We start from the raw sequence: 56,616 nt of genomic DNA on the forward strand, positions 1-56,616 counted from the left end.
GCGCAACGTTGCCGCAAGCAGGAACAGCACGTCGTTGCGAAAAGCGTGGTCTTCGCCGAGGCGTTGTTCGATGCGCTGGCTGGCATCGGTCGCAGGTGCCGGGAAGGCGATCGCCGGTGGCTCGGTCATGTCGACGCGCAGGTGCCACCACACCAGCAACACCACGCTGGTGACCAACACGCCCGCAACGATGATCCAACGCGTGCGCTTCAATTGTGGATCGCCGTCAGTGTCGCCGCCGCCGCGTCGTAGGACGCGCTGGCGATATCCGCATCGAAGCGCTTCACCTGCAGGCGGCCGGCAAGCCGGTACGGGTCCCACAGGTCTCCCAGTGCGATCGGCGTGGCCAGGGTCACATGGATGATCTGGTTCGGTGGCGGTGGCGGCACATGGATGCAGGCCCCGTAGAACGGCACGAACAACAGTTCCTCAACCAGTCCCGCGTCGTTGGTGCCCAGCGGCACCACGTAGCCATCCAGATCCACCGCGCGACCGTCGACAGCGTCGACCACGCGCGAAGAGCCGAACTGCTTGGCGCGATCCGGGCTGGAATGGTCGATCTCCTGCCCCGGTGGCGTGCCCGAGCCGGTGTCATCGATCAGCCCGCCCACCCCGTCCATGCCATTGCGTGACAGGCCGATCTGCGGCGGCGGACGCTGGTAGGTCACTTCGTCGGGCCGCAGTGCATCCCAGCGGTCGATGGGCGCCTCGGTCGTGGCCGGCTGTGCCGGTGCTGCGGCGCCGGTGGTGGCTCCCCCACCCGCCTGCGTACACCCCAACAGGCCCAGGCAGCAGGTCAGTCCGATCAGGACGCTACGGTTCATACGGCCTCAGCTGTGCGTCACGCATGGTGTAGGCGGAGCCGGCCAGATCATCGTCCAGCCGTTCGGCGCGCAGGGTACCGGCCAGGAAGAACGGCGAATACATGTCCGGCATCTCGATCGGGTGCGGCAGCACCACGTGCACGATCTGGTTCGGCGGTGGCGGCGGCACATGGATGCAGGCGCCGTAGTACGGCACGAACAGGAATTCGGTCAGCCGCCCGTCCTGCGCGTTGGCCAGCGGCACCACGTAACCCGGCAAGCGCACCGGCCGCTGCAATACGGTGTCCACGGTGCGGAACGTACCGAACTGCGGCATGCGCCGGTTGCCGTTGTGCTCGACCTCCGGGCCCTCGCCACGCTCCAGCGCCGCCAGTTCTTCCTTCGGCATCATCTGCAACCAGTCCAGTTCCTGTTCCTCGGCAGCTGCCGGGGCATCGCGATCGACCACCGGCGACGGTGTCAGCGCCTGCACGCCGGTATCGACCGGGCGTTCGCAGGCGCTCAGCACCAGCAAGATTGGCAACAGCGGCAACCAGCGCATGCTCAGCCCCCGGGTGACAGGCCATCGGCCAGCGTGCGCCGATAGGCCAGCAGCGCCGGTACCAGGCCGGCCACCGCGCTGATCGCCAGCACACCTGCGACCCACGCCAGTTCGCGGCCATCCGGCCAGATGTGGGTGATCGACAGGCCAAAGTTGGCCAGCGCCCAGCCACGCCCCGCCAGGCTGGCCACCACCAGTGCGGCCAGTGCGAGCACGCAGGCAAGCGCGCTGGTCGCCACCGCCTCCACCACCAGCAGGCTGGCGATATAGCCAGGGCGTGCACCGATGGCACGCAGCACCGCCATCTCGCGCCGGCGCTCCTGCAGGGTCGAGACCAGCAGCGCCACCAGCGAGACCATGCCCAGCAGCACCACCATCGCACTGATCAGCTGCAGTGCCCGCTCGGCGGTGCCCAGTGATTGCCACAGCTGCTGCAGGGTCACGCCGGGCAGGATCGCCAGCATCGCCTCGTCCGGATACTCGTTGATCCTGCGCTGTACCGAGAACGTGGCGATACGCGAGTTCAGGCCGAGCATGAAGGCGGTGATGCTGGTCGGGGTCAGGTCCAGATGGCGCGCCTGCTCGGCGCTGACACTCTGGCTGCGCAGCTGCACGCCGGAGCGCCAGTCGACGTGGATCGCCTCGATGGCCGGCAGCGAGACCAGCACCGAGGAATCGACCGGCGTGCCGGTGCGCTGCAGGATGCCGGCCACGCGGAACGGTTTGTCGGCGTGCGTGGCCAGCGTGACTGCGCCGGTGCCGTGCGCCAGCACGATCTCATCGCCGATGCCGACCTTCTGCGCGTGCGCCACCTCTGCGCCGATCACGGCGTCGTACAGATCGTCGAACGGCCGCCCATGTGCAAACGCCAGCGCATGTCCCGCGCCGTAGCGATAGTGCTCGAAGTAGCCGCCACTGGTGCCGACCACCCGGTAGCCGCGCCACGAATCGCCCAGCGACAGTGGCACCGCCCACTTCACCTGCGGCAGCGAGGACAGCTCCTGGTAGGACTGCCAGGACACGTTGTTGGTCGGGTCGCCGATATGGAACACCGAATACAGCAGCAGGTTCACCGGCCCGGAGCGGGCACCGACGATCAGGTCAGTGCCTGAGACGGTGCTGGCGAAACCTTCATGCGCCTGCGTGCGCACGCGCTCAACACCGAGCAACAGCACCACGCTGAGGGTGATCACCAGCACGGTGAGGCTGACGCTCAATGCGCGGCTGCGCAGGCTGGCCCAGGCAAGTTCAAGCATGGGTGCCACCTGCGTGATTGATCTGCGACAACGCGATGGTGCGGTCGAACAAGGGCTGCAGGCTGTCGTCATGGCTGACCACCAGCACCGTGGTGCCGGCTGCCTGGCATTGCACGGACATCAACTGCAGGAACGCGGTCGCGGCCTCGCGATCCAGTGCCGAGGTTGGCTCGTCGGCCAACAGCACCGCCGGCCGGCCGATCAGCGCACGTGCGGCCGCCACGCGTTGTTGCTGGCCAACACTGAGCGTACCCGCGCGCCGCTGCATCAGCTCGGGATTGAGCTGCAGGGCCTGCAGCAGGCGGGCGATCTCGGCATCCAGCGGCCCACTGATGCGCGCGCTGCGCAGGCGCGAAAAGCGCAGGCCCAGCGCGATGTTGTCGCGCACGCTGAGGAACGGCAGCAGGTTGAACTGCTGGAAGATCACGCCCAGGTAATCGGCACGGAAGCGATCACGCGCAGCACCCCGCATCATCTGCAGCGCGTGACCTGCTACTTCGACGCGCCCCCTGCCGGGCAGCAGGACGCCGGCCAGCAGGCCGAGCAAGGTGCTCTTGCCGCCACCGCTCACTCCACGCAACAGAACGCTGCTGCCCTGCTCTATCAGCAGCTGCGGGATGTCCAGCACCAGGCGTGTTGCGTAGCCGAACTGCACATCCTCCAGGGCGATCACCGCTGGCGTGCTCACGGCGCCAGCACCACGCGCAGATTGTCCGGGGTCAGCACACTGCGGTTCTGGCCACTTGCGGTTGCGCTGTTGACGATGACTTCGTGCAACCCGGGGAACAGCACCGGCAGGCGCACGACCAGGGCGCGCAGTGCACTCGGATTCGTGCAGCGATACTGCAGGTTGGCACTGAAACCGGCGTGGCGATGCTGCCCGGCCGCTGGCACAGCGGCGGTCGCAGCGAAGCCTTCGGCACTGGCGTCACTGCTGGCCAGGCGGCAGTTGGCGGCGGTGGGCAGGGTCACCCAGCTGCCGCTCTTCAGCAATGCGGTGGCGCGCGACAGTGCCGCCTGCTCGGTCGCATTGGCGGGCGGTCGCTCGAAATCAAGAATGCCGATACCCGGCGCCTGCAGGGCGAACTCCAGCGTTCCCTGGTCGAGTGCGAGATCAACAGTGGCCTGGCCGTGCACGTGTGGCGCGTGCTGGCGGACGTCGTGTGCCTGGGCCGCGTTGGCAGCCAGCAGTAGGAAAAGAGCAGCAGGAAGCTTCATGGGGGAGACTCCAATTGTTACTATGTAACATAATGGACCACATCCCCCCGACCCCCGCAAGGGCCCTGGCCCAGCCGCCAACTTCGGCACGCTGGCATCCCCGTTTCGATCTGGCCGGTGCCTGGCTGTCACTGGCCTGCGCCGCCCATTGCATCGCCCTGCCCCTGCTGCTGGCCTTCGTACCGGCGGCAATGATGGCGCTGCGCTCGTTCCAGCACCCCGGCCACGGCGTGATGACGCTGCTGTTGATGATGTCGCGCTGGGAATGGTTGTTCGCATTGATGGCCTCGACGTTGGCGCTGGCCAGTACCACGGCCGGGCTGCACCGGCATGGGCGCTGGCTGCCGGTGCGGCTGGCCGTGGTTGGCGCGATCCTGCTGGTGTCAGCCTCGCTGTACCTGCCATTGAAGGAATCGCTGCTCTGGCATGGCGTGGCCACCGCCTGCGGTGGCGTGCTGCTGGCATGCGCGCACATCGGCAACCGGCGGGCATTGCACGGCCACAGGTAGCGTTCCGAAGATGCCGGCCCGCCTCCTCAGAAGCGGTACCCCACTTCCGCGCCGAAGATCCGCGGGCTGTCGACCGGGCCGTAGTAGTTTCCGTCGCGCCCGAAGGCCAGGTTGTCGAAGATCAGGCCATTGATGCGGCGCTTGTTGGTCAGGTTCTGCACGAACACCCGCGCGCTCCACGGCCCTGTCTCATAGCCCAGCTGCGCACCAAGTACGGCCACCGCGGGCTGGAACGCGCGGTTACGTTCATCCAGTGCACTGGAGCCGGTGAACTGCGAGTCCAGCCGTGCATGGATGCCCGAGTCGAACTGATAGCGCGCCGCCAGATAGCCAGTGTAGTGAGGGGTCAGCTTGACCCGCTTGCCATCCAGGTTCTGGTCCACGCTGACCCACAGCTTGGTGTACTTCGCATCGACGTAGCCCACATTCGCCATCAGGGTGAAACCCGGCAGCACTTCAAACACGCCCTCCAGCTCGGCACCGCGCGAACGGATCGAGGCATCCGAGCCCACGTAGTCCGACGAGATCGGGCGGCCGTTGGCATCGGTGGCCACCTGGATCTCCTGCCAGTTGTCCGAGGTGATGTGGAACAGCGCGCCGCCGATGTGGCCACGACCGCCGGCCAGGTTCATCTTGAAGCCCAGCTCATGGCTCCACATGCGTTCGGACTCGTAGCGCAGCACCTTGTCGTTGACCACATCGCTCTGCGCCGCAGCCAGATTGAAGCCACCCGGAATGTAGCCCTTGGCCGAGGCCGCGTAGAACGACAGGTCGTCAGTGGCGTCGTAGCGCAGCGACAGCCGCGGCAGCGTGGCCGAGAAGATATGCGCCAGCGCTGCATCGCGGTACAGCACGCGGCCACCGGCGCCCAGGTCCAGCGCACCGGCACGCTGTTCGGTGGAGCGCCGTGCCTGCTCATGGCGCAGGCCGGCGCTGGCCGTCAGCTTCGGCAACGCCGGGAAGGTGTAGCTGGCGGTGGCGAAGACGCTGTAGTCCTCGCCCTTGGAGGTCTGCCGCGGCGCCAGGTTGTAGCTGTCCAACCCATGCAGCGCCGGTCCGACGAAAGTGCCCAGGATCGAATCCTTGCTGTTGCGGTAGGTCGACACACCGGCCATCCAGGTCAGCGCCTGGTCGCTGGGCGAGCTGAAGCGCGCCTCGGCCGTCCATTCCTTCTTCCTGTCGTAGATGCGGCCGGCCAATGCCGGGCTGTTGGTCATGTCGAAGTCGTAGCCGGCCGAGGTCACCTCCTCGTCCCGCCAGGAAGCGGCCACGTCCAGCGTGCCGGCCTGCAGCTGCCATTGCGCACTGAGGCCCGCCACCGTTTCGTCCTTTTCGGTGCGCTTGGGGGCATCGTTGATGTAGGTGAAGTCTCCGGCACGGCGGCCGCCATTGAGCGATGTGCCGTAGGTGCGGTTATAGAGGCCGGTATCCAGCGGCAGGTATTCATACTCGAACATGCCCGGCGCGCGGGTGCGCAGGTGGTAGGCCAGCGCGTTCACCGAAACGTAATCGCTCGGCTGCCAGCGCAGCTTGCCCTGCAGGTAGCCTTCGCCGACCTTGCCGCGCGCACCGGAAGGCGTGAGGTTCTTCAGGTAGGCGTCCTCATCGGAGCCCATGAACGCCACCGAGCCGGACAGGCTGCCCGTCTTGTTCAGCGGCCCTGCCAGGAAGCCATCGAGAGCGGTGCCATTGCCGTTGCCGAACCAGGTGCTGCGCACATTGATCTCGCCCTCGCGTGCATCAGCCGGGCCGCGTGTGCGCACCAGTACCAGGCCGGATTCGCTGTTGGCGCCGTACAGCGTGCCCTGCGGGCCGCGCAGCACCTCCACCGACTCGACCTGGTTGAGCACGGCATTGCTCAGCTCGCGGAACGGAATGCCATCGATGTAGACCGAGGCACGATTGACCAGGAATGGATTGGACTCGATGCCGCGGATCGAGATGAACATGTTGCTGAGCTGGCCCATCGCATTGAACTTGACGTTCGGCGCGAGCTTGTCGAGGTCCCGGAACTCGGTGACGCCGGCTTCTTTCAGCGCCTGCCGATCGAGCACCGTCACCGACAGATCGCTCTTCAGGTAAGGGGTATCGCGCTTGGAACCGGTGACGCGGACACCGTCGAGCGTGGCAGGGTCGGCCTGCTGGGCGAGCACGGGCATTGCAGGAATGAGCAGGGATGCCGCGACGAGCGCGGCGGCGGGCGTGGACGACTTCAACGGGGAACCTCGGCGAATGGAGTGGCGGACGCGCGAGCGGCGGCAGTGCGGGCAAGAGTGTTATCCTGTAACATTCACGCGACGCCGCCACTCCATTTCCGGCAGTGCCGCTCCATTCCCGGATCCGTGATGCCCGCCCTCGCCGACCAGCTGCTGCAGGAAACCGGCCCGCAGGCCCCTGCGGCCTACGCCAGCGATGACGGTGCGGTGGTGCTGCTGCGCCATCGCTTCGATGCCAGCGAAGGTGAGATGGGACATCCGCAGCAACTGCGCCTGGGCATGGCCGTGGGCGGCGGCGGTCGGCTGCAGCAGCGCACCCTCAGCGGTCTTCTGCAGGCGCCGTGGCGGCCCGGCCAGTTCAATCTGGTGCTGCCGGGAGACACCGGCACCTATGCCAGCCCCGCGGTCGATCTGCTCGGCATCGCCATCGATACCCACCTGCATCCGCAGGATCCGCAGCAGTTGCAACAGCTGCAGCCGCTGGCGGCGCGGCTGCACCACGACCCGGTGATTACTTCGGTGCTGCAGGCGCTGTGGTGCAGCGCGCAGGCTGATGTTTGCCTGCCCGGCTTCCTCGAGCATGGCGCGCAGGTGCTGCTGCACCGCCTGGGTCAGCTTGCCGGTCAGCCGCGCCAGGCGCGTGGCACGGTGTCCCCACTGTCGGCCCGACGGTTGCGACAACTGGAGGCCTACATCGACGCGCAACACGGCCAGGCGCTGACCGTTCCACAGCTGGCCGCTGCAGTGCAGATGGAGGCCGCGACGTTCGGCCGCGCGCTGCGTGCGGCCACTGGCCTGCCGCCCTATGCGTTCCTGACCGAGCACCGCATGCAGCGGGCGCGCGCCGAACTCGCGCAGGGCCGGCGTGTCACCGAGGTTGCGCTGGCCAGCGGATATGCCAATCCCAGCAAGTTCAGCGCGGCGTTCCGGCGTGTGGTCGGTTGTTCGCCGTCAGCATGGATCGCGCAGTCACGGGCCCGGTAGTGCCGGCCGCTGGCCGGCCGCCAACATTACAAACTGGTAATGTCCAGGTCAGGGCCTCGAAAGGCGGTGGACGTCACCCTGCAGGCCACTTCCTCATCGGTGATCCGCATATGACCCGCTCCCTGTTCCGCGTCGCCCCGCTCGCCCTGCTGCTGTCCGGCCTTTCGGCCGCGCCGCTGGCGCTGGCCCATCCCAGCCTGGTGCGTTCGACGCCAGCGGCCGATGCCACCGTGGCCCCGGCCAGCCAGATCGAGCTGCAGTTCAGTGAGAAGGTGATGCCGCGTGCCACCCGCATCGAACTGAGCATGGACCACGGCCGCATGAAGATGGCGATGCCAACCACGGCGCAGGAGATCTCCGAGGACGGCCACACCCTGCGCGCGCGCTTTGCCAAGCCGCTGCCCGCCGGCAGTTACGCGCTGCAGTGGCGCGCGGTCGGCCAGGACAGCCATCCGATCACCGGCACCTACCGCTTCACCGTGAAGTAAGGCCATCGCTGTGGCCGAGCTTTCGCCATACGCGCTGCGGCTGGCGCTGTATCTGGCCCTGATGCTGCTGTTCGGGCGGATGCTGTTCGTCCGCCCCGGACTGCCGCGCAGCGTCTCGCTGGCCCTCGTTCTGGTGGCACTGGTGCTGGTCGGCATCGATGCGGTCACCCGATTGTCCGGCGTGCTTGGCATATCACCGGTCGACATCGATGGCGAGACAGCGCGCTGGTTTCTTACCGGTACGCCGGTGGGCGAGGCGGGACTGCTGCGCATCCTGGCCCTGCTGGCAATGCTGCCGCTGCTGGCAGTCAATCGCCCGGTACAGGGCCTGCGCCGCCCCGCACTGCTGGCACTCTCGACGGTGACCCTGGCCAGCCTCGCCTGGAACGGCCACGCCGCTGCTGGCGATGGGGTCGCTGGCCGGCTGCGTCTTGCTGCCGGCATCGTGCACCTGCTGGCGGCCGGTGCCTGGATCGGTGCGATCGCCGCCATCGTACAGTTGGCACTGCGGCGGCAAGGGCCGAGCCTGCGCGAGCGCACCCACGAACTATGGCAGGCCGCGCACGGCTTCGCCCTGCCCGGCACGATCATCGTCGCCCTGCTGGCGATGACCGGCACCTATACCTATGTCGATCTCGGCGGTTCCATACAGACCCTGACCGGCGCCGCGCATGGACGCTGGCTGCTGCTCAAGCTGGCACTGGTGGGTGGCATGCTGGGCCTGGCCGCGCTGCATCGCTGGCGGCTGGTGCCGGCGCTGGCGGTCTCCATCCGGGGTGGCTGGCAGCCCAGGCCACTGCGTTCGCTCCGCCACAGTCTGGCCTGCGAATCGGTACTGGCCGTGCTGGTGCTGGCCTGTGTCGCGATTCTCGGCACGCTGGATCCGCTGGCATGAGACTGCGCAGCCAGCCCACGCCCAAGCTGCGATGATGGGCGCACCATGAAACTGCTGATCGTCGAAGACGAACCCAAGACCGGCAACTACCTGCGCCAGGGCCTGATCGAGGCCGGCTACGTGGTCGACCTCGCCTCCAACGGCGTCGACGGGCTGCACCTGGCCGGTAGCGGCGAGTACCAGCTGGTCATTCTCGATGTGATGCTGCCCGGTCTGGATGGCTGGAATGTGCTGTCGCGGCTGCGTGGAGCCGGCTGGCCGCTGCCGGTGCTGTTCCTGACCGCGCGCAGCAGCATCGCCGACCGCGTGCAGGGCCTGGAGCTGGGCGCCGACGACTACCTGGCCAAGCCCTTCGCATTCGCCGAGCTGCTGGCGCGCGTGCGCACCCTGCTGCGCCGCGGCCAGGCGGTGCCGCAGGTTGAACGCATCGTCATTGCCGACCTGGTGGTGGATACCCTGCGCCGCCGGGTGGAACGCGGCGGCCAGCGCATCTCCCTCAGCCAGAAGGAGTACACCCTGCTGGAGCTGCTGGCGCGCCGCCGTGGCGAAGTACTGCCGCGCTCGCTGATCGCCTCGCAGGTATGGGACATGAACTTCGACAGCGACACCAATGTGATCGACGTGGCGATCCGACGCCTGCGCGCGAAGATAGACGATGACTTCGACGCCAAGCTGATCGTCACCGTGCGCGGCATGGGCTACGTGCTCGAAGCACCAGACGACGGCGCTGTGAGCAACGGATGAGCCTGCGCCGTTCCATCGCGGTGCGGCTGACGCTGCTGTTCGCCATCGTGGCCACGCTGGTGCTGGCCGCATTGGGCGTGGCCATCTATGTCAGCGCCCGCCATGACCTTGTTGCCCAGGACTTCATCGAACTGGAGAACAAGGTTGCGTTGATCCGCGATATTGCTGGCAATGGGCCCGCCGCCGCACGCGGCCCGCGGTTGGCAGAGGCGCTCAGCCATCATCCCGATATCGCCTTCCACATCGTCAATGGCCACGGAGCCGTGCTGTTCTCGACCGCACCTGCACTGCTGCGCGAGCACGCACGCAGCCAGCCCATCGATACCACCCCGCGTCGGCACGACTGGATTCTCGATGATGGTCGCTGCATGCATGCCCTGCACCTGCGGCAGACCCTGGCCGACGGCAGCCAGCTGGTCACCCTGCTGGCCATCGATGACGACCGCCATGCCGATTTCCTGCAGCGCTTCCGCCATCTTCTGGCGATCGCCATCATCGGCGCCGCGGTGGCCAGCAGCCTGCTCGGCGGCTATGTGGTGCGACGCACGCTGCGACCGCTGCGCACGCTGGCCGATGAAGCCCGGCAGATCACCGCCGGTCGATTGCAGCGCCGTCTGAGCGCGCGCACGGCACCGGCCGAACTGGAACAGCTGGCACAGACGCTCAACGGCATGCTGGCACGATTGCAGCAGGACTTCGCACGCCTGACCGAATTCTCCGGTGATCTGGCCCACGAGTTGCGCACGCCGATCACCAACATGCTGACCCAGGTACAGGTGGTGCTGGCCCACCCACGCAGCAACGAGGCCTATCGCGAGACGCTGGCGTCCTGTGCCGAGGAGCTGCAGCAGCTGGCGCAGACCGTAGGCGACCTGCTGTACCTGGCGCAGGCCGAAGCGCCGGGCGCACTGCCCTCGCGTGAGCCGGTGGCGCTGGATGCGGTGGTGGATTCGCTGCTGGAGTTCTATGACCTGCTGGCCGAGGACCGGCACTTGACCCTGCGCCGCGACGGCGTGGCGAGCGTGGAAGGCAACCGTCTGATGCTGCACCGGGCGATCGCCAATCTGCTGTCGAATGCGTTGAAGCACGCAGCCGTGGGCAGCGAGGTGCGGGTGCAGCTGGTCGAGGGCGATGGCGTGTGCAGGGTCAGCGTGCACAATCTCGGCCCGCCGATTGCCGAAGCAGCACTGCCGCGCCTGTTCGATCGCTTCTATCGCGGCGAGCGTGGCCGCCACGAAGGTGCCGGACTGGGCCTGGCGATCACCCGTGCGATTGCACAGGCGCATGGCGGAACGGTAAGCGTGACCTCCGATGAAACCGGCACCGTGTTCGAGCTGGTGCTGCCAAGCGCATCAGCCCGGTAGTGCCGGCCGCTGGCCGGCAACCTTGGCACATCAAGCGTGTTGCAGTTGCCGGCCAGCGGCCGGCACTACCTCATCTGATCGAACACCCCGGCTACCCAGTCGATGAACACCCGCAGCCGCGGCGATGGCGTGCGGTTGCGCGGGTAGACCAGGCTCAACGGGCTCGGTGTCGGCGGTGTGTCCGGCAGCAGCTCGACCAGTTGCCCGCGCGCAATGTACGGATCCATCCGGTAGCGCGGCGCCTGGATGATGCCCAGCCCTGCCAGCGCGGCACCGAGGAAGGCATCCGCACCGGAAACACGCACCCGGGCCGGCAGTGGAACGTAACGCACCTGCGCACCCTGCTGGAATTCCAGCGGAATCAGCTGGCCGGTGGCACTGGAGCGGTAGCCGACCATCTGGTGGCCTTGCTCCAGCGATTCGATGGTCTCGGGCACGCCGTGCACCTGCGCGTAGCCTGGCGAAGCCACAGTGACCTCGCGCAGCAGCGTCAACCGCCGCGCCGCCAGATCGCTGTCGGCCAGGGTACCGACACGCAGCGCCGCATCCACGCCCTCGCGCAACAGATCGACGTAGCGGTCCCCTTCGCTGACCTCCAGTTCGATCTCCGGATAGCGCTGCAGGAACTCCGGCAGGTGCGGAAACAGCAGGTGCCGGCCCAGCGTGCCGTGTACCTCGATGCGCAGCGGACCGCGTGGCGGCACGTCACGGAACGCGGCTTCAGCGTCGTCCATGTCGGCGATCAGGCGCAGGCAACGGCCATAGAAGGCCTCGCCCTCCAGGGTGGGCACCACCAGCCGGGTGGTCCGGTGCAACAGGCGCACGCCCAGCCGATGCTCCAGTGCCTTGATCGCGTCGGTCACCGTGGCCCGCGGCAGGCCCAGGTCCTCGGAGGCACGGGTGAAGCTGCGGCGCTCGACGATACGGACGAAGGCACGCATGGCCGTGAATCGGTCCATTGTTCGGCAATCCGGATTATGTTGGCGAATTATGCATGATTATCCGAACTGATGAGATGGCGAAGATGGCACTGCGCCAGTCCGGCGCGCCCTGCTGGAACCAACCATGCCCACCTCCTCCGCCCGCCGCATCGCCCTGGTCACCGGTGGTTCCCGTGGCATCGGCGCGGCCATTTCGCGCCGCCTGGCCGCCGACGGCCATGCCGTGGCGATCAACTACGCCGGCCGCCGCGATGACGCCGAAGCACTGGCCGCCGAACTCACGGCCACTGGCGCACACGCCGTCGCGCTGCAGGCCGATGTGGCGGACCCGCAGGCGGTGCGCCAGCTGTTCGACGCCATCGAGGCGCGCTTCGGCGGTATCGACGTAGTGGTGAACAGCGCCGGCGTGCTGCAGCTGGCGCCGCTGGCCGACAGCGACGACGCGCTGTTCGAACGGGTCATCGGCATCAACCTGAAGGGTGCCTTCAACATGCTGCGCGAGAGCGCGCGGCGGGTGCGCGACGGCGGCCGCCTGATCAGCCTGTCCACCAGCGTGGTCGGCATCAGGCTGGAGAACTACAGCGTGTACGCGGCCAGCAAGGCGGCGGTGGAAACGATGGCAGCGATCCTCAGCAAGGAGCTGCGTGGGCGCAACATCACCGTGAACACAGTAGCTCCCGGCCCGACCGCCACCGACCTGTTCCTGGAGGGCAAGTCACCGGAACTGATCGAGCGGTTGGCGAAGATGAATCCCCTGGAACGGTTGGGTACGCCGGAGGACATCGCCGGTGCGGTGGCCTTCCTGGCCGGTGCCGATGGCGGGTGGATCAACGGCCAGGTGCTGCGCGCCAATGGCGGGATGGTGTAGGTAGTCGCCCACCTTGGTGGGCGCGTCGCCGCGTGCCCACCAAGGTGGACACCTACCGGGCCATGCCTGGCGGCCGGGTCGCATCCACGCATGGCGTGGATCTACGGTGCCGATCAGCCGGCGCGGGCCTCGCGACGCCGGTGCACCCAGTAGTACAGCGTGGGCAGTACCAGCAGGGTCAGCAGCATCGCTGACAGCAGGCCGCCGATCACCACCACCGCCAGCGGCTTCTGGGTCTCGGCACCGATCGCATGCGAGGTCGCCATCGGCAGCAGGCCGAACATCGCCAGCAGTGCGGTCATCAGCACCGTGCGCAGGCGCTGCAGCGAGCCCTGCACCACCGACTGCAGCAGGTCCATGCCCTGCTCGCGCAGCTGGGCGAAGCGACTGAGCATCACCACACCGTTCAGTACCGCCTGCCCGAACAACGCAATGAATCCGATCGCCGCCGACACCGACAGCGGAATACCGGTCAGCCACAGGGCCAGGATGCCGCCGATCATCGCGAGGGGCACGTTGGCCAGGATCAGCGCAGCGCTGCTGATGTCCTTGAAGGCATCGAACAGCAGTACGAAGATGATCAGCACCGACAGCGGAATCACCCAGCCGAGCCGCTTCATGGCACGCTGCTGGTTCTCGAACTCGCCGGACCACTCCAGCCGGTAGCCTTCCGGCAGCTGCACGCTGGCGTCCACGCGCTTGCGCATGTCGGCCACCACGCTGCCCATGTCGCGCCCGGCGATGAAGATGCTCACCGCCTTCACCCGCTGTGCGTTCTCGCGCGAGATGTTGATCGCGCCGCTGGCCATTCGGAAGTCGGCCACGTCGGACAGCGTCACGGCGTGGCCATCGCCGATGCCCACCGGCACCGTGCGCAGCCGCTGCAGGTCACGATCGGCATCGTCCAGGCGCAGGGTGATCGGGAACCTGCGGTCGCCCTCCCACAGCTCGCCGACCTGGCGCCCGCCCAGCGCGGTCTCGATCACTTCGTCGATGTCACGCACGTTCAGGCCATAGCGTGCTGCACGGTCGCGATCGATCTCGATCTGCAGCTGCGGCAACGAACCATCGCGGTCGATGAAGGCGCTCTCCACGCCCTCCACCCCGCGCACCTGGCCCAGGATGGCCTGGGCGTGCTGGTTGAGCACGTCCAGATCCGAGCCACTGACCTTGATCACCACCTGGCCCTTGATCTGCGAGATGCTCTCCAGGATGTTGTCGCGCACCGGCTGCGAGATCGAGAACTCCGGCCCCGGAATGCGTTGCTCCAGGGTGCGCTGCAGGTCGCTGACCAGCTGCCGCTTGTCCACCCCCTTCGGCCATTCCTTCTCCGGCTTCAACGCCACCAGCGCCTCGATCTGGTTGGCGCCCTTGGCATCCGAGCCGTCTTCCGGGCGCCCCAGCTTGGCCACCACCGTCGACACCTGCGGGAAGGTGCCGACCAGCTCACGGATGCGCCGCGACTGCTGCTGTGCTTCGGCCAGGCTGCTGCTGGGGTCAAGCGTGGCGGTCAGCCAGATCGAACCCTCGTCCAGCTCGGGCAGAAACTCCGAGCCCAGGCGGGTACCCAGTGCCAACGTACCCACCAGCAATGCGACCGCGGTCAGCACCACCGCACGCGGGCGGGCCAACGCACGCTCCAGGATCGGCCGGTACCAGCCGGTCAGGCGGTCCATCAGCGGATTGCCATCGCGCATGCGGTCCCGTCGCAGCCACCAGTAGCAGAACAGCGGCACCACGGTCAGCGCCAGGATCAACGCGCCAATCAGCGCGGAGGTCACCGAGTACGCCATCGGCGCGAACATGCGGCCTTCCTGGCGCTGCAGGGTGAAGATCGGGATGTGCGCGGCGATGATGATCAGCATCGAGAAGAACGTTGGGCGGCCCACTTCCGATGCGGCCGAAAGAATGGTCGAGAAGCGCGTCTTCCGGTCGGCCGTAGGTGGCAGCTTCGACAATCGCGAGACGATGTGCTCGGTGACGATCACTGCGCCATCGATGATGATGCCGAAGTCCATCGCACCCAAGGACAGCAGGTTGGCCGGCACGCCCCACAGGTGCAGGCCAAGGAAGGTCGACAACAGCGCCAGCGGCATCATTGCCGCCACGATCAGTGCGGCGCGGGCGTTGTACAGGAACAGCCACAGCACCAGGAACACCAGCACCGCACCTTCCAGCAGGTTGCGGAAGACGGTCTTCAGCGTGGTCGACACCAGCCACGAGCGGTCGTAGAACGGCTCGATGCTGACCCCGGCCGGCAGCTGGTTCGCTTCGATCTCGGCGATGCGCGCATGCAGGGCGTCCAGCACGTCGGACGGATTCTCGCCCTTGCGCATCAGCACCATGCCGAACACAGCATCGTCATTGTCGTCCTGGCCGACCAGACCCTGCCGTGGCAGGCCGGTGTCGGCGACCCCGGCGAGGTCGCGCACCAGGATCGGCGTACCGCCGCGCTGCGCCACCACCACCTTGCCGATGTCACCCGGCGAACGCATCAGGCCCACGCCGCGGATCAGGAACTGCTGCTGGCCGCGCTCCACGTAGCCGCCGCCGGCATTGGAGCTGCCCTTCTCCAGCGCCTCGGCGAATTCACCGAGGCTGATCCCGCGGTCACGCAGCTTGTCCAGGTCCGGCTTGACCTGGAAGGTGCGCGCGAACCCGCCGAAGCTGATCACATCGGCCACGCCCGGCACGGTGCGCAGGCTGCGCTCCATCGTCCATTCCTGCACCGTGCGCAGCTGGGTCGGCGTCATGTGCGGGCCCTTGAGCACGTAGCGGTAGATCTCGCCCACCGCCGAACTCATCGCCTCCAGCTCCGGGGTCACGCCCTCCGGCAGCTCCACGCCCTGCAGGCGTTCAAGCACCTGCTGCCGCGCGAAATAGTCGTCGGCCTTATCGTCGAAGGTCAGGATGATCATCGACAGGCCGAACTGGGTATGCGAGAACACCCGCACCGAATGCGGAATGCCGGACAAGGCCACTTCCAGCGGCATCGTCACTTCGCGCTCCACCTCTTCGGCGGCACGTCCCGGGTGCAGCGACACCACCGTCACCTGGGTGTCGGACACATCCGGGAAGGCTTCCACCGGCAGCACGCGGAACGCGGCAATGCCGGCGCCGATGAACAACAGCAACGCCAGCATCACCATCAGCGGCTGGCGCAGGCAATAGGCAATCAGGCGATCGATCATGGCGCGGCGTGCCCGCTACCGGTGCTGGCGGCGGCCGGTGCGCTGTCGACCAACTGCTGCAGCAGCAGGCCCCCTTCGACCACCACCCGGCTGCCGGCGGCGAGGCCGTCACGTACCCACAGCCGGCCGTCACCCAGCTCCTCGGCGTGCACGGCGTGGCGCACGAAGCGGCCCTTGCCCTCTTCCACGAACACCACCTGCGTGCCGTCGATCAGCAGCACCGCGGCATCGGGCAATGAGACACCGCCCTCGGCCGGCAACGCCACCTGGGCGCGCACATACTGTCCCGCCTTGAAGCCGCGTGCGCGATTGTCCAGCTCGGCGCGTGCCTGCACCACGCGGCGTTCGCTGTCGACGAAGTCATCCACGTGCTGCAGGGTCGCCTGAAGTGACTGTCCATCGGCGCCGGGCACGCTCACCTGCATGCCGGCCTTCAAGCGTCCGGCCAGGCTTTCGGGAATGTCCAGCAACAGCCACAGGCGGTCCGGGTCGCCGATCATTGCCAACGGCTGATCGCTGTCGGGGCTGACCGACATGCCCGGGCTCATCCGCCGCTCCACCAGCACGCCATCGATGGGAGCGCGCAGCGGCAGGCGCTGGTCGACGCGCTGGCCGTTGCCATAGGCCTTGGCGAAGGCGGCCGCGCGTGCATGATCAGCCTGACTGCCAGCGAAGTTTGCCTCGGCCTCGTCCAGTTCACGACCCGACGCCACTCCCGCCGCATGCAGTTCGCGGGTACGGTCCAGCTCCTTGCGTGCCTGCTGCAGCTCGGCGCGACCACGGGCACCTTCAGCCTGAGCCTGGCCGAACTCGGGCGAGGTGATCCAGGCGATGACCTGGCCGGCTTTCACCTTCTGCCCCGGCTGTGCCTCGATGCGCGCTACCTGCCCCGGCAGCGGCGTGTGCAGTGCGCTGGAGCGCGTCTCATCCCAGACCACCCGGCCCGGCAGCTGCAGGCTGGCGCTGGCGCCGGCACTCACTGTCTCGCTGCGCAGCACGTCCAGCTGGCGGCTGTCGGAAGGAAACTGAATCTGGCCGGCACTGACCCGAGGTGCGTCCTCAAGATAGGAAGCTGGCTCTCGACCACAGCCGCCCAGCAGGATCAGCGCCAGCAAGACGGGCAGCACGGCGTATCGCGCCTGCGGGCGATAGGCGACGGTGGACTTCATCGGGATTCTCCTTCGGCAACGGATGTGGCGGCTTCCCAGCGCGCCAGTGCAATGGCATGGTCGATGCGCGCCTCGATCAGTGCGGCCTCGAAGTCGCGCCAGCTGCGGCGCGCATCCAGCAGATCGGTCAGATTGGCGGCACCGCGCCGGTACGCCAGTTCGATGCCCTGCACCGCCTTGCGTGCGGCGTCGGACTGCAGTCCCTCATAGTCGCTGCGGCGCTGTGCGGCGGACTGCGCGCTGGTCTGCAGCTGGTCCAGCTCGGCGCGTGCTTCGCGCTGCAGCACCTGCAGCTCCAGCGCGGCGCTGTCACGGTCGGCCTCGGCACGCTGGATCGCGCCGCGCGCGCGCGACGGCCCCCCCAGCGGAATGGTCAACGACACGCCCCAGGTAACACCGCTGATGTCGGTCGGCTCTCGTTCGGCCTCCACGCCCAGCTGGATATCGCGATGGCGCTCGCTGCGCGCCAGGGCCACGCCTGCGTCGGCCGCGACCAGGCGCGAACGCGCGGCACGCAGGTCGGCGCGCTGCTGCGGGTCGAACGCGCGTACATCGGCCACACTGCTGGCATCCGGCCAGGGGTCATCAGCACTGAGGCCGCGGCTGTCATCGCTGCCCAGCAGCATCCCCAGCACATTCCGCGCGTCACGCAGATCCAGTGCTGCCTCGCGCGCCGCATCCGCCACAGCCAGGTCGTCCACCGCCAGGCGCGCGCGATCCACCGGTGCCATCGCCCCTGTCGCAACCTGCTTATCCGCCGCCGCCATCTGCTCGGCCGAACTCTGCCGGTTGGCGTCGGCAATCTGCGCCCGCTCCTGCGCGCCCTTCAGGCCGAAATAGGCTTCATGCAGTGCCACCTGTTGTCGGCGACGGGTATCGAGCATCTCCAGCCCTGCGACTTCCAGCAGCGCGTCGGCCTGGCGGATGCGCAACGCACGCTTGCCACCACGTTCCCAGGTCCAGCCCAGGCCCACGGTGCTGTCCACGCGCTTGTCCTGCCAGCGCCCCGGGCCGATGCCATGCTTGGGGCTGACCTTGCTGGTACCGAGCGACAGCTCGGTGGCCGGGCGCAATGCCGCCGTCTGCGCATCGCCCTGCACACCGCGCAGCTCCAGTGCCGCCGCACGCAGGTCAGGGTTGTGTGCGTCCATTGCGCGCTGCGCGTCCTGCAGGGACAGCGCCGAAGCCACAGGCGCGCACAATAGGGCGGCAAGCAAGGCCGCAAGACGAGGGGAGAAATTCATGCACGTCACGGTAAGGTGACGGACTTGCGCCAAACTTGCCCCAACCTTGCACGAAGCTTGCAATGCGAATCCTGCTGATCGAAGACGATGCCGCCCTGGCCGATGGACTGATCCGCGCCCTGCAGGGTGCCGGCCATCTGTGCGACCACCTCTCGCGCGGACTGCACGCGCCTGCGGCGCTGGCCAGTGCTCCGTATGACGTGATGGTGCTGGACCTTTCCTTGCCGGACGTGGATGGCCTCGACCTGCTGTCGCGCCTGCGCAACGATGGCGCCACATTGCCGGTGCTGATTCTCACTGCGCGCGATGGCGTGGAGGATCGCATCCTTGGCCTCGACCGTGGCGGCGATGACTATCTGGCAAAACCATTCGCGCTGGGCGAGCTGGAAGCGCGCCTGCGTGCGTTGTCGCGCCGCCGCAGTGACGCACCCGCACAGAAACGATTGGGCCGGCTGTGCTTCGACAGCATCCGCAACGAAGTGCAGGTGGACGGCCAGCGCATCGAGCTGACCGCGCGCGAGCTGTCGCTGGTCGAAGCGTTGATGCAGCACCCTGGCCGCACCGTGACCAAGCAGCGCCTGTTCGATGCGCTTTACAGCTGGGACCACGAGGCCAACCTGTCGGTGATCGAGGTGCACGTCAGCCGCCTGCGCCGCAAGCTGGAGCAGGCCCGCGCCGGCGTCGGCATCCGCATGCTGCGCGGCCTCGGCTACCGGCTGGAGGCCGTGGGTGACTGAGCGCGTGCACAGCCTGCGTGGCCTGCTGCTGCGGCGCCTGTGGCTGCCGCTGCTGGTGCTGCTGCTGTGCAGTGCGGTGGGTTCATTCGCGCTGGCGCGCTTCTATGCCGGCCAGGTCTACGACCGCTGGCTGCTGGATTCGGCGATGTCGTTGTCCGAGCTGGTGACGGTGCAGGACGGCCGCGCATCCATCGAGATCACCCCGGCGGTATCACGCATGTTCACCTGGGACACCGCCGACGAAGTGCATGGCGAGGTGGTCGATGCGGATGGCGGGCGCCTGTATGGCGACCTGCCCGAGGCATTGCCACGTCCGGCGAGCGCCGCCGCGAATGACGATGCGGTCTACTACGATGCGCGCCTGCGTGGTCAACCGGTGCGCATGGTCGAAGTGGTGGTCAGCGCCGGCCCGGGCCATGACATCCGGCTGCGCGTGGCCGAGACACTGCGCAAGCGCCACCGGCTGGAACGCAAGCTGCTGCTGACCAGCGTTCCGTTCCAGGCCGCGATCCTGGCACTGGCGGCGTGGCTGGCCTGGTCCGGCACCGGCGCCGCCGCAGGCCACGCCAACCTGGTCGCACGGAAGCTGGCCAGCCCGCGGCCGGATCCGTTGGCACCGCTGGATCCGGCGCAGGAGGCACCGCGCGAACTGTGGCCGGCGGTTGAGGCCTACAACGCCCTGCTGCAGCACCTGGACGCGATGCAGGATGCGCAGCGGCGCTTCGTCAGCAACGCCGCACATCAACTGCGCACCCCGTTGGCGGCCATGCAGGTGGAGCTGGAGAGCTCATTGCGCCAGCATGATCCGCAGGGCCAGCAGCTGGCGTTGTCCGGCACGCTGGCCGGGTTGGCCCGCTTGCAGCATCTGGTCAACCAGCTGCTGATGCTCAGCCGCTCCGAAGATCCACATGGCAGCGCACTGCCGCTGCAGCCAGTGGACCTGGCCGCGTTGGCGCGTAGCGTGGTGGAGCGCTATGCGGACCGTGCATTGGCTGCAGGCGTGGACCTGGGTTATGACGGGCCCGACGACGGCGTGCAGGTACAGGGCGATCCGCAGCTGCTGCGCGAGGCGTTGGGCAACCTGCTGGACAACGCGCTGCGCTACGGTTCCGTGCCAGGCGTGATCACCCTGGGACTACAGCAGGATGCCGAGGGCGTGCAGGTGTGGGTGGACGATGACGGCACCGGCATTGCCGAAGCCGAGCGCACGCGCGTCACGGAACGCTTCTACCGGGCCAGCAGTGAAGGCGATGGCTGTGGGCTGGGACTGGCGATCGTGGCCGAGATCGCGCAGCGGCATGATGCGGCGCTGGTGATCGATACCGCCCCGATCGGTGGCGCGCGGGTGGGGATGCGGTTTCGATCCCGCTGACGTCCTGCGTGCCAACCAACGTTGGCACCTACCCGGTCACGCCATCCGGTAGACGCCCACCCTGGTGGGCGCTGTTGACGTCCCGCATGCCAACCAAGGTTGGCACCTGCCAAAAGCACCCCAGCCGGCGGATTCCGGTAGACGCCCACCTTGGTGGGCGCCGTTGACCTCCCGCGTGCCAACCGAGGTTGGCACCTACCAAAGGCACCCCACCGGCGGATCCCGGTAGATGCCCACCTTGGTGGGCGCTGTTGACCTCCCGCGTGCCAACCAAGGTTGGCACCTACCAAAGGCACCCCTCCGGCGGATCCCGGTAGACGCCCACCTTGGTGGGCGCTGTTGACGTCCCGCATGCCAACCAAGGTTGGCACCTACCAAAAGCACCCCAGCCGGCGGACCCCGGTAGATGCCAACCTTGGTGGGCGCCGTTGATGCTCCGCGTGCCAACCAAGGTTGGCACCTACCAAAGGCACCCCAGCCGGCGGATTCCGGTAGACGCCCACCTTGGTGGGCGCCGTTGACCTCCCGCGTGCCAACCGAGGTTGGCACCTACCAAAGGCACCCCTCCGGCGGATCCCGGTAGATGCCAACCTTGGTTGGCGCTGTTGATGTTCCGCATGCCAACCAAGGTTGGCACCTACCAAAGGCGCCTCGGCCGGCGGATTCCGGTAGACGCCCACCTTGGTGGGCGCTGTTGACCTCCCGCGTGCCAACCGAGGTTGGCACCTACCAAAGGCACCCCTCCGGCGGATCCCGGTAGACGCCCACCTTGGTGGGCGCTGTTGTCCTCCCGCGTGCCAACCGAGGTTGGCACCTACCAAAGGCACCTCGGCCGGCGGATTCCGGTAGACGCCCACCTTGGTGGGCGCTGTTGACCTCCCGCGCGCCAACCAAGGTTGGCACCTACCAAAAGCACCCCAGCCGGCGGATCCCGGTAGATGCCAATCTTGGTTGGCGCCTACCCATCATCATCGGCTCATCGAATACGGCGCCTGCGCGCCCTGCCCCGGCCAGTCCCTGTTCGGCTCGGCCTGCATGCTGAAGCGCAGCTCGCCACCGGCCAGGATCTCGTCGTGGCGCAGGAAGGTGCGCTGTAGCGGCTTGCCGTTGAGGCTCACGCTGCCCACATAGGTGTGCCTGTCATCCAGCCCATCGGCCACGATGGTGAAGGTCTTGCCGTTCGGCAGGCGCATCGCGGTCTTCGGCAGGAACGGGCGGCCGAGGATGTACTCACCCGAGCCGGGGGCCACCGGGTAGAAGCCCAGCGCGGTGAACACGTACCACGCCGACATCTGACCGACGTCATCGTTGCCGGCCAGGCCATCGGGACGGTCGGCGTACTGGGTGTCCATGATCTGCTTCAGGCGCGCCTGCGTGCGCCACGGCTGGCCGGCATACGCATACAGGTAGGCCACGTGGTGGCTGGGCTCGTTGCCATGCGCATACCAGCCGATCAGGCCGGTGATGTCTTCCATGTGCTCGAAGATGGACGGATCGACCTTGGCGTTGAACACCTCGTCCAGGCGCGCGAGCAGCTTGTCACTGCCACCGTGCGCTGCCGCCAGACCGGCCACATCCTGCGGCACGTACCATGAGTACTGCCAGGCATTGCCCTCGGTGTAGTCGGTGCCGTATCCACTGGCGCTGGGGTCGAATGGCGTGCGGAAGCTGCCATCGCGCTTGCGTGCGCGCATGAAGCCGGAGTCTTTGTCGAAGGCGTTGCGCCAGTTGCCGGCGCGCTTGTCGAAGGTGGCCGCAACATCGGTCTTGCCCATCGCCTGTGCCATGCGAGCAATGGTCCAGTCGTCGAAGGCGTACTCCAGTGTCTTGCTGGCCGCTTCGCCTTCCTCGTCGATCGGCACATAGCCCAGCTCGCGGTACTGCGCGATGCCGTCGTAGGGCCCGTAGTTGGCGGTCTCGACCATCGCCTTCAGCGCCTTGTCGGCGTCGAAGCCGCGGATGCCCTTCACGTAGGCGTCGACGATCACCGGCACCGCGTGGTAGCCGATCATGCACCAGTCTTCCAGGCCATGGAACGACCACACCGGCAGCATGCCGTAGGGGCTGTGCTCATGGTGGGCCAGCATCGAATTGACGAAATCGCTGTTGCGCTGCTCCGGCTGCACCAGCGTCAGCAGCGGATGCAGCGCGCGGTAGGTGTCCCACAGCGAGAACGTGGAGTAGTTGGTGTAGCCCTTGGCCTGGTGCACCGCGTTGTCCGAACCGCGGTACTGGCCATCGGCATCCATGAACAGCGTCGGCCCCAGCATCGTGTGGTACAGCGCGGTATAGGCGCTGCGTCGCGCATGTTCCGGCGCTTCGATATCCAGCACCGACAGCGCCTGCGTCCATTCCTGCTTTGCCTGCGCGCGAATGCGGTCAAAATCGAAGTCCGCCACTTCCGCGTCGAGGTTGACGATGGCACCGGCTTCACTGACCGGCGAGATCGCAACCTTGACCACCAGCGGTGCGTCCAGCTTGCCGAATGCGAAGGTACCGACCAGCTGACGGCCTTCGATCTGCGCCCGCTGCGCTGGATCCTTCTCGCCCGGCGGCGGGAAGCCCTTGTAGACAATGTCCTGCTCGGTGTTGTGCAGCTCATGCCCGGAAAGCGGCCGCGAGAAACGCATCGCGAAATACAGCTGGCGGCCCGGCGCCCAACCACGGGTTTCGCGGAAGCCGGTCACCGTGCCATCGGCGCGCACCCGCACCCGCGACCACAGCACCTTGCCCGGGTAGTCGTACATGCTGGTGCGCATGTCCAGCAGCACCTTGGCATCGGTGCCCTTGGGGAAGGCATAGCGGTGCACGCCCACGCGCGCACTGGTGGTCAGCTCCGCGCGCACCTTGTAGTCATCCAGGGTGACTGCGTAGTAGCCCGGCTCGGCCTTCTCGTCGTCGTGGCGGAAACGCGAGGCGTAGCCGCTGCGTGGCTTTTCCGGATCACCGCGCTCCAGGCCGGGATTGCCGGTGAACGGCATCAGCAGGATGTCGCCGAGGTCCGAATGACCGGTGCCGGAAAAATGCGTGTGCGAGAAGCCGACGATGCTGCTGTCGTCGTAGCGATAGCCGGCTGCCCAGCCATAGGCCTTTTCGCGTGGTTGGATGCGTGTGTCCGGGCTGAGCTGGACCATGCCGAACGGCACTGTGGCACCCGGGTAGGTGTGGCCTTCACCTCCAGTACCAATGAACGGGTCGACCGAGGCGTAGGCCTTGTCGGCGGCGGTTTTGGCGGGAGCGGCCGACGCCAGGCCGGAAGCGAGCATTGCCGTGGCGGCGACAGCGATCAGGAGACGACGGTCCAGCGTGGGCATCGGCGTTTGGATCGATTCAGGTGGTAGCCGGATGCTAGCACTGGGCCTGTCACGCCGCATGCTGCAGTGCGACTGCCCGGTGTCCCGCGCCGGGTTCAATCATCAACCGGGAAGCGCGCTCTGCAACGACATGAGGTCCGCACTGTCCAGCGGCCTCACCACCCGCGCGACCTCTTCTCCATCGCGCAGCAGCACCACTGTCGGCCACAGCTTCACCTTGAACGCTCGCCCCAATGGCCTTCCCTTGCCATCCTCGATCTTCCAATGCGGCAGATCGTTCGCTTCGACGAAGACCTGCAACGCGGGCTGCGCGGCCTGGCAATGACCGCACCAGGGCGCACCGAACTCCAGCACCTGCCACCCAGCCTGCACCGCCACCCCCGCAAAGGTGGGCTCGTTCGGAAGGTGATCACGCATGAACGGCATGAGCGCTACGCCGCCAGTGCCTTCTGGATGTCTTCCAGCGGCGCGTTGGTCAGATCCTTGGCAATATCCCCGAGCAATCGCGCCTGGACCTCTTTATGCAGCAGCGGACGGATGCGACCCAGCGTGGTCGGGTCGGCGATCAGCACCAGGTGCGCATAGCGGTTCTTCAAGGCATCCTCATTGAGCTGTTCGGCCACCTGCTTGGCGAACGTCGCCTCGTTGAGCTGCGAGACCGACATGTCCTTCGGCACTGCACCCGCAGGCCCCTGCCCGGACACGCCCTGCTCACTGATGTCCTGCAGGCGCAGCTCGCCCTCCTGCTTCAGGGTCAACTGATGGTTGCTGCCCACGTTGGTGAACACCCGTGCCGAACCACCGTCGGCTACCACGATCAGCGTTCCTTCGGGAATCGTCCGCGCCATTGCATCCTCCGTCAACTTGAAAAGTGGGTGTGCGCTCCACCTTATGCACGCCTATGTCACCAGAGCGCGTACAGGATGTGATTCCGTCATCGCAATCTGAAATCCGCCCTAAATTTACCCGGAGGCCTGCCGCTATGGCCTCCATCATCGCGAGGAACCGCTGTGCACGCTGGCTCACTGTTCCACGTCTGCTTCGCCACCAGCCTGGCCATTGCCGGCTGCGCCGGCTGCATCCACCAGTTCCTGCAGGGCCAACCGTTCTTCGCCCTGGCCATCATGCTCTCGGTGCTCACGATGATCGGCGCCGCACTGGTCACGCGGAAACTGGCACTGCCGGGCGCCTTGGCGATGGCCTGCACGGTGTTCGGTTTGCTGGCGAAGTCGGCCTGAGCCTTCTGAACAGGCGACGTGGAACACAGCGTGCAGATCAGCCCGCTTCGCTGCACGCTCACGCCGGTGCCGTTATGATGAACGGATGATCGACACGACCCACTACGTGACGGGCGCACCTGTTACGTGGAAAGCACTGCCGACCGGCGCTTCGCTTGCCACGAATGCTCCCGCCCTGCATTTCCATCGCCTTGCGCTGGATCCCGGCGGATGACGCCCGCAGGCCCACGGCCTGCCTTCCCCACACGCTGATGTGACACGCGGCTGCCAACTGCGCGGCCGTTGTGATCCCGTTGCCGCGTTTCCGCCGTTGCGGCGGTGCTTTGCCGTGCGCGTGGCGTTGCGCCTGCACACATTCCCCGGCCCCCACGCCGCCTTCCGATGCCCCTGCGCCACTTGCGCCTGCATCGCCGTTTCCGATTTCCGGGACACACCACAGCACCCATTCCCCTATTCCATACCTACAAGGGAGCCCCTATGCAGGACACGCCCGATTCCCATGCCCACTTCGGCTGGTTCAAACGCCGCCGCCACCTGAGGGTCGATGAGATCACCGTCGTCGACAAGCCCATGCTCAAGCGCGCCGTCGGTGCCGCTGCACTCGGCAATGCCATGGAGTGGTTCGACTTCGGTGTCTACGGCTATCTGGCCGTCACCATCGGCCAGGTGTTCTTCCCGTCGAGCAATCCCACCGCACAGGTGATCGCGGCCTTCGCCACCTTCACCGTGGCATTCCTGGTGCGTCCACTCGGCGGCCTGGTGTTCGGCCCGCTCGGCGACCGCTATGGGCGCCAGAAGGTGCTGGCGTTCACCATGATCCTGATGGCGCTGGGTACCTTTGCGATCGGCCTGATTCCTTCCTACGAGCGGATCGGCATCTGGGCACCGGTGCTGTTGCTGCTGGCGCGTGTGGTGCAGGGCTTTTCCACCGGCGGCGAGTATGGCGGTGCGGCCACCTTCATCGCCGAGTATTCCACCGACCGCAACCGCGGGTTGATGGGCAGCTGGCTGGAGTTCGGCACGCTGGGCGGCTACATCGCCGGCGCCGGTACGGTCACCGCGCTGCACATGCTGTTGAGCAGCGAACAGATGCTGGACTGGGGCTGGCGCATTCCATTCCTGGTGGCCGGCCCGCTGGGCCTGCTCGGCCTGTACATGCGCATGAAGCTGGAAGAGACCCCGGCATTCCGCGCCTTCGCCGAGGAAGCCGAGAAGCGCGAACATGATCGGCCCGGGCTTGGCGCGCTGTTCCAGGTGCACGGCCGCCAGCTGCTGGTGTGCATGGGCCTGGTGCTGGTGTTCAACGTCACCGACTACATGCTGCTGACCTACATGCCCAGCTACCTCAGCGTGACCATGGGCTACGCCGAGAGCAAGGGCCTGCTGCTGATCATCATCGTGATGCTGGTGATGATGCCGTTGAACATTGTCGGCGGGTTGTTCAGTGACAGGCTGGGCCGCCGCCCGATGATCATCGGCGCCTGCATCGCGCTGCTGGTACTGGCGATTCCATGCCTGCTGCTGGTCGGCAGCGGCAACGACTGGATGATCTTCCTTGGCCTGATGCTGCTGGGCCTGGCGCTGGTGTGCTTCACCAGTTCGATGCCGTCCACGCTGCCGGCGCTGTTCTATACCCCGGTGCGCTACAGCGCGCTGTCGATCGCCTTCAACGTCTCGGTATCGTTGTTCGGTGGCACCACGCCGCTGGTGACCGCGTGGCTGGTGGAACGTACCGGCGACCCGCTGGTGCCGGCCTACTACCTGATGGGCGCGGCGGTGGTCGGCCTGATCACGATGCTGTTCGTGAAGGAAACCGCCGGCCTGCCGTTGCGTGGTTCACCGCCGGCCGTCGGCAGCGACAGGGAAGCTGCGGCGCTGTTGAAGAGCGATGTGCCGGTCACGGTGGACCCGAGCCTGCCGCCGCTGCCGGACGTTGCTGAGCCCGAGCAGGTGAAGCCGGCCTGAGGCTCGCCGCGAAATGCCACACGCATGGCCTGGATCTACATGGGGCCTGTGGCGCCGGGCGGATACGCCCGGCGCTACCTGGCGCTATTTCTTGATGCGGGTCAGCTTCCCCGGCGTCCAACGCAGCGTCCAGGTGTAGTTTCCGTCCGGCGGACAGACGTGGCGGTTCGGGCTCTTCCATTCGCAGACCGTCGCCCCGGCACTGACGGTGAAATCGACAATGATGCGATCACCCTGGATGCGGATCGCGCGGATGGCGCCTGGAATCTGTTCAACCGCGTCGTCACCATAGCCATACTGGCGGATGGCGGCATAGTCCTCTGCTTCCACCGGCGACAGGCTGTTCGGGTTCTCCTGGCCGCGCGGATCGTTTGCCGTCAGCGTCGTCATCACCGCCACCACATTGCGTTGCGCGAAGCTGCCGCCGGTGTAGGTGGACGTATAGAAGTACACGACCTCGGCACGGCCATCGCCATCGAGGTCGGCAACAGCGGTCCACACCGGACGGAAATCGGATTCAATGTCGTCGCCGGGAATCAGCCGCAGGTTGGCTTCGGCGGCGAGGTAGGCCTGTACCAGGCTGGGCGGCGGCGCCACCCGCTTGGACGCGGCAGGCGCGGCCGTCGCCGTCAGGCTGGACAGCGCCAGCGCAGCAAGCACCAGGCAGATCGAAGTGGAGCGGAACGTCGCAGGTCCGTGCATGTCGTCCTCCACGAGTGTGCGGTCAGTCTAACCGCAGCTCCGGTGGCGCCCAGTCGTGCACGGCGCGGTTTCGCGCGATGCGTGAAAGACATCCACACATGGCGTGGATCTACTGCGGGGTGTCCAACTCCATCGCGCGCATCACGATCGGTTTGGCCCAGTCCGGCGTGTGCAGCAGTTCGGCCACCGAGACCGGGTACTGCAGCTGGCCGCGCTCCATCGCCAGCACCGGGAGGGGCGCGGCGCAGCCTTCTGCGTCGGCCGGCGCGCTGTTGTCGTAGACATGCAGCTCAGCCAGGTGCGGCAGCAGGTCCAACAGGTTCTCGCGCGCCGAATCGAAGCGGGCGTGGATCTTTTCCACCGGAATATCGTGGCCACCGGCCTCTACCCGCGCCGCCACGCGGGCGATGTGCAGCTCGACCGTGGCCAGGCCACAGAACCAGATCGCGACGTGATGGTGCTCGCAGGCCTCGCGCAGCAGGCGCGGAATGGTGTTGCCACCCAACGTCGTCTCGAAGGCGAAGTCCGTGCCATCAGCCATGGCCTGGCGCAGGCGGCGGGTGCCTTCCTGCCAGGCCTCGGCATTGGCTTCGGGCAGCGGCCAGCCAGCCTCGACCAGGCGGCGGGTGAACGAATCGGGGTTGAACCAGCTCAGTCCTTCGGCTTCCAGCCAGGTACCCAACAGCGAACTTTTGCCGGCGCCATTGACGCCGGCCAGCACCAGGATCCGCCCCATCGTTCAGAGCGGACGGCCGAGGGTGACCTTGCGGCCACGGCGGATCGGCTGGCCCAGCACCTTGCCCAGCCCCTCACCGCGCTGCAGGCTGGCCAGGGTCTGGTCGAACTCACCGCGCAGGCGCAGCAGTTCTTCACTGCGCTCACCGGCGTCACCGCCGGCGGCCTTGGCCAGCAGCTCCTGGTACGTGCGGATATCCACGATCACCGCTTCCGGATGATTGTGGTTGGTGATGACCAGTGCCTGCTTCTCGCGCACGGTGCGCATCAGGCTCGGCCAGCCCCGGGTCTTCACCGACGAGGCCGGGGCCTTCTCAAGGCCAGGCAGATCCAGCGGCAGGGTCATGGCACGGCTCCAGACGGGGATAGTTGAGGCCATTATGCCCAATTTGGCCCAATTGGGGATAAATGGACCATTACCTGACGGAACCCTCCGCCGCCGCGCCCGGCGCATCGGTCTGCAGCAGGCTGTCGCGCTCCCGCAGCGGGAAGCGGATCCAGGCATCCAGGCCTTGTGGACCAAAGCGCAGCTCCCCGCTGCCAGCCAGCTCGTACGGCACGCGCTGCTCGATCAGCGCCCGGCCCAGGCCACGCTGGCGGGGCAGCTCCCAGTCCTCCACCTCGGCATGACGCTCGCACCAGTGCAGGCCCAGCCATGGCTGGCCGGCCTGAACCTGCAGATCCCAGGTGACCTCGATCCGGCCATCCTCATGGGTGAGCGCGCCATGCCTCAGCGCGTTGGTCGCTAATTCGTGGATCGCCAGGGACAGTACTTCGGCTGCTTTCGGCGGCAGCAGCACGTCCTCGCCCTGCAGGCGGTAGGCGGCCGCTGCCGGCGTCTGCGCAGCGATCTCCTCGTCGAGCATGCCACGCAGGCAGACGCCGGCATTGGCACCACGGGTCAGCAGGCTCTGCGTGCGTGCCAGCGACATCAGTCGCCCGCACAACCGTTCAGCGTATTCATCCACACTGCTGACCGACTCGCGGGTCCGCCAGGCAATGGCATGGATGGTCGACATGATGTTGCGCACCCGGTGCTGCAGTTCGGCCAGCAATACCGATTGACGCTCAGTGGCACGCTTGAGGTCGTCGATGTCCACCGCGATGGCAAATACCCCGCTGACCTCACCGTCGCCATCGCGCAGGGGCGCGGCAGCGACCCGGGTCCAGCGCGCGCGGCCATCATCATGCAGGTACTGGAACTCCAGCCCCGGCACCACGGTCTCGCCGCGCATTGCGCGGGCGATGGCGAAGTCGTGCGCCTCGATGGCGTTACCGTCCGCATGCCACCCGCGCCATCGATGCAGGTTCACCTCATCCGTGGAAGGCACCTTGCCGCTGGGCAGGTAGGCACGCATCTGGTCGTTGGACAGCTGCAAGCGCCCCTCGGTGTCGACAATGCAGACACCTACCGGCAGCACCTTGAAGGCCAATGCCAGGCGCCGGTCCGCCTCCCGCCGCTTCTGCTCTTCGCGCTCGCGTGCCAATTGGGCCACATGTGCCGCTGTGGTCTCGAACATGGTCACCAACACGCCGTTGATGCGCCCCTCCTCGCCACGGATCGGGCTGTAGGTAATGGTGAACCAGACGTCCTCCAACCGCCCTCGGCGCGCCAGAGGATAGAGCTTGTCCTCGTAAGTGATGGTTTCGCCCTGCCAGACGCGCTGGTAGATCGGCCCGTTGATATGCCACACCTCGGGCCAGCACTCGCGGGTCGGCTGGCCGAGCCCGCCGGGATGCTTGTCGGCCAGGATCTCGGCATAACCATCGTTGTAGAGCTGCACCAGCTGCTCGCCCCACAGCACGATCATCGGGAAGCCATGGGCCAGCATCAGGTCGACGGTGGCGCGCAGGTGGGGCGGCCAATGCTCACAGGCACCCAATGGCGTGGACGACCAGTCGTGGCGGGCGATGCGCGCGGCCATGCCATCGTGGCGCGCATGCAGGCGCGGCGCAGGTGGCATCGAGCCACGCAGCTTGGCAGCGTGGATGCCTTCAGGACGGCGCGACATGCCGCGCAATCAGGCGATGCCCGCAGAGACCTGCGGCGCCGCCACCAGCCCGGCCAGCTGCTGCACCAGGGTTTCGATGTGATAAGGCTTGGTACAGCGCGGCGCGCTGGCGAAGCGGCTGGGCAGGTTGTCGTCGTAACCGGAGGTCAGCAGGAAGGGCGTACCCGCCTCGGCCAGCCGATCGGCCAGCGGATAGACCTGCTCACCGCCCAGGTTGATGTCCAGCAATGCCACATCGATGGGATGGGTATCGACCAGTTGCCCCAGCGCCTGCAGGTCACCGGCCGGCCCCACCACCTGTGCGCCTTTCAGCTCCAGATAGTCGACCAGGAACATCGCGATGGCGAATTCATCCTCCGCCACCAGTACACGCAGCCCTTTCAGGCCCTCTGGTTTGTTGCCCGCTTCCAGCACGACCGGCGCTCCTCGATACACGCGGCCCAGCTCTGCCGCAACGCCCGCAGGATGCGCGAACCGGGCTACAAGAGCGCGTGATGATGGATGAAGATCGCGGCCACGGCCCGTTCACCGCGGCATTGCAGCGGCGTGTTCAGAAGGCCCGCTCCCACTTCAGGCTGAGCAGGCTGCGGTCGTGGCTGTACAGCCAGCCAACGTTGCTGTCGATGCGCGCGTAGCGCAGGCTCAGGCTGGGTACCAGCCCGGCCACGGCAAGGCGCTCGCTGCGCACGATGGCGATCAGGTTCTGTTCGCTGTCCTCACGCCGCGCCTCCAGCAGCGGACTCCACGCGTCGTAGTCGCGCTCGCGCAACGAGACGAATACGGTGGCGGTGGTGCCACTCCATTGCCGCGCCGCACCCAGCCGCACGCCGCGCTGGCGATAGCCGTTGGCCGGGTTGGCGGCGCTGCTGTCACTCAGGTCCAGCCCGGCAAAGAGGGTCCAGCGCGGGTTGAGCGCACGGAACCAGGTGGCATACACCGCGGCCAGCTCACCGTCGTAATTGCTGGCCAGGCCACGCTGGCGATAGCGCTGGCGCTTCCAGTCGGCCTCCAGCTTGAGCAGGCTGCGCGCGTCCAGCGCATATTGCCATTCGCCATGCAGCCCGCTGCCGCCCTGCAGGGCCCGGTTGCCGACGCCCTGATAGTCATAGCTGGGGGCGATCTGCAGGGTATGCCGTGCGCTACGCCAGCTGTAACCCGCCTGCACGTTGGCATTGAGCTCGTTGTAGGCGCTGTGCCCGCGCCATGCCTGGCCGAATGCGAGGCCACGCACGTACACGCCATGGTGGCCCTTCAGTGCCCAGCGACGTTCGAGGTTACCGTCATAGTCCAGGCCCATGGCGCGCTGGGCATCGGGAAGATTGCGCTGGATGATGCAGGTGTCGCCTGCCCCGAACAGGCAGGTGCGGCTGGCCGAACTGCGATTGATGTTGTCGCTCCATGCCGGGCCGGCGGACAGCGCGCCTTTCCAGCGCTGGCGCGCCTGCAGCGCAGCCAGATAGGCGCCCACCCGTCCGCGTACACCTGCGGTGGCAGGGTCATCGGCGCTGATGCCATCCTCGATCGCCGTGAACAACGCCACCGCATCGCGATCGCGCTGGTCCTCGGCGTAGACGCGCGCAAGTTCAAGGCGGGCCGGCAGGAAATCCGGCTGTGCCTCCAGCAGCGCCTCGTACTCGTTGGCCGCGCGGTGGTGATTGCCGGCCACCCGCGCCAGGCCGCCCTGCGCATAGTGGCGCAGCAACGGGTCGTGGCCGGGCAGTTCGATGTATTCATCCAGGAAGCGTTGCGCGGCGCCCCATTGCTGATGCTGCAGCGACAGGTACAGCGCCTGGCCCAGATCGTCGACCGTGCGCTCCACGCGCAGGGTCTGGCCGTCGATGGTGATGGTCGGTCGCTCCGACTCGGCCTGCTGCAGGCGCTGCTGGTCCTGCTGCTGGTGGCGCAGGTCGGTGCCCTGTTCGAGCACGCGGCGAAGATCGTCCTGCTGGGCGCGAGCGTCGGCGGCCGCCAGCAGCAGTACGACAAGGAAGATGGGATGGCGCATGGTCGATCCGTGGTGGTGCATGCAGCGGGCCGAAGCAGGGACTGGCGGATCGCGGCTTGTCCCTGCCCTGCCCCGTCAGGGGCGTGGCAATCAGTTCTTGCTGCCGCCGAAGGCGGTGTCGTACTGGCTGTTGCCGCTGAAGGTGGCGATACCGGCCAGGGCGGCCGCGTTGGCGCCGAAGAACTGCCCCTGGGTGGTGCCGGCAACGCTGCCGTTGGCGGTGGCCGAACCGGCGAACGATGCGTCGGCACTGTTGATGTTGGCAACGATGGCCAGGTTCAGGCCGTTGCCCGACAGCGCACCATCCAGGGTGCCGGCGCCGAAGTCGGCGTCGAAGGTGCCGCTCAGCAGGTTGCTGCCGTTGAACTTGTTCAGGCCAGCCACGGTGTAGGACGCCACGCCGGCGGGCAGCGTGGTGCCGGCGCGGTCACCGACGAAGTAGACCTGGCGGTTGTTGAAGCCACCGGCGGCGCCATCCTTGGACCATTCACCGAACCAGACATCGCCACTGCCGACCTTGACGAAGTTGAAGTGGCCCATGCCAGCGTGGCTGCCCGGTGCGCCGGTGATCGGCATGGCCAGGGTACGTACCGTCACGCCATTGACGGTGGTGGGTGCCGAGTAGGCGCTCAGGCCCTGGAAGTCCACCGGCTTGGCCTGGGACACGGTGCCGACACCGATACCGGCCTTGCCAGCGCGGTGCGGGCCGCCATTGACCTGCGATTCGCCAACCGCCACATACAGCTCGGCATCGGTCTTGGCACTGGCGGCACCAACGATATCGGCAGCATGCGCGGCACCGACCAGAGCCAGCGAGGCGGCAACGGCGAGAACCGAACGGGAGATCATTTTCATGGTATTGCTCCTTGGTTGAGGGAACTACGGGTACAACGCTTGAAGGTGGGAGATCAGAAGCGTGCGGTGACGCCGAGCTTCAGGGTGCGACCCGGGGCCGGCAGCGTGGACCGCGTGGCTGGATCGACGTAGTAGCGGTTGCCGAGGTTGCTGCCGACCAGTTCGACGCTGGCATGCTCGTTGAAGCGCCAGCGCGCATAGGCATCGACGGTGGTGATGTTTCCCCAGGTGAACGGCACGTTCTGCCAGAGCAGGCCGCTGCCACCGCTCAGCAGGCGGTCACGGTAGGCCTGCAGATCAGGGTTCTCGTGGCGCTGGTAGTGCACGATGCGGCTGCCAAGCTCCAGGCGCTCATCGAACAGGCGCGTGCCCAGCGACCAGTTGATCGACAGCTTGGGAATGGCCTGGGTCAGCAGGTAGCCACCGACGAAACCATCCTGCACGCAGTTCGGGACCAGGCCGCGGTTCGCATCCAGGAGCACCGCCGTGCTCTCGTCACACACCTCGTTTTCCAGCGTGCGGGTGATGCCCAGATCGGTGAAGAAGCGCCGGCTGTCGAAGCGGGCCTGCAGTTCGATGCCACGGATGGTCTGCTTGTCGATGTTGTCGAACAGGAAGTTGCCATCGCGCTCGATCACGTCACGGGTCTTGTGCACGTAGTACGCCAGCTTGACGTCGGCATCGGCGGTGTTGCCGAACAGGGCCGACAGGTTGTGCACGTAGCCCACTTCGTAGTTGTAGGCGTGCTCGGGCTTGAGCGCATGCAGCGGATTGAGGCTGCCGGAGAAAGCGATCGTGCTTTCGAACATGCTCGGGAAGCGCACCGCTTCGCTGTAACGCACGTAGGCACGGGCGGCCGGGGACAGGTGTGCAGTGGCCGAGAAGGTCGGCAGCCAGGCATGGTCGCGGCGGCGGCTGTTGCGTGCATCGACCGACTGCGACTGTACGCTGTTGCCGATGTTGCAGACCTGGTCGCTGCCGGCGAACACCGGCTGCACGCCGGGAATGGCCGCCACTTCGCCATTGAGGCAGGGATTGCCGGCGCGGGTGTAGTTGCCATCGGCATCGGGCAGCCAGGGCCGCGTGTACCTGACCGGACGCGGCGTCTCGTACGGTGCCAGCAAGGCACGGATGCTGTCATCGATGAACCAGCCCATGCCGCGCTTTTCCCATACGGCGCGGCGTGCTTCCAACGCGTCGATGCGGGCCTGCAGATTGGCGGGACGGGGCGGCAACTCGTTCACGGTGTACTGCGCTTCCTTGCCACCTACGCCCTTGGTCAGCAGCTCGGGGTGCGCCTCGAGGAAATCGTCGAAGGCCCAGTAGCGGCTGTAGCGCACGCCTGCATTGAGGGTAAGGAAGTCGACCGGCCGCCACTCCAGGGTCAGGTAGCCCTCGCCCTCCTGTCGGCGCCCGGCACGCGGGAACATGCGCCAGCCATCGGTGGTACCGAAGTACGGATCGCTCGAGCCGAGCTTCTCGTACTGCCAGTTGCCGCCCACGGTCAGGTCCAGGGTCGAATGCAAGGCGAAGCGGTTGCTCAGGATCAGGCCGGTGCGGTCGTTGCGCGCGTTGGCCAGCGCGGTGTTGCGCAGGATCGGGCTGGCGTCCGGGTTCCATGCCGGATTACCCACTGCGAAGTTCGGGAAGCCGCCAGCACTGTAGGTATCGCTGTCCGTCTCCGTGCGCCACAGGTTGGCGTAGAGGTCCAGCCAGCGGCTGCCGGCCGGCTGGAAGCGGTATTCCAGGTTCCAGGCATCGGACGCAACCCGGCTGAGCGGCCACTGGATGCGTCCGTAGTCGGGCGCGGACAGGATGCGCGACGGCATGATCTCGCCGTAGTGGGACAAGGTACGCCGCCAGGTAGCCTTCAGCTGCTGGTCGTCGTTGATCTGCCAGCTGCCCTTGACCAGCCACGACTCCTGTTCGCTGGAGGTATTGGGCACTTCATCGCCCGGTTTGAAGTAACGCGCCAGCGTGGTGATGTAGTCGATGCCCTGGTACTCGTACTGCTCGCGCCGGTCCTGGTCGTAGTACGCGCTCCCCTTGCTGCCGGAGAAGTAGTTGCCGCGCTTGCGCCAGGCGTAGGCAGCCATCAGGTCGACGTTGTCGCCGCGTACGCCCAGTGCCAACCGCCAGGCCTGGTCTTCGCCATCGAAGGGGTTGTTGCCGCTGCGCGACTTCACCGGCACCACCAGGGTGCGGTCATCATAGGGCGAGTTCGGCGAGCCCTGCGGGAACCCCGGCACCGTGCGGTAATCCTCGCCGGTGTGCAGGCGCGGCAGGCGTGGCGCCACCGCATTGCTGCTGCCTTCGATCTTCAGCTCCCCGCCGAAGCGTTCGCCGGCAGCAACAATGTCGTCAACGTCGATGGTCTTGATCACCAGCGCACCACCGATCCCGCTGTGCACATCGCGCACCAGCCCTGGCCCCTTGATGACCTGGATGCCACCAATCAGGTTGGGATCGATGTAGTTGCGGTTGCTCACGCCGTTGTAGCCGCGCCAGACCGTGAGCGCCTGTTCGCCGCCGTCGATGCTGACCGGCACCCGCCCGGGCCCCTGGATGCCGCGGATGTTGATGTCCAGCGCGCCGCTGTTGCGCGCATCGCCACTGAACACGCCGACCAGATCCTTGACCACGTCGGCCGGGTTGGAGCCACGGTAGCGCTCCACCCGGTCGCGCCCCGAATACGCCGTGGTCAGGTCCAGCGCGAACACATCATCGTAGCCGCGCCGATCGCGGGCCTCGCCCCCTTCCGACTGCAGGCGACCGGCCACGTCCAGCGTCTCGGTCACCCGCACCCCTTCCCCTTCACCCGCCTCCGCTGCGGCCCGCAGGCTCCAGGTGCCGTCCATGCCGCGCTGTGCGCGCACGCCGCTACCGCGCAACAGCTGCTGCAGGGCCTGCATCTGGCTGTACTCGCCACTCACCGCACTGGAGCGGCGGCCCTCCACCAGGTCACTGCGGAACACCACCTGCACATCGGCCTGGCGGCCAAAGGCACGCACGGCGTCGGCCAGGGGCTGTTCCGGAATGGCGTACTGGCGCACCGGCGCGACGATCGCCGGTTGTGCCTGCACGGCCGGCACCCAGGCCAGCGGCAGCAATGCGGTGGAAACGGCCAGGGCCAGAACGGTGGCGCGACGATGACAGGCGGATGCCGTGGACGGCATGGACAGGAACTCCTCAAGCGTGGCTGGACCACGGGCACATCCGGTGCCGGTGGTGTGTCTGGCTTGAGGAAAAACGGTGTTTCGCTCTGGCTATACCTCTATAGACAGCGGGACACTGCAGGTGCCCACGGTTTTTTCATGTTTTTTTCATGCCGCGTATTCCGCCATGAACCGGCGGCACCTCACCACAGCACCAACGCGCCACCGGGCAAGCGCTGCACGCGCAGTCCTGCCTGTGCGGCCACGGCATCGATGGCCGTCTCCGGCTGCTGCAGGTGGAACAAGCCACTGACCCGTACGCTGGCACCCTGCCCACCCAGTACCCAGACCGGGGCACGACGGTAGCGCGCCAGATCGGCGATGGCCTGCGTGGCCGACTGATCATCGATCACTACCTCGCCCCGCCGCCATGGCGCCACGGCCTCGGGATCTTCCAGCCGCACAGGCTGCAGCCAGCGACCGTCACGGAACGCCCGTGACTGCCCCGCATGCAGGCGCTGTACGCTGCCATCGCCCGGACGCACCTCGACCACACCCTCGCTGACCTGGGTGGTGACCGTGGTATCCAGCATCGACACACTGAAGGCGGTACCGATGTCACGGACCAGGCCGCCCGCCGCCTCGACCTGGAACGGGCGCGCCTCGTGCGCCACCTGGAACCAGGCCTGGCCGCGCAGCAGGCGCAAGTGGCGCTGCTGGCCGTCGAACTCAATCGCCAGTGCGGTGCCAGCGTCAAGTACGGCGGTGCTGCCGTCGTCCAGCTGCACCACGCGCGGCGCATCACTGCTGCGCAGGTCACTGCGCGCCAGCAACAGCGCCTGCGGTGCGGCCGCGACCATCAGAACCACGGCGGCGGCGCTGGCCAACAGCCATGGCAGGCGACGGCGCGGTGCGACCGGACGCAATCCCTGGCGGTCGGCGGTCAGTTCAGGCAGCGCCGCCAGCACGTCGGGCCCGGCGGCATCCAGCCCCTGCCAGAAGGCCTGCTGCTGGCGCCAGGCCAGCGCATGGCGCGGATCGGCCCGCAGCCAGCGCTGCAGGGCTCGTTGCTGGCGTTCCGGCAGCGGGCCTGCACTGCACTGGATCACCCAGCGCAACGCCTGCCTGGCCTGACGCGGCGAGGGTTCGGACGTGGTCATGGTTGTGGCCTGCCGCACCACGAACGGGTGCGCTTTCCTGTTGTGACAACGGCGGGCGCGATCTGCCCACGGCAATCGCCGGTCATCGGCGCGTTCCCTGTTGATGCTGCTGGATCAACAGCGCCGCGCGCAGCACATGCTTGCCGACCAGGCTCTTGGAAATACCCAGCCGTGTGGCGATCTCGCGCTCGCTCAGGCCCAGGTAGCGGTTGAGCACGAAGCACTCGCGCACCTGCGCTGGCAGCGCGAGGATGGTCTGGGTGATCTCGCGCAGCTGTGCCTGGTCCAGCGCCTGCGCCTCGCCGTCGTGGCCCGCCTCGGCCATGTCGGCGGCGTACTCGGCCATCGCGCGCCGCTCGCGGGCGTCGGCCTGGCTGCGGTTGAGCGCATGGTGATAGGCCATCCGGTACAGATAGCCGCGCGGCTCCAGGATCGGTGGATCACCGGGCACGCTGCTGGCCTTCAGGTACAGGTTCTGCAGGGTGTCCTCGGTACTGGCCGGGTCGAGATAGCGCGCGATGAAGCGAGACAACGCACGGCGCTCACGGATCAGCAGCTCGACCAGCGCCAGGGCATTGGGAGACATAGGTGCCAAGGCCGGACCGGGGAATGATGGGCGTGATGGCGACGGTCCGGACATGGATTGTGGGCTGCGCGGCCGCAGGCGGCAAGCGAAGGCCGGTCGCGCGGCACCAGGATCATCCACGCATGGCGTGGATCTACCAGGCGGCGGCGGATCCAGTAGATCCACGCCATGCGTGGATGCGGAGCCTACGGTTCGTCCAACGCCTCGAAACGCTCGGCGAGGTAATCGATCAGCGCGCGTACCGCCGGCAGCAGCCCACGCCGCGAAGGGAACACCGCATGCACGATGCCGTGTTTCGGCACCCACTCGGGGAGCACCGGCAGCAGCGCCCCGCTCTCCAGCTCATCGGTGATCATCATCCGCGGCAGCATCAACAGCCCGACCCCGGCCACCGCCGCTGCGCGCAACGCGATCATGTCATCGCTGACCAGGCGCGGGCGGTGATGCACGCTGGCCTGGACCTCGCCAGGCCCACTGTATTCCCACACATGCTGCTGACTGGGCGAGGCCAGATCGACAGTCGGCATCATCGCCAGGTCGGCCGGCACCTGCGGCGTGCCCAGCCGCTGCAGCAGCGCCGGGCTGGCACTGGTGCACCACACCCGGCGCGCCAGCACGCGTACCACAAGGTCGCTGTCCTCCAGTGGCGGCGGCCGTACCCGGATCGCCACGTCCACGCCCTCGCCCACCACATCCACGCGGCGGTTGGTGGCGTCCAGCTGCACCGTCACCTGCGGGTGCAGGGCCAGGAAGTCGGCCAGCATCGGGCCGATGCGCGCGTGCAGGATCGCGATCGGGCACGCCAGGCGGATCGTGCCGCGCGGCTCGGCGCGCGACATCGCAATCGCTTCTTCGGCTGCTTCGGCCTCGACCAGCATCGCCTTGCAGTGGCGGTAGTAGTCCTGGCCGACCTCGGTGACCGAGAAACGCCGCGTCGAGCGCTGGATCAGGCGCACGCCCAACCGTTCCTCCAGCAGCGCGATGCGCCGGCTCAGTTTCGACTTCGGCATGGCCAGCGCCCGGCCGGCCTGCGAGAAGCCGCCGTGCTCGACCACCATGGCGAAATAGAACAGGTCGTTGAGGTCACAACGGCGGATATCTGCGATGAACACGGGGCGATCTCCTGCGGCCCACGGCCTGCCGCCATTGTTCACCAGATAGGACTATGACGGCAAATATTGGCGTCTACCGGCCCAATTGTCACGGCGATATCGTCTCCTGCAACGAAGAACAGCGGCCGGCAGCCCCGGCCAGGAGATCGCCATGAAGCGTGTCACCGGTACCTACAGCGCCCCCCGCCCGCACTGGGTGGGCGATGGATTCCCCGCCCGCTCGATGTTTTCCTACAACACCCACGGCCAGCACCTGAGCCCGTTCCTGCTGCTGGACTATGCCGGCCCGTACAGCTTCGCCCCCAGCGATACCCCGCGTGGGGTCGGCCAGCATCCGCACCGCGGTTTCGAGACGGTCACCATCGTCTATGAGGGCGAGGTCGCCCACCGCGATTCGACCGGGGCCGGCGGCACCATCGGCCCGGGTGACGTGCAGTGGATGACGGCTGCCTCCGGCATCCTCCACGAGGAATTCCACACGCCGGAATTCAGCAAGCGCGGCGGCACGCTGGACATGGTCCAGCTGTGGGTCAACCTGCCGGCGCGGGACAAGATGGGCGCACCGGGCTACCAGACCCTGCTTGACGCAGAGATCCCCTCGGTGGATCTGCCTGAGGGCGCCGGCCGCGTGCGTGTCATCGCGGGCCGCTTCGACGGCCACGCCGGTCCGGCGCGTACCCACACGCCGATGGATGTCTGGGACATCCGCCTGCAGCAGGGCCACCACGCCGAACTGCCGGTGGCCGATGGCCGCACGCTGGCGCTGGTGGTGTTGAAGGGCCAGGTCCGGATCAACGGCGGCCAGCCGGTCGGCGAGGCGCAGCTGGTCACCTTCGATCGCAGCGGCGAGGACGTGTTCGTCGACGCCGACAGCGACGCCACTGTGCTGCTGCTCAGCGGCGAGCCGATCGACGAGCCGGTGGTGGGCTACGGCCCGTTCGTGATGAACAGCCAGGCCGAGATCAGCCAGGCGGTCAACGATTTCAACAGCGGCCGCTTCGGCCAGATCGCGCACTGAGCGCTTCCGCGCGGCGGGCGATGACCCGCCGCGCCAATGGGCCATCGCCCACCTTCCCCAGGAGACTGACCATGAGTACCCCCGCCAACTTCAACGGTGCCCGCCCGGTGATCGATCCGGACAACGCCGCGATGCTGCTGATCGACCACCAGAGCGGCCTGTTCCAGACCATCGGTGACATGCCATTCACCAGCGTGCGCGCCCACGCCACTGCGCTGGCGAAGATGGCCACGCTGGCAAAGATGCCGGTGATCACCACCGCCTCGGTCCCGCAGGGCCCGAACGGCCCGCTGATCCCGGAGATCCACGACGCGGCCCCGCATGCCCAGTACGTGGCGCGCAAGGGTGAGATCAACGCCTGGGACAACCCGGAATTCGTTGCTGCGGTGAAGGCCACCGGGCGCAAGCAGCTGATCATTGCCGGCACCATCACCAGCGTGTGCATGGCCTTCCCGTCGATCGCCGCCGTGGCCGATGGCTACCGGGTGTTCGCGGTGATCGATGCCTCGGGCACCTATTCGAAGATGGCCGAAGAGATCACCCTGGCCCGCGTAGTGCAGGCCGGCGTGGTGCCGATGGACACCGCCGCGGTGGCCTCGGAGATCCAGCGCAGCTGGAACCGCGACGATGCCCAGCAGTGGGCCGAGGTCTACACGAAGATCTTCCCGAACTACCAGCTGCTGATCGAGAGCTACCTCAAGGCGCAGGACGTGCAGAAGAACCAGGAGCAGCTGGATTCGCAGCGCAGCTGAGCTACCCCCCGGGGTGCCGGCCCGCTGCCGGCACTCCTCCCAACCGGAGACCCATCATGTCCAGTGAACCGATCCGCGACCCGGCCAGCGACCACCTGCTGACCCCGAAGAATTCCGCCTTCATCATCATCGACTACCAGCCGGTGCAGGTGAACTCCATCGCCTCGATGGACCGCCAGCTGCTGGTCAACAACATCGTCGGCACCGCCAAAGCCGCTGTGGCTTACGGTCTGCCGATCGTGCATTCGACGGTCAACGTCAAGACCGGCCTGAACAAGCCGCCGATTCCGCAGCTGCGCAAGGTGCTGGGCGACTACCCCACCTACGACCGCACCACCATCAATTCCTGGGAAGACGTCGAGTTCCGCAAGGCGGTGGAGGCCACCGGCCGCCGCAAGCTGATCATGACCGCACTGTGGACCGAAGCCTGCCTGACTTTCCCGGCCCTGGATGCGTTGAAGGAAGGCTATGAGGTGTACGTGGTGGTCGATGCCGTTGGCGGCACTTCGCTGGCGGCGCATGATGCCGCGTTGCGCCGCATCGAACAGGCCGGGGGCCAGCTGATCAGCGTGCCGCAGTTGTTCTGCGAGCTGCAGCGCGACTGGGCCCGCTCAGAAACGGTGCCGGCGTTCATGAACCTCTTCATTGAAACCGGTGGTACGGCAGGCATCCAGTTCTCGTACGATCGTACCGAGTGAATGGGTGGCGGCGCTGGCCTTGGCTGGCGCCGCCTTTGGGAGCAGTCGAGCATGGCTCGACGCTACAGTGGGTTTGGTCGAGCGTGGCTCGACGCTAGAGACAGATGGAGAATGTGATGGCCTACGCGCGCATTGTTTCGACCGGCGACAACTACCTGCACCACATCAGCAATGGAAGCTTTGATGTAGACGCTGACGAGCCCGCCTCGCTGGGCGGTCAGGGCAAGGGCTTCGCGCCCTTCGATCTGTACCTGGCCTCGCTGGCCGCCTGCACCGCCATCACCCTGCGCATGTATGCGCAACGCAAGGGCTGGGAGCTGGGCGAGTTCCATGCCGAGCTGCGCTCGGAACGCGACGAAGATGGACGCTTCCACGTGCACCGCGTGCTGCATGCCAGCGCCGAGCTGAGCGATGCGCAGTGGCAGCGGTTGCTGGAGGTGGTGGAAAGGACCCCGGTGACGCTGGTGATGCGCGAAGGTGCGCGCATCACCAGTGAGCGCGGCTGAAGGAGGTCTGGCCCACCTGCGGCGGATCTTGGCCGGTTCCTCGCTTGCTCCGGCCTCGCCCCTGTTCCAAGCTGCGCGTCCGCGTTCGGATGCAGTGAGCGCGCAGCAACAGGAGGACCGCACGCGATGTTACGTGCCCATGCTTTGGATCTGGATTTCAACGGCCGCGCCCTGCTGGCCGACGTCAACCTGCACCTGCCCTCAGGTGCCCGCATCGCCCTGATCGGCGACAACGGCGGTGGCAAGAGCTGCCTGCTGCAGATGTTGGCCGGTACTCTGGTGCCCAGTGGCGGGACCATCATCCGGCGCGATGGCGCACGCATCGCCTACGTGCCGCAGCACGTGCTGGATGACTCCTCTCGCAGCGGCGGCGAGCAGATGCGCCATGCGCTCGCCCGCGCGCTCGATGCCGCCCCCGATGTACTGCTGCTCGATGAACCCAGCAATCACCTGGACCGCAGTGCACGCCGCTCGCTGATCGCGCGCCTGCGCCAGTTCCACGGCGCACTGTTGGTGGCCACCCACGATGAAGCCCTGATCGATGCGCTCTGTAATGAGCTCTGGCACATACGTGGCGGGCGCGTGAGCCACTTCGGCGGCCGCTACCGCGACTATCAGGCGGACCTGCAGCAGCGACGCGAGGCCAGCGACCGGCAGCTGCGCCAGCTGGATCAGGAGCGCGGCCAGGCCCATGAGGCGTTGATGCGCGAACAGCAGCGCGCTGCCAGCTCGCGGGAACGCGGTGTGCGCAAGGTGGAACAGCGCAAGTGGGGCGGCGTGCGTTCAGCCACCAAGCTCGGCCGTGGCAATACCACCGCCGGCAGCAAGCAACTGCTGATCCGTGAGCAGCAGGAAGACATCGTGGCTCGTCGCAATGACCTGCAGCGCGAGACCATCATCGAGCCTACCTTCGCGTTGCCGGCCGGCTGGCGACGTGAGGGAGTGGTGGTGCAGCTGACCGACGCCAGCGTGGCGCATGCCACGGAAACGGTGCTGGGTGGACTGCATCTGCGCCTGGATGTCGGCGATCGCCTGGCGATCACCGGTGACAACGGCAGCGGCAAGTCCACGCTGGCACGCGCGCTGTGCGGCGACCCAAGCATCCGCCGTGATGGTGACTGGTTGCTGCCGCCAGCTGATCAGATCGCCCTGCTCGACCAGCACTACCGGGACCTGCCGATGCAGGCCACGCCTCTCCAGGCGCTGTCTGCCCAGATGCCGGACTGGAGCCAGACCCAGTGCCGGCTGCACCTGGCCGACTTCCTGTTCCGCGGCGATGCCACGGCGCAGACGCCCGTGTCCGCATTGTCCGGTGGCGAACGGGCGCGGCTTTCATTGGCATTGATGGCGGCCAAGCCCCCAGCGCTGCTGGTTCTGGACGAACCAACCAACAACCTGGACATGACGCTGCGGATGCACCTGCTGCAGGTGCTGCGGGTGTTCCCGGGCACTTTGGTGGTGGTGTCGCATGACGACGCGTTTCTGCAGGCGCTGGAGCCGGGACAGGTGCTGGCGTTGTAGCTGCCGCCGGGTGTGGCCTATCCACATACGGCGTGGATCTACTGTAGAGCCGAAGGCAACGGCAGGGGCTGTTGCCAACGTCGCGTGCAACCGCCCGAAAAGCCGAGCATGGGCCCGGCTCTGCGGAAGGCTCAGCGCCGTGAATGCAGCACGGTACGCTGGCGCATGGCGTTGAATTCCTGCTCCACCTGCTGGATGTCCTCGGCCTGGAAGCCGGCCGCATCCAGCAGCTGGTCGGCGGCAGCCGCCGCCAGCGGATCATCGTCACGCTGGCGCCAGCAGCGCGCCGGCAGGAAATAGCCCACTTCGCTGCGCCCGCGCATGATCACCACCGGCCGGCCCGCATACAGCAGGAACTCGGCCAGGTGCTGGCGCAGGCCCTCCACTGAAACATAGGCCGGTCCAACACCCAGCATCTGGCTGGACGGTTCGGGACTCTCGAACAGCTTGCGACGGCTCATCCACTCCTCCTTTTGAACAACGCGTGGTCTCCTTTCCTTAGACGGGCGCATCGCTGCGCCCCCGCCACGCACTACGTGATCCGCATCACGCCCGCCACTCAGAACCCGGTGTTGAACTCCAGCTGGAACACGTCGATCGACAGCGGCGCGCCGGACACTTCCTTGGCCGCCATCCACTTGCCGCTGATCCAGCTGCGTGCATCCAGCGCGTAGGCGCCGCCCACGTAGTAGCCGCGGGCGTTGGTGCCGCCCAGGTGGAAGTTCGGATCGTTGTAGGCATCGGGCAGTGCGTCGGCCTCGATGTGCTTGTAGCCCAGCAGCGCCTGCCACTGGCCCTTCTCCTTCAGCTCGGTGGCACCGAAGGTGGCCTGCACCATCCATGCGGTGTCGCCACTGCGGAAGGTATCGATGCCGACAGTATCGCCGGCGCCGTAGTTGTTGACGATGCCGTTCTGGGCACGACTGAACATGGCCTGCTTGTCGTAGGCCAGGTTGCGGATGTAGTCACCATCCAGGCGCAGACCGATGCCCTGCGCCAGCTGTGTATCCCAGCGCAGGTTCAGCGTGGCCAGGCGGAAGGCCGAGGCCAGGCCGACATACTGCGGGGTCGGCGTACCGGCCGGATCCACCGGATTGCGCGCGATGTTGCGGATCAGCATCAGGGTGTTGCCCTTCTGCATGAACGCCGGGCGCGACCAGTCGGTGTCGCAGCCTACCGCGCCCGAATACAGCGAGCACGTTGAGGACAGGCGGCCGCTGATGTTCTTGAAGTCGTAGTAGCCCAGCGCGGCACGCAGCGCGTTGTCATCGTTGAAGCGCCAGTTCACGCCTACCTGGGCACCGGACAGCCACTTGTTCTCGTTCGGAGTCTTGACCTTGCTCTGGCTCGGCGAGCTGTCGGAGGTGTACTCCAGCGGCACCACCGCGAGGTCGCCGAACAGGTCGAGGTCGCCACCATCGAAGTCATACTTCAGGTTCGCGGCCAGGCCATCGAAGTTGAGATCGCTGGAGAACAGCGTGTCGCTGGTCCAGAACGGATTGCCGAAGCGGCCGCCACGCACCGTCACCCAGTCCGCCGGGCTGTAGGCCAGCCAGGCCTGGTCCAGCCACACGTCCTTCTTGCTCAGGCCGCCGCCGAGCTGCTCGGTGGTCGACACCGGGCCATTGCTGCTGCCGCTGGCCAGGCGCACGCCGGCCGTGGTGTGCTGGCCAATGGTTGCCTCGATGCCCAGGCGGGCACGGATGCGCCACAGGTTGCGGCGGTCCTGGCGGGTGTTCAGCAGCGGCGGCAGCTGCAGGTTGGTATTGGTGTTGGTGTCGAAGCCGTTGCCGGCGTTGATCGACGACCAGTTGCTCACGATGTCGCTGTTGCGCTCGGAGTAGAAGCGCGACTCGCTGCGCACACGCATGTCACCGGTGACCTTGATGCGCTTGGTCCACTCGGCCACTTCGTTGGGTGCCGCCCAGCCTTCCGACTTCGCCTGCGCCATCACGTCCTGGCGCACTTCGTCACGGATACCGTCGCGCACGCTCTGCGGTACGTACGGCACGCGCACGTCACCGGCCTCCAGTGCCACGCCACCGCTCGCCGCGGTGCTGCCCGTGGCTGCACTGCGCTGTGCGGCCGCTGCTTCGGCCTCGGCCTGCACCAGCAGTGCCTGGCCGTCTTCGGGCTTCAGTGCACCACTGGCGATCAGGCCCTTGATCAGCTTGACCATGGTGGTTTCGGCCGCCATCGCACCGGCCGGGGCGGCCAGGCTGAGCAGCACGGCGCAGCACAGCAGCGCCCGTCGGGCCGGCCGCGGGCGGCGGGAGTCGGTTCGTGCGCGGACGTGGTCGTTCATCACGGTTCTCATCGAAAGAAGGGAAATCACGGAAGTCGGAGTCAGGCCCCGGGCCGGCGGCCCTGGATCAGGACGCGGGCGGGGAAATCGAGTGACGGCGGCGGTGCCTGGTCAACCTTGCCGATGCGACGCAGGGCATCGAGCACGGCCTCGTCGGCCTCCTCGTTGCCACTGCCGCGTACCAGTTCGACCTTTTCCAGGCGGCCGTCGTTGGCCAGCCACACATTCACCTGCAGCTGGAACGCCAGGCGCTTGACCTTGTCGTCGCGCGAGATCGCCTGCTGCATCAGGTAGCCCAGATAGCGGCCGTAGGTAGCGTTGCCGGCGCCACCACGGCCAACGCCGGACGAACCGCCACCACTGCCGGACTGGATACCGAAGTTGTCACCACCGGCCTGCGCGTCGGCATTCATCGTCACCGGATCGCTGTTATCCGGCGTCGGCGTCGGCTCTTCGGCCGGCGTCGGCTGATCCAGCGGCTCCGGCTCGGGCATCGTCTCTTCCGGCGGCGTCTCCGGCTCCGGTGGTTTTTCCGGGGGCGGCGGGGGCGGCGGCGGAGGGGGTGGCAGCGCCAGCATCGGCGGTTGCACCACCGGCCGGCGGGTGCTGGCGGTGTCCTTGAACAACAGCCACCACACCGCGATACCGAGCACCAGCAACGCGGCCAGCACCAGTGCCACGGTCACCAGCAACTGGCGACCGCGCATGCCGGGCTCCGGTCGAGGGGGTTGATGGGCCGTCATGCCTCAGCCCTGCGCCTTGCCGGTGACCAGGCCGACCTGAGCCAGCTCCAGGCGCCGCAGCAGGTCCAGTACCTCGACCACGCGGGCGTACTGCACCTGCGCATCACCGCGCACGATCACCGGGAAATCCGGCGTGGTCGCGCGTTCGGTACGCAGCCGGTCTTCCAGCTCGGCCATCGTCACCGGATAGGCATCCAGGAACACCTGGCCACTGGGGTCGATGGTGATCGCCTTGGTCTTCGGCTTTTCCAGGGCCACGCTGTTGCTGGCCTTCGGCAGATTGACCTCGATGCCGGGAATGGAGGCGTTGCTGGTCAGGATGAAGATCACCAGCACCACCAGCAGCACGTCGACGAAGGGCGTTACGTTGATGCCCTTCTCGCGCTTCTTGATGCCGAACTTCGCCTTCTGGCCCATGGCGCGCCCCTCAGCCCTGGACCGCGGCCGGGCCGCGCCCGTCCTGCTCTTCGGCCAGGCGCGCGGCGAACTCGTCGATGAACACCGCCATGTCGGCGCCGATCGCCTCGGCGCGTGCGCCCAGGTAGTTGTAGCCGAACAGCGCCGGGATCGCGACGCCGAGGCCGGCTGCGGTACACAGCAGCGCCGCGGCCATGCCGGGCGCCACCGAGTTGATGTCCACCGCGCCGGCCATCGCCGCCACCACGAACACCAGCATGATGCCGATCACGGTGCCGAACAGGCCCACGTATGGCGCGCCTTCGATGGTGGTCGACAGCCAGTTCATGCGCCGTGCCATTGCTTCCTGCTCGCGCACCATCACCGCATCCATCGAGGCACGGATCGCGGCGATGGTGGCGCCGCTCAGGTAGCCACTGTTGCCATCGCGCTGGTGGCGCTGCTGCATTTCCTCGATGGCCACCTGGTAGATGCGCCACAACGAGCCATCGTGCATCGCAGTCGGTGCCTTGCCCTGGCGATCCATGTCCGACAGGGTGCGCAGCGGCACGCCGGACAGCTTGCCGAAACTCTCGGTGAACACCGCATTGGCCTTGCTGGTACGGCCGAAGTGGCGGCTCTTGGCGATCATGATCGCCCACGACAGCAGCATCATCAGGCCAAGGATGGCGACCACCACCCAGGCATCGAACGGCATCGCCTTGAGGATGAAGGCGAAGTGGCTCTGGCCAGCCGACTGCTCGTCGGCACCGTAGCTGATCAAGCGTGAATCGGCGCCCTGCGCGGTGGCGTCGGCCAGCAGCAGCGCCGCCGGGCGTGCCACCCGCGAGACGCGCAGCTCATCCAGCGCTCCTTCGAAGTTGGCCAGCGGCTGCGCCGCACCCGGGGCATCGGCGCCGACCACCGGCGCGGTGCCCAGCGCCGGCAGCTCGCCGCTCAGCTGGGCCACCACACGGCCGTTGAGGTACAGCTGCAACGCGCCCTTCTCCGCCGTCAGCGCCACGTGCGCCCACTGCCCTTCCGGAATCGGCTGTGCAGGCGTGCTGCGCTGGCCGTTGAGCTGCACGAACGGCACCCGGTTCTCGATACCCAGCACCAGCTCGGACGCGCCATCACGACGGGCGTAGATCGCCTGCGCGGCATTGTTGCTGTCCGGCTTGATCCAGGCCGAGACGGTCAGCGGCGCACCCGCTTCCTGGGCCAGCGACGCGCTGGCGGGCAGTGGCAGCGGGCCCGCACCCAGCTGCACGCCACGACCGATCACCGCGCCCTCGGACGGCGGCACGACGGCGCCGGCGTTGTTGCCGTAAGCGGTGGTGTCGCGCGCCGGCGCATTGGCCTCGGCAAAGTGGTAGACCAGCGTGTAGTCCGGGTCGAACACCTGCTGGCCGTTGCCGCTGGCCGGTGCCTTCTCATTGCCGTAGTACATCCAGATCGTCTGCGGCGCGGCGGCGCTGACTGCCGGCACGTCCACCCAGACCAGGGCCAGGCCCAGCTTGGGATCGAACTGTTCGATCTGATGGGCCAGCACGGTGCGGCCATCGCCCGACACGAAGCGCAGGTCGTTGCCCGCGTCCTGGGTACCGTCGAAACCGAAGTTGCCGGTATGCAGGCGCAGCAGCAGCGGCGTGCGGCCCGGGTCACCGGCCAGGCCCGCGCCCTGCGGGCCGGCGTCGACGGTGATCGGCTTGCGGTACTTCCATTCGGCCTGCCACCAATTGGCATCGGCCGCAGCAGCAGGCAACGCAACCAGCGCGGCCAGCAGCAGCAACACTCGGGAAAGCAAACGGTCCATGCGAAGGGTCTCCGGAGAACGCATGTTCAAGGGATGGGTCAGTAACTGGTGCTGATGTTGAAATGCAGGCGCGGGTCGTCCTTGCGCGTGACCGGGCCATCGGCATAGGGCCAGGCGTAGTCCAGGCGCAGCTGCAGGTGCTCACCCAGGCGCAGCTGCGCGCCCAGGCCGACCGAGGCCAGGTTGTACTTGTCACGCTGTTCGGGCAGCGGCTGGCGCAGGCGCAGGTAGGCCGCGTCGGCAAAGCTGTAGACGCGCAGATCGCTGCCATTCCACAGCGACCACGACGGGGTGCGCCATTCCAGGCTGGCCAGGCCGCCGTAGTCGCCGATCGCCTCGGCCGACAGATAGCCACGTACGGTATACATGCCACCGGCGGCGAACTGCTCGGCCGACACCAGCGGCGCGTCGGTCACCTGCAGCGAGCCGCGCGCGTACCACTGCCAGTCGCTGCCGAAGGTATGGGTGTTGGCGACATCGGCCTTGAACGCCACGAAGCTCGGGTCGGCCCAGTAGCGCTTCTGGCCGAAGGCGGTGGCGTCGCTGCCGTAACCGAACAGGCGGCGGGTGCCGGCCACCAGCTGGGTGTTGATGCTCAGCTGATCGTGCTCGCCCTGGCGCACGCCGACGAAGGCCAGCGTGATCGGCGCATATTTCAGCGGCGTCTTCAGGCTGTCCCCGCCCATCTGCGTGTCTTCCTCGGTGTCCTTGAAATCCACACCAAGGCTGAGCTGGCGCCACCACTGGCTGCTGCCGGCAAGGCGGTAGTTGAGCTTGAGGCCGATCGAATGGCCGTTGCCGATCACATTGGTTCCGGTGCCGGTACCGACCTGTCCGCCCGCGTTCAGCACGCGGCTGTCGGACTTGTAGCCGGACGCTTCCAGGCTCCACGGGGTGCCCTCGAACGGCATCATGTACGAGGCCGAGAACACCTTGGCCTGCTTGGTATCTTCCGGCGCCAGGTACACGCCGATGTTGGCGCTATGGCCGCGCTTCCACAGGTTGTCGTAGGCCAGCGATGCACTCAGGCGCAGCTTCTCGGTATCGGCGCTGTGGTCGTTGTTGAGCGCCGCGCTGGCACGCCACGGCGACTTCTCCTCGACCTGCAGGTCCACATCCATCGTGCCCGGCACCTGGCCCTCTCGCACCAGCGGCATCACCTGGCGACGTCCGCCTTCATTCAGCGCGGTCAGTTCCTTCTGCGCCTGGTCGAAGTCCGGCACCTTGCCCTCGGCAAGTGCCGGCACGCGTTCGCGGATGCGTTCGGGCGATTCGTGCTTCGTGCCTACGACCCGCAGCTGCCCGATCGGCGTCTGCTGCACCTTCAGCAGCACCACGCCACCACTGACCTGCTGCTCGGGCAGCTCGACGTAGACCGACTGGTAGCCTGCCTGCTGGTACAGCGCATTGACGGCATCGCGCGCCTTCTCGACATCGGCCAGGGTCTTGCCCGGGCCGAGGAACGGCTCCACCGCACGTTCGATCTGGCGCGGATCGAGCACGGTGTTGCCGCGCACGATGTATTCATTGATGTTCACGCTGGGCGCAGGCGCCGCGTCCTGCGCGAACAATGGCAGCGGCATCGCGGCCAGAGCCAGCACCAGCGGATGCAGGCGCAGCGGAAGGCGGACGGCTCGGCACGGAACAGGAGTCATCGAAGGCATCGCGTCGTATCGAAGGGAGTGGCCAGGGAGCGGCGCGTGGGTCTATCAACAGGACGTGTACGTCGCGTCAAAACCGCCAATAGTTTTGTGACAGTGCTGTCATCTTTTGACAGCGCCGGAACAGTTGCAGGCGGACACTGTCTTCGCCATACGTCTTCATTGCTGAGCGTCGGTTTTCGCAGGAGATTCAAGATGAGTGAGTCGTTGAAGGCGGGCCTTCGCCCTGCCCTCGCCCTTGCCTTGTTGCTGGCGTTGCCATCGGTCTGGGCCGGAGAGACGAAGAAGCAGGACGATGCCGCACCCTGCATCGAAGTACAGGTCAACGGCGAGCGCATCCCCGCCTGGGAGTGCCTGCAACGCAAACTGGCCCCGGCGCCGAAATCGGCGAAGTCACCGGCGCTGCCTGAAGCCGAACGCCTGATGCGGCAGCCGGGCAACCAGCTGATGCAGTACAACCTGGAAGGCACACGACAGCGCATGGGCGATGCCTTTGGTCGTTCGGTGGAACCGCAGCGTCCGGCGCGTTGAGCCTGCGCAGCTGTAGAGCCGGGCCCGCGCTCGGCAGGATTTTGTAGAGTCGAGCCATGCTCCACTGGATTTTGTAGAGTCGAGCCTTGCTCGACTGTTCTTCCAGACGCAGCCGAGCGCGGGCTCGGCTCTACAGGGACCCGCCCGGCACGATGCCATCGGTCGGCACCGGCGGCAGCTCAGGCACCGGCAGGCTGCGCGTTTGCCCGGCCTGGTTCAGTTCCACAGCGCTGGCGCTGATGCTGGCCAGTACCGTGCAGGGTCCGAGTCGTTGGCCGGGCGCATACGCTTCCGCTGGGCGTCCATCTACCGAGAGCAGGGCCAATGGCGCATGGTCACCCGCCATCACGCCCAGCACGACCACCTCGGTCTGCACCGCGCCGGGAGACAGCAGCCGCACCAGTGGCAGGCTGGCCACTGCATCGAACATCGGCCGTATCGGCGCCTCGGCATGCGCTTCGCTCGCGGCCGCCGCTGGCGCCACCGCAGACAGGGTGACGCTCCAGTAGGCCACCACGGCCAGCAGCAGCGTCGCCGCCAGCAGGGTCAACATCCGATTCCGATCCCAGCGCCTGCCGTCCATGTTCCACATCATCGCCACGTTCGTGTCCGCCCACGCTAGCAGGTGCGGCTGACGCTTTTGTTTCATCATGCGGGCCTACGCTGGCAGGTATCGGCCAGGACAGGAGGCAACGTCGATGCAGCGTGTGCCGCGTGGGTTCACCCTGCTGGAACTGATGGTGGTGCTGGTGATCATCGGCATCTGCACGGCCGGGATCGGTCTGGGCTTGGGCAGCCTGCTCGACCCGGGCCGGCAGCTGCGGCAGGAAGGCGAGCGGCTGGCGCAGCGCCTGCAGGTGGCGCGCGACGAGGCCCGCATCGATGGCCGCCCCCTGCGTTGGCAGGCCGACGCCGCCGGCTATCGTTTCAGCCGCCTCGAAGGCAGCCGCTGGGTCACCGTTGAACGCGATGATCTGCTGCGTCCACAGAAGTGGCAGGCTGCAGGCATCACGGTGCAGCCCACCAACGCCATCGAGCTGAGCCCGGAGTGGATCGGTACCGCCTGGGAGCTTGGACTGTCGCTGGACGGCCGCGCACTGCGTCTTCGTGATGATGGCAGCGGACAGTTGCAGGTCGTGCAGTGAAGCAGACGGCGCGCGGATTCACCCTGATCGAGGTGCTGATCGCGCTGGCGATCGTATCGATTGCACTGGCTGCGGTGATGCGCTCGGTGGCAGTGGCGACCGACGATCAGTCACGGCTGCGCGACCGTCGCCTGGCGCTGTTGTGTGCACAGGACCGCTGGCAGGAGCTGCGCCTCGCCGGGCAGCCGCCGCAGGATGCTCGGCAGCACTGTGTGCAGGGACGCGGCAGCTTCCTGGTCCTGCAGCATCTGGGCACCGGCAGCGACGGGCAGCCGCAACTGGAACTGACCGTGGTGGCCGAAGATGCACCGCGGCAGTCGCTGGTCCGCATGCAGCTGCCGTGGACTGCGGCGCAATGAGGCGCGCCGTGCGTGGCTTCACCCTGATCGAGGTGATGATCGCGATCACCATCATGGGCGTGCTGGCGCTGATCTGCTGGCGTGCGCTGGACAGCGTGGCCAACAGCGATCAGCGCCTGCGCCAGGCCGATGCCGAGACCACGACGGCGCTGCGCGTGCTGCAGCAGTTCCAGCGCGATGTTGAAATGCGTGCCGACGATGCGCTGATGAATGGCGCAGTGCGCCCGGCAGATCGTCCGCAGCGATTGCTGCCCCCGTCGCTGGTAAGCGAGCGGCACCCGGATGGCAGCTTCGCGCTGGAAATCACCCGCAGTGTCGGCAGTGATGGGCTGCACTGGCAGCGGGTGCGCTGGTGGCGGCAGGGCAGCACGCTGTGGCGGGCCAGTGGTGCGGCTACAGACCGGTATCCCCTGCCCGCACCGGATCCGTCGAAGGGCATTGCGGTGGCGCGCGATGTGCAGCGGTTCGAGGTGCGGGCGTGGCAGCCTGGAACGGGATGGGCCGTGTTGCCGAGCGAGGGCGAGGTATTGCCGGCCACCGGACTTGAACTGCGGTTGGGCCTGCGCGATGGGCGTGGGCCGTTGAGTTACCGGCGGGTGCTGGAACTTTAGGATTGGTTCGTGGCACCGCATCCACGCATGGCGTGGATCTACTGCCGAGCCTGTTCCTGCTGCGCGGTCTGCTCTGGTGGGTGCCGACCTTGGTCGGCACTGAAGCTGGCCAAGCCATCCACGCATGGCGTGGATCTACTGCCGACCAACGTCGGCATCTACCGTGACACATGCGCGCGTCCCTCCTGCCGCCGGGTGCTCTCCTGCACCCGGCGGCGCTGTGTCGGTGGTCCTCACCGCTGATGGCCTCTCCCTGCCCTCCGTGCCGTCCTGGCTGGGGCCGCCACCGCTCCCTGGCGGCTGGCCCGATGCTGCAGCCCGATGCGCTGCATCGGGCAATGCGTGCCGACCAAGGTCGGCACCTACCGGGGCGTGCTATGCCTATCGGCGCTGCGTGCCTTCGTCGCGGCTTGCCTGCGGGAACTGGAAGGCGCTGTTGGCGTCGTAGCCGCTGTTGGCAGTGGTACCGCGTGCCGGCGGCGCAATGCTGCTGGTGCCACTGCCGAAGCCGAGGATCTGCACGCTGATCACCGATGGCTGGTTGCGCCGCGCGTCGTCCTGGCTCTTGCGCATCACGTCCTGTGCCGCCTGGCTGGCGCTGTTCGCCGCTGCACTGGCCGAAGCCAGCGCATTGACGTTCACCGTGGCCAGCACCGGCAGGCCCTTGCTCTCACCCTGCACCTGGATGTTGGCCGCGTTGAGCACCTGCAGCGCGGCGAGGTTGATGTTGCCCGAGACACGGATGCCTGCTTCGCCCGCATCGATGGTGCCCAGCGGCGCGATCAGGTCGACGTCGCCCGGCGATACTTCGGCGATGGGGTTCAAGGTGGCGATGCCAGCACCGCTGGCGGGAGCCTGCGGCGACAGGATCACATTGCCCCAGCCGTCATAGACGCGACGCGGAGGCGTATACAGCAGCGTAGTCTGCGAACCGCGTCCGGCATTGATGTCACCCCGCTCCGACCAGGCCAGGATGTCACCACCGAACGTCGTCATCACCCGCGACAGACCCAGCAGCACGCTGTCCTGGCTGAACAGCCGGATATCGCCCTGCCCTTGGGTGACGAGGCCAGCGCTGGCAGGCGGCACCACGCCCTGTACGCCGACCACGATCTGGCCGCCCGGCGCCATCAGTTCGATGTGGCCGCCCGCCTCGGTGCGCACGCCGGAGCCGCCGTACATCACGATATCGCCGGTCCGGTCGATCGTCGCACCGGTCGCATCCTTGTCCGGCATCAGCGTGGCGATGGCTTCGCGCCCGCGCAGGTAGGAGCCGAAGCGGGGCCCTTCTGCATCGGTATACTCGCGCCCACCTTCGCGAAGCTCGGCATAATAGATCTGGCGCAGGAAGATGCGCTGCTGTTCCTGCGGCAGCGCATCGAACGCAGCCAGCGCCCCGTCACCGTCGGCAGCCACGCCGAAGCGTTGCTGCAGCCACTGCTTCAGTTCCTGGTCGTATACCTTGACTGCCTTGCCCGGCTGCGACGCAAGCGATTGCGCGGGATCGGCAAGGTTGACCGGGTCCAGATAGCGGGCACGCAGGGCCGCGAAATCGATCTGCTGGCTGCCGGCCGCAAGCGTGATGCTGGCACCGGGACGGGTGTCGCCCTGCACGATGCCACCGAGGCTGACGATGCTGCCCGCATCCTCCTGGCGCAGCTGGCGGCCGGCACTGATCTCGGTGTTGCCGGGGCCCGCGATGGTCGCGTTCAGATGCACGATGTCGCGGCCCGCCGCCGCCACCGTGATGTCGGTGGGCGCGGTGTTCAGCGCGGTCATCGACACCCCGAGGATGTCCCGGCCTGCCCGCAGTTGCACGGCGCCGGCGGCCTCGAACCAGTTCAGCTGCGTGCGCTGCCCGACGTTGGCATTCAGCGTGCGCTGGGCGCCGGTGGCCAGACCGATGATGTCGCCCTGCACCGCGTAGAAACGGCTCGGCGCCAGGGCCGCAGACACGGTGGACAGCGGAGTATTCGGACCAAACGCAAACAGCGGAAGCGATGCCTCCGGCGATGCAATGTTGCCGTCGACCGACAGGTTGTGCCGCGAGCGGGTCACATTGCCGCTGGAATCCCCTTGCTCGGCCATGAATGCCGGGTCGAAGGGTCCCGGCAGGCGCGCGTCGCTGGCGGAGCGCGCGATCTGGGTCGCGCCACGCTGGGCAAAGATGCCGCCACCGGCCAGGACGTCCAGCCGTCCTGTCGCCGAGGGTGCCAGCAGGATCACATCCTGCGTCCCCGGCGTGGTGCTGATCCGGTCCAGCTTGATGTCGCCCTGCGCAGCAATGGCACTGAAGCGCGAAGGATAGAGCCAGTAGTTCAGCAGCTCCTCCCGGCTGCCCGGTGCCAGCGCAACCTGCTCGGGCCACAGATTGCTGCCGGTCACGTTCTCCGGCCCGGCCAGGCCCGGCGCGAGGTCGCCACCGGCACTGAACAGGTCCACGGCGGTCGTGTCGGTCCACAGGGAGAACCAGGTGCTGCCCGCAGCGCGGCTGCCGTTGTCCTGCACCACCGCGCTGTAGTTGGCCAGTGGAACCCGACCGGCATCGGCGACACCGCCGAGCACGACGTCACCCCGCGCCTGCAGCTGAGCGACCGCATCGCCCAGCACCAGCACCGGCCCGCCCATCGGGCGAGCGGCGTCGGCGGCGAACAGATCGGCCGCACGCAGCTGGCCCAGCGTCGCGTAGCTTTCCAGGGTGACGCCCATTGCACCGATGCGTCCCGTATCCAGCTGCAGGCTGCCACGCAGATTGCTGAAGGTACCGTTGAGGTCGAGATTCTGTCCCGCCCTGGAGGCATTGAGGCTGGAGAACGTCGCCCGCAGATTCGGATTCAGTGCGCCACCGATACGCAGTTGAAGGTCGCCTCCGCCGGTCAGGTGCAGCTGGCCATCGCTGACCCGGCCGGTCGATCCTACCGCCGCGATGATCGCACCCGAGCGCGGGGCGATCATCGAGCCCAGCGCATCACCTATCGCATCACGCACGCCGGCGTCACGCCCGGCCTCCAGCGTCATGTTGCCGCCGCCCAATGTACCGAAGCCGGTAAAGCCGACCATCCGCGGAGAGGCGCCAGCGGTAGCGGACACGTTGGTGTAGGCGCCAAAGTTCACCCACCAGCTGGTCGGCACCGGCTCCACGCCGGTGGTGCTG

General features: G+C 67.2%; 53 protein-coding genes (2 of these 53 running past the window's edge). 20 read left to right on the forward strand and 33 right to left on the reverse strand.

The window, feature by feature from the left end; genetic code table 11:
• The 6 genes in view from MG068_RS11355 to MG068_RS11380 are tightly spaced (at most 17 nt apart) and all read right to left on the reverse strand, a layout consistent with a single transcriptional unit that may run on beyond the window.
• On the reverse strand, positions 1 to 192 hold the beginning of the coding sequence (locus MG068_RS11355) for a hypothetical protein (RefSeq protein ID WP_132811139.1). Its footprint begins 537 nt before the window's first position; the window shows 192 of its 729 coding nt (coding positions 1–192); the start codon lies at positions 190 to 192; its stop codon lies beyond the left edge, outside the window.
• 17 nt (positions 193 to 209) lie between these two features.
• Positions 210 to 824 carry a DUF3299 domain-containing protein gene (locus MG068_RS11360; protein ID WP_071227994.1) on the reverse strand — a complete coding sequence of 205 codons (615 nt, stop codon included), beginning with the start codon at positions 822 to 824 and terminating at the stop codon, positions 210 to 212.
• A complete protein-coding gene (locus tag MG068_RS11365; protein ID WP_132810222.1) occupies positions 814 to 1,365 on the reverse strand; it encodes a DUF3299 domain-containing protein in 552 nt (183 codons plus the stop codon). Before MG068_RS11365 ends, MG068_RS11360 begins: the two co-directional genes overlap by 11 nt.
• A 2-nt stretch (positions 1,366 to 1,367) precedes the next feature.
• Positions 1,368 to 2,621, reverse strand: a complete 1,254-nt coding sequence (locus MG068_RS11370) for an ABC transporter permease (RefSeq protein ID WP_049399730.1) — start codon at positions 2,619 to 2,621, stop codon at positions 1,368 to 1,370.
• Entirely contained in the window at positions 2,614 to 3,309 is a 696-nt protein-coding gene (locus MG068_RS11375; RefSeq protein WP_132810223.1) for an ATP-binding cassette domain-containing protein, read from the reverse strand. Before MG068_RS11375 ends, MG068_RS11370 begins: the two co-directional genes overlap by 8 nt.
• Positions 3,306 to 3,839, reverse strand: a complete 534-nt coding sequence (locus MG068_RS11380) for a ZrgA family zinc uptake protein (protein ID WP_132810224.1) — start codon at positions 3,837 to 3,839, stop codon at positions 3,306 to 3,308. The genes MG068_RS11375 and MG068_RS11380 overlap by 4 nt, the downstream gene beginning before the upstream one ends.
• Before the next feature lie 32 nt (positions 3,840 to 3,871).
• Between MG068_RS11380 and MG068_RS11385 the strand changes: the two genes are divergently transcribed.
• A complete protein-coding gene (locus MG068_RS11385) occupies positions 3,872 to 4,348 on the forward strand; it encodes a MerC domain-containing protein (RefSeq protein WP_125893594.1) in 477 nt (158 codons plus the stop codon).
• 26 nt (positions 4,349 to 4,374) lie between these two features.
• On the opposite strand, the gene MG068_RS11390 is transcribed toward MG068_RS11385, so the two are convergent.
• Positions 4,375 to 6,507 carry a TonB-dependent receptor gene (locus MG068_RS11390; protein ID WP_132810225.1) on the reverse strand — a complete coding sequence of 711 codons (2,133 nt, stop codon included), beginning with the start codon at positions 6,505 to 6,507 and terminating at the stop codon, positions 4,375 to 4,377.
• A 186-nt stretch (positions 6,508 to 6,693) separates the two neighbouring features.
• Between MG068_RS11390 and MG068_RS11395 the strand changes: the two genes are divergently transcribed.
• From MG068_RS11395 to MG068_RS11415, 5 genes are all read left to right on the forward strand, one after another.
• Entirely contained in the window at positions 6,694 to 7,548 is an 855-nt protein-coding gene (locus MG068_RS11395) for a helix-turn-helix domain-containing protein (protein WP_132810226.1), read from the forward strand.
• Between the two features lie 110 nt (positions 7,549 to 7,658).
• Complete coding sequence (gene copC, locus MG068_RS11400) at positions 7,659 to 8,036, forward strand: copper homeostasis periplasmic binding protein CopC (RefSeq protein WP_049399735.1); 378 nt, start codon at positions 7,659 to 7,661, stop codon at positions 8,034 to 8,036.
• Positions 8,037 to 8,046: 10 nt separating this feature from the next.
• Positions 8,047 to 8,931, forward strand: a complete 885-nt coding sequence (gene copD / locus MG068_RS11405; RefSeq protein WP_132810227.1) for a copper homeostasis membrane protein CopD — start codon at positions 8,047 to 8,049, stop codon at positions 8,929 to 8,931.
• Between the two features lie 45 nt (positions 8,932 to 8,976).
• The gene (locus MG068_RS11410; protein ID WP_132810228.1) at positions 8,977 to 9,675 is read left to right on the forward strand and encodes a heavy metal response regulator transcription factor; all 699 of its coding nucleotides are present in this window, start codon (positions 8,977 to 8,979) and stop codon (positions 9,673 to 9,675) included.
• Positions 9,672 to 11,039: a heavy metal sensor histidine kinase gene (locus MG068_RS11415; protein WP_132810229.1), complete on the forward strand. Its 1,368-nt coding sequence runs from the start codon at positions 9,672 to 9,674 to the stop codon at positions 11,037 to 11,039. Before MG068_RS11410 ends, MG068_RS11415 begins: the two co-directional genes overlap by 4 nt.
• A 65-nt stretch (positions 11,040 to 11,104) precedes the next feature.
• Here MG068_RS11415 and MG068_RS11420 read toward each other — a convergent pair whose 3' ends face one another.
• Positions 11,105 to 11,998: a LysR family transcriptional regulator gene (locus MG068_RS11420; protein WP_132810230.1), complete on the reverse strand. Its 894-nt coding sequence runs from the start codon at positions 11,996 to 11,998 to the stop codon at positions 11,105 to 11,107.
• A 106-nt stretch (positions 11,999 to 12,104) separates the two neighbouring features.
• Between MG068_RS11420 and MG068_RS11425 the strand changes: the two genes are divergently transcribed.
• Positions 12,105 to 12,848 (forward strand): SDR family oxidoreductase, encoded by a 744-nt coding sequence (locus MG068_RS11425; protein ID WP_132810231.1) that lies wholly within the window; start codon positions 12,105 to 12,107, stop codon positions 12,846 to 12,848.
• 113 nt (positions 12,849 to 12,961) lie between these two features.
• On the opposite strand, the gene MG068_RS11430 is transcribed toward MG068_RS11425, so the two are convergent.
• The 3 genes from MG068_RS11430 to MG068_RS11440 are packed head-to-tail and all read right to left on the reverse strand — an operon-like array spanning position 12,962 to position 18,452.
• On the reverse strand, positions 12,962 to 16,039 hold the full coding sequence (locus MG068_RS11430) for an efflux RND transporter permease subunit (RefSeq protein WP_132810232.1): 3,078 nt from the start codon (positions 16,037 to 16,039) through the stop codon (positions 12,962 to 12,964).
• A complete protein-coding gene (locus MG068_RS11435; RefSeq protein ID WP_071227980.1) occupies positions 16,036 to 17,208 on the reverse strand; it encodes an efflux RND transporter periplasmic adaptor subunit in 1,173 nt (390 codons plus the stop codon). The genes MG068_RS11430 and MG068_RS11435 overlap by 4 nt, the downstream gene beginning before the upstream one ends.
• Positions 17,205 to 18,452 carry a TolC family protein gene (locus MG068_RS11440; RefSeq protein ID WP_132810233.1) on the reverse strand — a complete coding sequence of 416 codons (1,248 nt, stop codon included), beginning with the start codon at positions 18,450 to 18,452 and terminating at the stop codon, positions 17,205 to 17,207. The genes MG068_RS11435 and MG068_RS11440 overlap by 4 nt, the downstream gene beginning before the upstream one ends.
• A gap of 62 nt (positions 18,453 to 18,514) precedes the next feature.
• Here MG068_RS11440 and MG068_RS11445 point away from each other — a divergent pair, with 62 nt between their 5' ends.
• Together MG068_RS11445 and MG068_RS11450 are read left to right on the forward strand one after the other, a co-directional pair.
• The gene (locus MG068_RS11445; RefSeq protein WP_006370279.1) at positions 18,515 to 19,189 is read left to right on the forward strand and encodes a response regulator; all 675 of its coding nucleotides are present in this window, start codon (positions 18,515 to 18,517) and stop codon (positions 19,187 to 19,189) included.
• Complete coding sequence (locus MG068_RS11450) at positions 19,182 to 20,561, forward strand: sensor histidine kinase (RefSeq protein WP_132810234.1); 1,380 nt, start codon at positions 19,182 to 19,184, stop codon at positions 20,559 to 20,561. The genes MG068_RS11445 and MG068_RS11450 overlap by 8 nt, the downstream gene beginning before the upstream one ends.
• 968 nt (positions 20,562 to 21,529) lie before the next feature.
• Here the strand turns inward: MG068_RS11450 and MG068_RS11455 are convergent.
• From MG068_RS11455 to MG068_RS11465, 3 genes are all read right to left on the reverse strand, one after another.
• On the reverse strand, positions 21,530 to 23,875 hold the full coding sequence (locus MG068_RS11455; protein WP_132810235.1) for a GH92 family glycosyl hydrolase: 2,346 nt from the start codon (positions 23,873 to 23,875) through the stop codon (positions 21,530 to 21,532).
• A 102-nt stretch (positions 23,876 to 23,977) separates the two neighbouring features.
• A complete protein-coding gene (locus MG068_RS11460; protein ID WP_132810236.1) occupies positions 23,978 to 24,301 on the reverse strand; it encodes a thioredoxin family protein in 324 nt (107 codons plus the stop codon).
• 5 nt (positions 24,302 to 24,306) lie between these two features.
• On the reverse strand, positions 24,307 to 24,723 hold the full coding sequence (locus MG068_RS11465) for a baeRF12 domain-containing protein (RefSeq protein ID WP_019337746.1): 417 nt from the start codon (positions 24,721 to 24,723) through the stop codon (positions 24,307 to 24,309).
• Positions 24,724 to 24,885: 162 nt separating this feature from the next.
• Between MG068_RS11465 and MG068_RS11470 the strand changes: the two genes are divergently transcribed.
• The gene (locus MG068_RS11470; RefSeq protein ID WP_049462507.1) at positions 24,886 to 25,113 is read left to right on the forward strand and encodes a hypothetical protein; all 228 of its coding nucleotides are present in this window, start codon (positions 24,886 to 24,888) and stop codon (positions 25,111 to 25,113) included.
• A gap of 477 nt (positions 25,114 to 25,590) precedes the next feature.
• Positions 25,591 to 27,078 carry a glycine betaine/L-proline transporter ProP gene (proP, locus tag MG068_RS11475; RefSeq protein WP_132810237.1) on the forward strand — a complete coding sequence of 496 codons (1,488 nt, stop codon included), beginning with the start codon at positions 25,591 to 25,593 and terminating at the stop codon, positions 27,076 to 27,078.
• An 84-nt stretch (positions 27,079 to 27,162) separates the two neighbouring features.
• Here the strand turns inward: proP and MG068_RS11480 are convergent, their stop codons facing one another.
• From MG068_RS11480 to MG068_RS11530, 11 genes are all read right to left on the reverse strand, one after another.
• Positions 27,163 to 27,780, reverse strand: coding sequence for a hypothetical protein (locus MG068_RS11480; RefSeq protein ID WP_132810238.1), 618 nt, complete (start codon positions 27,778 to 27,780; stop codon positions 27,163 to 27,165).
• A 109-nt stretch (positions 27,781 to 27,889) separates the two neighbouring features.
• Positions 27,890 to 28,516, reverse strand: coding sequence for an ATPase (locus MG068_RS11485; protein WP_132810239.1), 627 nt, complete (start codon positions 28,514 to 28,516; stop codon positions 27,890 to 27,892).
• A 3-nt stretch (positions 28,517 to 28,519) separates the two neighbouring features.
• Complete coding sequence (locus MG068_RS11490; protein WP_005413623.1) at positions 28,520 to 28,861, reverse strand: type II toxin-antitoxin system prevent-host-death family antitoxin; 342 nt, start codon at positions 28,859 to 28,861, stop codon at positions 28,520 to 28,522.
• Between the two features lie 70 nt (positions 28,862 to 28,931).
• Positions 28,932 to 30,527: a sensor histidine kinase gene (locus tag MG068_RS11495; RefSeq protein WP_132810240.1), complete on the reverse strand. Its 1,596-nt coding sequence runs from the start codon at positions 30,525 to 30,527 to the stop codon at positions 28,932 to 28,934.
• 9 nt (positions 30,528 to 30,536) lie between these two features.
• Positions 30,537 to 30,941, reverse strand: coding sequence for a response regulator (locus MG068_RS11500; RefSeq protein ID WP_019337750.1), 405 nt, complete (start codon positions 30,939 to 30,941; stop codon positions 30,537 to 30,539).
• Positions 30,942 to 31,077: 136 nt separating this feature from the next.
• Positions 31,078 to 32,532, reverse strand: coding sequence for a surface lipoprotein assembly modifier (locus MG068_RS11505; protein ID WP_071227971.1), 1,455 nt, complete (start codon positions 32,530 to 32,532; stop codon positions 31,078 to 31,080).
• Between the two features lie 90 nt (positions 32,533 to 32,622).
• Positions 32,623 to 33,387 (reverse strand): Slam-dependent surface lipoprotein, encoded by a 765-nt coding sequence (locus tag MG068_RS11510; protein WP_032129432.1) that lies wholly within the window; start codon positions 33,385 to 33,387, stop codon positions 32,623 to 32,625.
• Positions 33,388 to 33,440: 53 nt separating this feature from the next.
• On the reverse strand, positions 33,441 to 36,563 hold the full coding sequence (locus MG068_RS11515) for a TonB-dependent receptor (protein WP_132810241.1): 3,123 nt from the start codon (positions 36,561 to 36,563) through the stop codon (positions 33,441 to 33,443).
• A gap of 182 nt (positions 36,564 to 36,745) precedes the next feature.
• A complete protein-coding gene (locus MG068_RS11520) occupies positions 36,746 to 37,702 on the reverse strand; it encodes a FecR family protein (RefSeq protein ID WP_132810242.1) in 957 nt (318 codons plus the stop codon).
• An 82-nt stretch (positions 37,703 to 37,784) separates the two neighbouring features.
• Positions 37,785 to 38,288, reverse strand: coding sequence for an RNA polymerase sigma factor (locus MG068_RS11525; RefSeq protein WP_006370408.1), 504 nt, complete (start codon positions 38,286 to 38,288; stop codon positions 37,785 to 37,787).
• A gap of 185 nt (positions 38,289 to 38,473) precedes the next feature.
• A complete protein-coding gene (locus MG068_RS11530; RefSeq protein ID WP_006370410.1) occupies positions 38,474 to 39,400 on the reverse strand; it encodes a LysR family transcriptional regulator in 927 nt (308 codons plus the stop codon).
• Between the two features lie 151 nt (positions 39,401 to 39,551).
• Here MG068_RS11530 and MG068_RS11535 point away from each other — a divergent pair, with 151 nt between their 5' ends.
• From MG068_RS11535 to MG068_RS11555, 5 genes are all read left to right on the forward strand, one after another.
• Complete coding sequence (locus tag MG068_RS11535) at positions 39,552 to 40,418, forward strand: pirin family protein (RefSeq protein WP_110712506.1); 867 nt, start codon at positions 39,552 to 39,554, stop codon at positions 40,416 to 40,418.
• Positions 40,419 to 40,489: 71 nt separating this feature from the next.
• On the forward strand, positions 40,490 to 41,170 hold the full coding sequence (locus MG068_RS11540) for a hydrolase (RefSeq protein ID WP_132810243.1): 681 nt from the start codon (positions 40,490 to 40,492) through the stop codon (positions 41,168 to 41,170).
• A gap of 56 nt (positions 41,171 to 41,226) precedes the next feature.
• Positions 41,227 to 41,868 carry a hydrolase gene (locus tag MG068_RS11545; protein WP_110712507.1) on the forward strand — a complete coding sequence of 214 codons (642 nt, stop codon included), beginning with the start codon at positions 41,227 to 41,229 and terminating at the stop codon, positions 41,866 to 41,868.
• 116 nt (positions 41,869 to 41,984) lie between these two features.
• Positions 41,985 to 42,374: an OsmC family protein gene (locus tag MG068_RS11550; RefSeq protein ID WP_110712508.1), complete on the forward strand. Its 390-nt coding sequence runs from the start codon at positions 41,985 to 41,987 to the stop codon at positions 42,372 to 42,374.
• 126 nt (positions 42,375 to 42,500) lie between these two features.
• Positions 42,501 to 43,895 carry an ABC-F family ATP-binding cassette domain-containing protein gene (locus MG068_RS11555; protein WP_132810244.1) on the forward strand — a complete coding sequence of 465 codons (1,395 nt, stop codon included), beginning with the start codon at positions 42,501 to 42,503 and terminating at the stop codon, positions 43,893 to 43,895.
• A 131-nt stretch (positions 43,896 to 44,026) separates the two neighbouring features.
• Here the strand turns inward: MG068_RS11555 and MG068_RS11560 are convergent, their stop codons facing one another.
• The 6 genes from MG068_RS11560 to MG068_RS11585 all read right to left on the reverse strand — a co-directional run bounded on the left by MG068_RS11560 (position 44,027) and on the right by MG068_RS11585 (position 50,810).
• Positions 44,027 to 44,356 carry a hypothetical protein gene (locus MG068_RS11560; RefSeq protein WP_005409871.1) on the reverse strand — a complete coding sequence of 110 codons (330 nt, stop codon included), beginning with the start codon at positions 44,354 to 44,356 and terminating at the stop codon, positions 44,027 to 44,029.
• A gap of 98 nt (positions 44,357 to 44,454) precedes the next feature.
• Entirely contained in the window at positions 44,455 to 46,200 is a 1,746-nt protein-coding gene (locus MG068_RS11565) for a putative porin (protein ID WP_132810245.1), read from the reverse strand.
• A gap of 41 nt (positions 46,201 to 46,241) precedes the next feature.
• Complete coding sequence (gene tolA, locus MG068_RS11570) at positions 46,242 to 46,907, reverse strand: cell envelope integrity protein TolA (RefSeq protein ID WP_107433696.1); 666 nt, start codon at positions 46,905 to 46,907, stop codon at positions 46,242 to 46,244.
• Positions 46,908 to 46,946: 39 nt separating this feature from the next.
• Complete coding sequence (locus MG068_RS11575; protein WP_005409874.1) at positions 46,947 to 47,360, reverse strand: ExbD/TolR family protein; 414 nt, start codon at positions 47,358 to 47,360, stop codon at positions 46,947 to 46,949.
• Between the two features lie 10 nt (positions 47,361 to 47,370).
• On the reverse strand, positions 47,371 to 49,155 hold the full coding sequence (locus MG068_RS11580) for a DUF2341 domain-containing protein (protein WP_071227961.1): 1,785 nt from the start codon (positions 49,153 to 49,155) through the stop codon (positions 47,371 to 47,373).
• A gap of 38 nt (positions 49,156 to 49,193) precedes the next feature.
• The gene (locus MG068_RS11585) at positions 49,194 to 50,810 is read right to left on the reverse strand and encodes a ShlB/FhaC/HecB family hemolysin secretion/activation protein (RefSeq protein ID WP_132810246.1); all 1,617 of its coding nucleotides are present in this window, start codon (positions 50,808 to 50,810) and stop codon (positions 49,194 to 49,196) included.
• A gap of 201 nt (positions 50,811 to 51,011) precedes the next feature.
• On the opposite strand from MG068_RS11585, the gene MG068_RS11590 reads away from it, so the two are divergent.
• Positions 51,012 to 51,347: a hypothetical protein gene (locus MG068_RS11590; protein ID WP_132810247.1), complete on the forward strand. Its 336-nt coding sequence runs from the start codon at positions 51,012 to 51,014 to the stop codon at positions 51,345 to 51,347.
• Positions 51,348 to 51,477: 130 nt separating this feature from the next.
• Here the strand turns inward: MG068_RS11590 and MG068_RS11595 are convergent, their stop codons facing one another.
• On the reverse strand, positions 51,478 to 51,942 hold the full coding sequence (locus MG068_RS11595) for a general secretion pathway protein (protein WP_177179494.1): 465 nt from the start codon (positions 51,940 to 51,942) through the stop codon (positions 51,478 to 51,480).
• A 103-nt stretch (positions 51,943 to 52,045) separates the two neighbouring features.
• On the opposite strand from MG068_RS11595, the gene gspH reads away from it, so the two are divergent.
• The 3 genes from gspH to MG068_RS11610 are packed head-to-tail and all read left to right on the forward strand — an operon-like array spanning position 52,046 to position 53,462.
• Positions 52,046 to 52,492: a type II secretion system minor pseudopilin GspH gene (gene gspH, locus MG068_RS11600; RefSeq protein WP_071227958.1), complete on the forward strand. Its 447-nt coding sequence runs from the start codon at positions 52,046 to 52,048 to the stop codon at positions 52,490 to 52,492.
• A complete protein-coding gene (gspI, locus tag MG068_RS11605; RefSeq protein ID WP_071227957.1) occupies positions 52,489 to 52,851 on the forward strand; it encodes a type II secretion system minor pseudopilin GspI in 363 nt (120 codons plus the stop codon). Before gspH ends, gspI begins: the two co-directional genes overlap by 4 nt.
• Positions 52,848 to 53,462, forward strand: a complete 615-nt coding sequence (locus MG068_RS11610; RefSeq protein WP_132810248.1) for a prepilin-type N-terminal cleavage/methylation domain-containing protein — start codon at positions 52,848 to 52,850, stop codon at positions 53,460 to 53,462. Before gspI ends, MG068_RS11610 begins: the two co-directional genes overlap by 4 nt.
• A 381-nt stretch (positions 53,463 to 53,843) precedes the next feature.
• On the opposite strand, the gene MG068_RS11615 is transcribed toward MG068_RS11610, so the two are convergent.
• Positions 53,844 to 56,616, reverse strand: the final stretch of a protein-coding gene (locus MG068_RS11615; RefSeq protein ID WP_132810249.1) for a putative filamentous hemagglutinin family protein. It continues 9,611 nt past the right edge of the window; only the last 2,773 of its 12,384 coding nucleotides appear in the window; its start codon lies off the right edge, out of view; its stop codon occupies positions 53,844 to 53,846.

It is taken from the genome of Stenotrophomonas sp. ASS1 (assembly GCF_004346925.1).
GTDB classification, from domain to species: Bacteria; Pseudomonadota; Gammaproteobacteria; order Xanthomonadales; family Xanthomonadaceae; genus Stenotrophomonas; species Stenotrophomonas maltophilia_A.

Bases quoted from the DNA above. Each gene is read 5' to 3' on its own strand.
- MG068_RS11360 (WP_071227994.1), bottom strand. From the start codon at position 824: ATGAACCGTAGCGTCCTGATCGGACTGACCTGCTGCCTGGGCCTGTTG.
- MG068_RS11365 (WP_132810222.1), bottom strand. From the start codon at position 1,365: ATGCGCTGGTTGCCGCTGTTGCCAATCTTGCTGGTGCTGAGCGCCTGC.
- MG068_RS11370 (WP_049399730.1), bottom strand. From the start codon at position 2,621: ATGCTTGAACTTGCCTGGGCCAGCCTGCGCAGCCGCGCATTGAGCGTC.
- MG068_RS11380 (WP_132810224.1), bottom strand. From the start codon at position 3,839: ATGAAGCTTCCTGCTGCTCTTTTCCTACTGCTGGCTGCCAACGCGGCC.
- MG068_RS11385 (WP_125893594.1), top strand. From the start codon at position 3,872: ATGGACCACATCCCCCCGACCCCCGCAAGGGCCCTGGCCCAGCCGCCA.
- MG068_RS11390 (WP_132810225.1), bottom strand. From the start codon at position 6,507: ATGCCCGTGCTCGCCCAGCAGGCCGACCCTGCCACGCTCGACGGTGTC.
- MG068_RS11395 (WP_132810226.1), top strand. From the start codon at position 6,694: ATGCCCGCCCTCGCCGACCAGCTGCTGCAGGAAACCGGCCCGCAGGCC.
- copC (WP_049399735.1), top strand. From the start codon at position 7,659: ATGACCCGCTCCCTGTTCCGCGTCGCCCCGCTCGCCCTGCTGCTGTCC.
- MG068_RS11410 (WP_132810228.1), top strand. From the start codon at position 8,977: ATGAAACTGCTGATCGTCGAAGACGAACCCAAGACCGGCAACTACCTG.
- MG068_RS11415 (WP_132810229.1), top strand. From the start codon at position 9,672: ATGAGCCTGCGCCGTTCCATCGCGGTGCGGCTGACGCTGCTGTTCGCC.
- MG068_RS11420 (WP_132810230.1), bottom strand. From the start codon at position 11,998: ATGGACCGATTCACGGCCATGCGTGCCTTCGTCCGTATCGTCGAGCGC.
- MG068_RS11425 (WP_132810231.1), top strand. From the start codon at position 12,105: ATGCCCACCTCCTCCGCCCGCCGCATCGCCCTGGTCACCGGTGGTTCC.
- MG068_RS11430 (WP_132810232.1), bottom strand. From the start codon at position 16,039: ATGATCGATCGCCTGATTGCCTATTGCCTGCGCCAGCCGCTGATGGTG.
- MG068_RS11435 (WP_071227980.1), bottom strand. From the start codon at position 17,208: ATGAAGTCCACCGTCGCCTATCGCCCGCAGGCGCGATACGCCGTGCTG.
- MG068_RS11440 (WP_132810233.1), bottom strand. From the start codon at position 18,452: ATGAATTTCTCCCCTCGTCTTGCGGCCTTGCTTGCCGCCCTATTGTGC.
- MG068_RS11445 (WP_006370279.1), top strand. From the start codon at position 18,515: ATGCGAATCCTGCTGATCGAAGACGATGCCGCCCTGGCCGATGGACTG.
- MG068_RS11455 (WP_132810235.1), bottom strand. From the start codon at position 23,875: ATGCCCACGCTGGACCGTCGTCTCCTGATCGCTGTCGCCGCCACGGCA.
- MG068_RS11460 (WP_132810236.1), bottom strand. From the start codon at position 24,301: ATGCCGTTCATGCGTGATCACCTTCCGAACGAGCCCACCTTTGCGGGG.
- MG068_RS11465 (WP_019337746.1), bottom strand. From the start codon at position 24,723: ATGGCGCGGACGATTCCCGAAGGAACGCTGATCGTGGTAGCCGACGGT.
- proP (WP_132810237.1), top strand. From the start codon at position 25,591: ATGCAGGACACGCCCGATTCCCATGCCCACTTCGGCTGGTTCAAACGC.
- MG068_RS11480 (WP_132810238.1), bottom strand. From the start codon at position 27,780: ATGCACGGACCTGCGACGTTCCGCTCCACTTCGATCTGCCTGGTGCTT.
- MG068_RS11485 (WP_132810239.1), bottom strand. From the start codon at position 28,516: ATGGGGCGGATCCTGGTGCTGGCCGGCGTCAATGGCGCCGGCAAAAGT.
- MG068_RS11490 (WP_005413623.1), bottom strand. From the start codon at position 28,861: ATGACCCTGCCGCTGGATCTGCCTGGCCTTGAGAAGGCCCCGGCCTCG.
- MG068_RS11495 (WP_132810240.1), bottom strand. From the start codon at position 30,527: ATGTCGCGCCGTCCTGAAGGCATCCACGCTGCCAAGCTGCGTGGCTCG.
- MG068_RS11505 (WP_071227971.1), bottom strand. From the start codon at position 32,532: ATGCGCCATCCCATCTTCCTTGTCGTACTGCTGCTGGCGGCCGCCGAC.
- MG068_RS11510 (WP_032129432.1), bottom strand. From the start codon at position 33,387: ATGAAAATGATCTCCCGTTCGGTTCTCGCCGTTGCCGCCTCGCTGGCT.
- MG068_RS11515 (WP_132810241.1), bottom strand. From the start codon at position 36,563: ATGCCGTCCACGGCATCCGCCTGTCATCGTCGCGCCACCGTTCTGGCC.
- MG068_RS11520 (WP_132810242.1), bottom strand. From the start codon at position 37,702: ATGACCACGTCCGAACCCTCGCCGCGTCAGGCCAGGCAGGCGTTGCGC.
- MG068_RS11525 (WP_006370408.1), bottom strand. From the start codon at position 38,288: ATGTCTCCCAATGCCCTGGCGCTGGTCGAGCTGCTGATCCGTGAGCGC.
- MG068_RS11535 (WP_110712506.1), top strand. From the start codon at position 39,552: ATGAAGCGTGTCACCGGTACCTACAGCGCCCCCCGCCCGCACTGGGTG.
- MG068_RS11540 (WP_132810243.1), top strand. From the start codon at position 40,490: ATGAGTACCCCCGCCAACTTCAACGGTGCCCGCCCGGTGATCGATCCG.
- MG068_RS11545 (WP_110712507.1), top strand. From the start codon at position 41,227: ATGTCCAGTGAACCGATCCGCGACCCGGCCAGCGACCACCTGCTGACC.
- MG068_RS11550 (WP_110712508.1), top strand. From the start codon at position 41,985: ATGGCCTACGCGCGCATTGTTTCGACCGGCGACAACTACCTGCACCAC.
- MG068_RS11555 (WP_132810244.1), top strand. From the start codon at position 42,501: ATGTTACGTGCCCATGCTTTGGATCTGGATTTCAACGGCCGCGCCCTG.
- MG068_RS11560 (WP_005409871.1), bottom strand. From the start codon at position 44,356: ATGAGCCGTCGCAAGCTGTTCGAGAGTCCCGAACCGTCCAGCCAGATG.
- MG068_RS11565 (WP_132810245.1), bottom strand. From the start codon at position 46,200: ATGAACGACCACGTCCGCGCACGAACCGACTCCCGCCGCCCGCGGCCG.
- tolA (WP_107433696.1), bottom strand. From the start codon at position 46,907: ATGCGCGGTCGCCAGTTGCTGGTGACCGTGGCACTGGTGCTGGCCGCG.
- MG068_RS11575 (WP_005409874.1), bottom strand. From the start codon at position 47,360: ATGGGCCAGAAGGCGAAGTTCGGCATCAAGAAGCGCGAGAAGGGCATC.
- MG068_RS11580 (WP_071227961.1), bottom strand. From the start codon at position 49,155: ATGGACCGTTTGCTTTCCCGAGTGTTGCTGCTGCTGGCCGCGCTGGTT.
- MG068_RS11585 (WP_132810246.1), bottom strand. From the start codon at position 50,810: ATGACTCCTGTTCCGTGCCGAGCCGTCCGCCTTCCGCTGCGCCTGCAT.
- MG068_RS11590 (WP_132810247.1), top strand. From the start codon at position 51,012: ATGAGTGAGTCGTTGAAGGCGGGCCTTCGCCCTGCCCTCGCCCTTGCC.
- MG068_RS11595 (WP_177179494.1), bottom strand. From the start codon at position 51,942: ATGATGTGGAACATGGACGGCAGGCGCTGGGATCGGAATCGGATGTTG.
- gspH (WP_071227958.1), top strand. From the start codon at position 52,046: ATGCAGCGTGTGCCGCGTGGGTTCACCCTGCTGGAACTGATGGTGGTG.
- MG068_RS11610 (WP_132810248.1), top strand. From the start codon at position 52,848: ATGAGGCGCGCCGTGCGTGGCTTCACCCTGATCGAGGTGATGATCGCG.